Source organism: Actinoplanes sp. TFC3, from assembly GCF_001553785.1.
Lineage (GTDB): Bacteria > Actinomycetota > Actinomycetes > Mycobacteriales > Micromonosporaceae > Actinoplanes.
This window is the reverse complement of sequence record NZ_LOJP01000001.1, coordinates 4692368-4748921: the sequence shown is the minus strand read 5'-3', so window position 1 is coordinate 4748921 and position 56554 is coordinate 4692368. Positions and strand designations below refer to the sequence as shown.

Sequence of the window (56554 nt, the reverse complement as noted above, 5' to 3'; positions counted from 1 at the left end):
GCTCGGCGACAGGCGTGCACCCAGGCGATTGCTGCGTCGGCCAAGGTGGTGCGCTCTGGACGTACCGGTGCGCAAATGAGCGACGCAAGTCGTTGCGCAACCGATCGGGCGGGGTGGGAATTGTTTCCCGGCGGCCGCTGCACCAGCACGTCGACCGGATGGATCTGCTCCTCGCGCCACAGCTTCGTTCTTGTTTCGAGGCGGCGCCGCAGATAGTCGTCCTTTGCCCGGGGATTGTGCAAGCGCCGCTGCCAATCCAGGCGGCGCCAATGACCGGCCACATCGGTGAGGACGTCCATGGTCAGCGACCCGCCCGCCTGCACGTCACCGCCGGCCAGGCGCATGGCCTCACGATGCACGCCGGGCAGGCGCTCGGCCACGAACGCCAGGTAGTCCGGCGGCGGCTCGTCGTTCATCGGTGGGAACAGATAGGCCACGTCCTCCATGGTCCGGTGACCCCGGTCACAGTGCAAGAGGTGGTACGGCGTGTGTCGGATGTGGCCGCTGTGGCCGGGCGTACTAGGGTGTCGAACACACGTCCGAGCAAAGGGGGCCACGTGCGGGTACTCGGCATCGACCCCGGCCTGACCAGGTGCGGCGTCGGCGTGGTGGAGGGACAGCCCGGCCGGACCTGCAAGCTGATCGGCTATTACGTGGTCTACACCGAGCCGGACGACGACATCGCCCAGCGGCTGCTGCACCTCGACCGGTCGCTCGGCGAGCTGGTTGCCGAGCACACGCCCGACAGCGTGGCCGTCGAGCGGGTGTTCAGCCAGCACAACACCCAGACCATTACGGGTACGGCCCAGGCCAGCGGCATCGGCATCCTGGCCGGCGCGCGGGCCGGGCTGCCCGTGCAGACGTACACCCCCAGCGAGGTCAAGGCCGCCGTCACCGGCTCCGGCACGGCCGGCAAGGCCCAGGTCACCAGCATGGTCACCCGGCTGCTCAACCTCGACGGCCCACCCCGCCCGGCCGACGCGGCCGACGCGCTCGCCATCGCCATCTGCCACATCTGGCGCGGTGGCACCCGCAACCGCTTGCAAGCCGCCGCCGTGAAGGCCGCCCTTCGCAGAACAGGAGCTCGTCGATGATCGCCAGCGTGCGTGGCGTGGTCGCCGCGATCGCCGCCGACACCGCCGTCATCGAGGTCGGCGGCGTCGGCCTCGCCGTGCAGTGCGCGCCCGGCACGCTCGCCTCGCTGCGCACCGGCACCGAGGCCCGGCTCGCCACCAGCCTGGTCGTCCGCGAGGACTCGCTGACGCTGTACGGCTTCGCCGACGACGACGAGAAGCACCTGTTCGAGCTGCTGCAGACCGCCAGCGGCATCGGGCCCCGGATCGCCCAGGCAGTGCTGGCCGTGCACCAGCCCGAGGCCGTGCGCCGGGCCATCTCAGCCGGCGACATCTCCGCGCTGACCCGGGTGCCCGGCATCGGCAAGAAGGGCGCCGAACGGCTCGTCCTGGAGCTGCGCGACCGCATCGGCGCGGTGTCCACGGGCGCCGACGGCGTGGCCGGGGCACTCAACGGGGGCTGGCAGGAGCAGGTCCGTCAGGGTGTCATCGCGCTGGGCTGGTCCGCCCAGCAGGCCGACCAGGCGGTGGCGGCGGTCTCGGAATCCCTCGACGGCGGTGAGACGCCCCCGGTGCCGATCCTGCTGCGCCAGGCCATCCGGCTACTGGGCCGCACGCGATGACGGACGACCTCGTTTCGCCGTACGCCGAGGATGCCGACCTGGATGCCGAGGCCAGCGTCCGGCCGCGCAGGCTCGCCGACTTCATCGCCCAGCACCGCGTACGCGACCAGCTCGAACTGCTGCTCAAGGGCGCGATGGGCCGGGGCACTCCACCCGACCACATCCTGCTCTCCGGCCCGCCCGGCCTGGGTAAGCCGGTGTCGGTCGACGCGCTGGTGCTGCTGGCCGATGGCACGCGCCGGCGCCTCGGAGACATCCGCGTCGGCGACCAGGTTGTCACCCGCACCGGCGAGCCGGCCGAGGTACAGGCAGTTCACGAGCAAGGACAGCTCGACACGGTGCGGATCACGGCGGCATCCGGCCGGGAAGTCATCGCCGCCCCCGACCACCCGTTCTGGACCGCGCAGGGCTGGGTCAAGGCCGGCGATCTGCAGCCCGGCGACGTACTGGCCGAAGTGCTCAGACCCGATGTCACTGCCGGTGCCACGCAAACCAAGGACGATTTCCAGCGGGCGGCCCGCTCGGCCATCGACGCCGTCCCCGAGTTCGTCTTCCGCGGCGACCTCGACCGGATCGGGGCGTTCCTGTCGCGCTTCTTCGCCGGCGAGGACGACCGTGACGGCCCTCGCGAGCTGCTCGAAGGCGTCCACCACCTGCTGCTGCGCATCGGTGTGCGGGCCCGGCTCGCCCCGGCGCCGGACGGGTCGTGGCGGCTGACCCAGCTGAGCGGCGACGACGGCGGACCGCTGGCCCCCGACCCGGTGGTGTCCGTGGCGCCCGCGGGGCTGCACGAGTGCCGCTGCCTCACCGTGGCCGATGATCACACCTTCACCGTGAACGACTTGGTCGTGCACAACACGACGCTGGCCAACATCGTCGCGGCCGAGCTGGGCAGCGGTATCCGAACCACGAGTGGCCCGGTGATCGAGCGCTCCGGCGACCTCGCCGCCATCCTCACCAGCCTCACCGAGGGTGACGTACTGTTCATCGACGAGATCCACCGCATCGCCAAGCCCGCCGAGGAACTGTTGTACAGCGCCATGGAGGACTTCCGGGTCGACGTCATTGTCGGCAAGGGACCCGGCGCGACCGCGATCCCCATCGACGTGGAACCGTTCACGCTGGTGGGAGCGACCACCCGGGCCGGGTTGCTGTCCGGGCCGATGCGTGACCGGTTCGGCTTCGTGGCGCACCTCGACTTCTACTCGCCCGCCGACCTCGATGCCCTGCTGCACCGGTCCGCTCGCATCCTGGGCGTGCCGATCACCCCCGAGGGCGCTGCCGAGATCGCCGGGCGCTCCCGCGGGACGCCGCGAATCGCCAACCGGCTGCTGCGCCGGGTGCGGGACTATGCCGAGGTGCGCGGCGACGGTGTGGTCAATGAGGAGACCGCCAAGGCGGCCCTGACCGTCTACGACGTCGATCAGCTGGGCCTCGACCGGCTTGACCGGGCGGTGCTGCGTGCGCTGATCGAGTCCTTCCGCGGCGGGCCGGTGGGTCTTTCGACACTGGCGGTCGCGGTGGGGGAGCAGTCCGACACCGTCGAGGAGATGTGCGAGCCCTTCCTGGTACGAGCGGGGCTGCTGGCTCGTACCCCCAGGGGCCGGGTCGCCACCGACGCCGGCTGGCGCCATCTCGGCAAGACGCCACCCGAGGGTAAGGGTGCGCCGGTGCAGCAACCTGACCTCTTCACGCGCGCCGAGGACCCCGGCAACGCAGCGTCGCCGTAATGTGAACGAGACGTGTGCCGGTCCACAAGTTCCCAGGAAGAGGGATTAGACTCGCCGCCGTCCAGCGGGATGTTTCTATCGTCGCGCCACGCCCCCTGCGGCAGTGGTGGCGGCCCCACGGAAGGTTCACCTCGTGTATTTCGCAGCGCCTGCAGGCGAAGGCGGCAGTTTCGCGCCCCTGCTCCTTATTGTCCTGCTCTTCGGCGTCATGTATTTCATGATGATCCGCCCGCAGCAGAAGCGGCGCCGCGAGGCGCAGGCCATGCAGTCGGCGCTGGGTCCCGGCGACGAGATCGTCACCATCGGCGGTCTGCACGCCACCGTCGTCGAGGTCACTGACGACGTGGTCACTGTGGAGATCGCGCCCGGGGTCAACGCCCGCTACGCGCGCCCGGCCATCGCCCGCGTGGTCAAGCAGGACGCTGCCGCGGCCACCGCTGCCGAGCCGCTTGCCGAGGAGCCCGTCGTGGCCGAGCCGGTCGCCGACGACCCGATCCCCAACCCGGTCGTCGAAACGCGCAAGTCCAAGGACTGACCTGCCCTTCCACCCCGGCCCGCCCGATCCCGGCGGGTCGCAGGTGGTGTTAGTTCCCCAGGCCGCGGGCGAGGAAACCTCCCCAAGCGGCCCGTTGTTGTGAATAATCGTCGCCGGGCAAATCGGCTGGAACGTCACTTCCGGCTCGAGACCACCCTGCGCCCGAGCGATCCCCACCTGCCGCCGCGCTCCCGCGGCAGCCCTCAGCACGAGGAGTTCGACAGTCGTGGCACGACCACCACAGGGACAACCACATCCCGGACGGCAACTCGCCGTGCTCGGGCTCCTCTTCGCGATCCTCTACGTGCTGGTGTTCTGGGGACCGGGGACCAAGGGCCTCGGGTACGGCGAGCGGCTGCACCCCAAGCTCGGCCTCGACCTGATCGGTGGCACCCAGGCCACCTATCAGGCGTCCTTGCTGGCCAACGGGCAGGTCCCGAACCAGAACAGCATGGAAGAGGCCCGGAAGATCATCGACCAGCGCGTCAACGCGCTCGGGGTCGCCGAGGCCGAGGTCGTCGTCGAGGGCAACCGCAACATCGTGGTGTCCGTCGCCGGCGAGGCCAACGACCAGCTGAAAAACGTCGGCCAGGCCGCGCAGATGCGCTTCCGCATGGTGCTCAAGGCGACCGGCGACAACGCCAGCGCCGCGCTGAACCCGCCGAGCGCCGCGCCCAGCGCCGCCCCGAGCGGCAGCGCTGCCTCGAGTGCCAAGGCGAGCGCGAAGGCCAGCGCCCCCGCCGCCACCGGCGCCAGCCCGTCCACGGGTGGGCAGGGCGGCGGCGAGCTGGCTCTGGCCCCCTCACCGAGCCCGAGTGCCGCCGCGTCTGCCCCGGCCGCCGCAGCCACCCCGGCGCCGTCCGGTTCGGCCGCTCCCGCGCCGGTAACCGCGGACGTCAAGCAGCAGCGCGCCGCGATCGAGAAGAAGGTCGGCGCCGCCGCCTGGGCCGCCGCCGAGAAGCTCACCGACCCGGTGGACCTGTCCACCGACCCGACCGCGGCCCAGCAGTACAAGGCGTTCAACACGCTCAGCGGCGACGAGGTCAACGCGCTGCCCGCCGCGATGCAGTTCAACGTGCCGACGATCAGCTGTGACCAGCTCGAAGCCCGGCCCAGCGGTGCCATCGACGCCGAGACCCAGCAGGTTGTGGCGTGCCAGACCGGCGCCAAGCTGCTGCTGGACGTGGCCAAGGTGCTCGGCACCGACATCGACACCGCCAGCCCGCAGCTCGACCAGCAGCAGGGCCAGTGGGTCGTGTCGCTCGACTTCACCGGACCCGGCCAGGGCAAGTGGACCGAGCTGACCCGCGAGGCGTTCCAGCCGGCCGCCAACTCGCCGTGCCTCACCGCCGCCTCCGCGCTGTCCACCGGAGCCACGCACTGCCTGGTCGCCGTGGTGCTCGACAAGACGGTCATCTCGGCGCCCGAGATCCAGGGCGTGCTCAGCGGCCAGTCGCAGATCACCGGCTCGTTCACCTCGGCCAGCGCCAAGGAACTCGCCGACCAGATCAAGTACGGCGCCCTGCCGGTCACCTTCAAGCCGGTCTCGACCCAGAGCGTCTCGGCCACCCTGGGCATCCAGCAGCTCGAGGCGGGCCTGCTCGCCGCGGGCATCGGCCTGGGCCTGGTGGCGATCTACGCGTTCTTCTACTACCGCCTGCTCGGCTCGGTGATCTTCCTGAGCCTGGTGCTGTCCGGCCTGCTGACCTTCGGCGCGCTGGTCGTACTCGGGCGCACCACGGGCTTCACGCTGACGCTCGCGGGCATCGCCGGCTTCATCGTGTCCCTCGGTGTCGCGGCTGACTCGTTTGTCATCTACTTCGAGCGCCTCAAGGACGAGATCCACGAGGGTCGAAGCGCGCGCAGTGCCGTACCCCGGGCCTGGGCCCGCGCGCGGCGTACCATCATCTCCGCCAACACCATCACCATCATGGCGGCGGTCGTGCTCTACATCGTGTCGATCGGTGCGGTGAAGGGCTTCGCGTTCGCGCTGGGGCTGTCCACGGTCCTCGACCTCGTCGTGGTGTTCCTGTTCCGCCACCCGATCATGACGCTGTTCGCGAACACGCGGGCGTTCATGTCGCCGCGGGTCAGCGGCCTCGGCCGCGCCCTCAAGCGCCAGCCCACCGAGAAGGAGGCCTGACATGGCCAACGGCCTTGCCGATCGCCTCTACCGGGGCGAGGCCAACATCAACATTGTGGGCCGGCGCAAGATGTGGTTCATGGTTGCGGCGGCGCTGATCGTCATCGCCATCGGCAGCTTCCTCATCCGCGGGTTCCATCTGGGCATCGAGTTCTCCGGCGGCACCCAGTTCACGCTCCCGGCCAGCGTCGGCAGCGTGGACGCGGCCAAGAGCGCGGTGGCCAAGGCCATCGACACGGCCGGCGTCAGCGGGGAAGCCTCGATCGGCACCGTCCAGCAGGTCGGCAGCGGCAACGACGCCAGCTTCACGGTCCGCACCGGATCGCTGAGCCAGGAGCAGTCCACCTCGGTCAAGGACGCGCTGGTCAAGGATCTGGGCGTGCCCGCCGACCGGATCAGTGACGACCTGGTCTCCGCGGCCTGGGGTGGCCAGGTCACCCAGCAGGCACTGCTCGGCCTGGGCATCTTCCTGGTGCTGGTGATGGGTTACCTGGTCATCCGCTTCGAGTGGCGGATGGCCGCGGCGGCGGTGTCCACGCTGCTGCTCGACCTGGTGCTCACCGCAGGCGTCTACTCGCTCGTCGGCTTCGAGGTCACCCCGTCGACGGTGATCGGCTTCCTGACGATCCTCGGTTTCTCCCTGTACGACGTCGTCGTGGTGTTCGACAAGGTGCAGGAGAACACCCGCGGCATCACTGCCGGCAGCACCCGGACGTACGGCGAGGCCACCAACCTCGCGGTCAACCAGACCCTGATGCGCTCGATCAACACCGGCCTGGTGGCCCTGCTCCCGGTCGGCGGTCTGCTGTTCATCGGCGCCGGCCTGCTCGGCGCCGGCACGCTCAAGGACCTCGGCCTGGTGCTGTTCGTCGGCATGGGCCTGGGCGTGCTCTCCTCGATCATGTTCGCCTCGCCGATGCTGGCCGCCCTCAAGGACCAGGAGCCGCGGATCAAGGCCCACAACGCCCGCGTCCTGGCCCGCCGTTCCTCGGGCCGCTCGGGCGACGTGGCCCGCGGCGAGCGCACCCGCCCGGCCGCCGTGCCGGCAACCGAGGGTGAGGTGCCCGCCCTGGCAGGCTCCACGCCGCGCCCGGGGGCCCGCCCGTCCGGCAAGCGCAGCACCAACCGCGGCGGCGGCGCCGGCAACCGTCCCAGCGGCGGTCAGAAGCGCCGCTGACCCAGCACCAGGCTCCACCGGCCCGCCACTTGCGCTGAAGTGGCGGGCCGTAGTCTGTGCGCGTGACGGATATTGCCGAACTGGTCGCCAGCCGGACCGTGGACGTGCCGGACTTCCCCCGGCCGGGCATCATGTTCAAGGACCTGAGCCCGCTGTTCGCCGACGGTCAGGTGTTCCGCCAGGTCATCGACGCCATCATTGCCCACCACGGCGAGGACTCGTTCGACGTCGTAGCCGGCATCGAGGCCCGCGGCTTCATCATGGCTTCCGCCATCGCGTACGCGACCGGCAAGGGTACGGTCCCCATCCGTAAAGCGGGGAAGCTGCCCCGCAAGGTCTACTCGGCGTCCTACGCCCTCGAATACGGCGAAGCCACCCTTGAAGTCCACCAGGATGCCTTCCCGACCGGGCAGAGAGTCCTCCTGGTGGATGACGTCCTGGCCACCGGAGGTACGGCCGGAGCGGCGCTGAACCTCGTCGAACAGGCCGGCGGGGCGGTGGCGGGTTTCACGGTGCTCCTGGAACTAGGGTTCCTCGGCGGCCGTGAGCGGCTCAAACCCTGTACGGTGAACGCCCTCCTGACCGTTTGATCCTGATCCGTCTGTGGTGCTGGCATTCTTTGCCGTCTCGCACGGAGCACCGGGGAACCGGTGGCGGGTAGGATGGCGTTTCCAGTCAGGTGAGCAGAAGCGACGTGAGGAGGCCGGTGTCCAGCGACGTCGCCTCTCCGACGGAGGGCCCGGTGCAGCCGACCGACGCGACAAAGGCCGCGACGCCACCCAGCAACGCGGCGACGACCAAGCCTGACCCGGCGCGAGCCGACGGCTCGGCTTCGCCTGAGCCCGGCGGCTCTTCGGGCGCGGTTGCCGGTGATGCAGGCGCGGTTGCCGGTAATGCGGGCGTGGTTAATGGTGCCGCGGCCGGGGACGCTCCGGTGGCTGGCCTCATCGCTCCGCTGGGGTCAGATGCCGCTGACGGCAATGCCTCGCGGGGTGGTAGCGCCTCCGGCGACGGCAAGTCCTCTGGCGCCGGCGATGCCGCGACCTCAGACGATGGCCGCGCCTCGACGAGGGTCGCTGCCGTACGCAATGGCGCAGCCCCGGACAGCGGCACCGCCTCAGTCGATGGCACGGCCGTGTCCAGCGGCACCGCTGTGAACGACGGCAAGGCCCCGAAGCCCTCCACCAATGGCACCGCTGCCCAGGTAACCCGGAGCGCTCCCACCGACGGCGCCTCCCCCCGAAGCACCGCGACCCCTCCCAGGATGTCGCACCCCATCCCCGACCCGGACGCACCCACAACCGGCGCCCAGTCACCCGACCCCGAGGTCACCCAGCCGCTGTCGCCTGCCGACACCCCGACCGGCGGGTTCGGGCTGGCCAGCGCCCCGACCGGGCGACGGGTGCGGGCGCGGCTCGCCCGGTTCAATGCCCCGTGGCAGAGCACCCAGGTCAGCGAGGTTCTCGAACCGCTGATCGCCACGCATCGGGCCAGCCATCCCAAGGCGGACGGCCGGGCTTTGCAGCGGGCCTTCGATGTGGCTGCCCGGTGGCACTCGGGGCAGTACCGCAAGTCCGGGGATCCGTACATCACGCACCCACTTGCTGTGGCCACCATCCTGGCGAACCTCGGCATGGACACCACTACGCTGGTGGCTGCGCTGCTGCATGACACGATCGAGGACACCGACTACGGCCTGGAGCAGATGCGCTCGGACTTCGGTGGCGAGGTTGCGCTGCTGGTCGACGGGGTCACCAAGCTCGACCGGGTGAAGCTGGGCGATGCCGCGAAGGCGGAGACCATTCGCAAGATGGTTGTCGCGATGGCCAAGGATCCCCGGGTTCTGGTCATCAAGCTGGCCGACCGGCTGCACAACATGCGTACGCTGACGTTCCTGCCGCGGGCCAAGCAGGAGCAGAAGGCCAAGGAGACGCTGGAGATCCTGGCTCCGCTGGCGCACCGGCTCGGTATGAACACGATCAAGTGGGAGCTCGAGGACCTGGCGTTCGGGACCCTGTTCCCGAAGCGGTTCGAGGAGATCAACCGGCTGATCGGGGAGCACCAGCCGCAGCGCGAGGCGTTGCTGCGTCAGGTCACCAACCGGGTCGGGCTGGACCTCAAGTCGGCGAAGATCAAGGCCGAGGTCACCGGGCGTCCGAAGCACCTCTATTCGATCTATCAGAAGATGATCGTACGGGGACGCGACTTCAGCGACATCTACGACTTGGTCGGCGTGCGGATCCTGGTTGACACGGTGCGCGACTGCTATGCGGCGCTGGGCGTCATCCACGCCAACTGGCAGCCGGTGCCGGGGCGGTTCAAGGACTACATCGCCATGCCCAAGTTCAACATGTACCAGTCGTTGCACACGACGGTCATCGGGCCGACCGGCAAACCCGTCGAGATGCAGATCCGCACGTTCGCCATGCACCGCACAGCGGAATTCGGCATCGCCGCGCACTGGAAGTACAAGGAGCAGAAGGGCGCCACGATCGTGGGGCCGCCGGCGCACATCGACGAGATGACCTGGCTGCGCCAACTGCTCGACTGGCAGCGTGAGGCCAGCGACCCAAGCGAGTTCCTCGACGCCCTGCGCTTCGATCTTTCCAGCCAGGAGGTGTACGTCTTCACGCCGAAGGGTGACGTCATCCCCCTGCCCACCGGGTCGACCCCGGTGGACTTCGCCTACGCGGTGCACACCGAGGTCGGGCACAAGACCATCGGTGCCCGGGTCAATGGCAAGCTCGTACCGCTGGAATCGACTCTGTCCAACGGCGACGTGATCGAGATCTTCACGTCAAAGTCGGCAACGGCGGGTCCGACCCAGGACTGGCTGGGCTTCGTCAAGAGCCCGCGAGCGCGCACGAAGATCCGGCAGTACTTCAACAAGGAACGCCGCGAAGAAGCGATCGAGGACGGCAAGGAAGCGATCGTCAAGGCAATGCGCAAGCAGGGCCTGCCCTTGCAACGCATGCTGACGAGCGACAATTTGACCACGATCGCCCGCGACCTGCACCTGGCCGACGTGGCGTCGCTGTACGCGGCGGTCGGCGAGAGCACGGTGTCGGCGCAGTCGGTGGTGCAGAAGCTGGTAGCGGGCTTCGGCGGCGAGGAAGGCGCAGTCGAGGACATCGCCGAAACCGCCGTCGCGACCCGCCCGCCCCGCAACCGCACGGCTGCCCAGGACCCGGGCGTCGTGGTCAAGGACGTCAGCGACGTCTGGGTGAAGCTGGCCCGGTGCTGCACCCCCGTACCCGGTGATGCGGTCTTCGGCTTCGTCACCCGCTCCGGCGGCGTCAGCGTGCACCGCGAAGACTGCGCCAACGCCGAAGACCTGCGAGCCCAGCCGGAACGCGTGGTAGAGGTCAGTTGGAAGCCGACATCCGCGTCGACATTCCTGGTGGCCATCCAGGTGGAGGCGCTGGACCGGCACAAGCTTCTGGCCGACGTCACCCGGGTGCTCTCGGAGGAGCGGGTCAACATCCTGTCCGCCACGGTGACCACAACCCGCGATCGGGTGGCCGTCAGCCGCTTCACCTTCGAAATGGCTGACCCCAAGCACCTGGGTCACCTGGTAGCAGCGGTCCGCAAGGTCGACGGAGTCTTCGACGCCTACCGCGTAACCTCCGGCGCCTAACCCCGCCCCCCGCCGAAACGCTTTGGCTGGTGGCCGCTCGGCCCCGGACCCCAGAACCGGTAGGCGAGCAAGGGCGGGGAAGTACCCTGCGCCAGGCCACCAAGCCCAGTAAGCCGGCCCCCGGGACAACCCACCGAAGAAGGCAACGAAGGACGGCCCCAAACCACAGGACCGTCCTTCGAGGGAAACGAAAACTCAGGCAGCAGCCATGGTCAAGCTGTTGATGTCGAGCTCCTTCTTAGGATGCCCGTCCCCCTGCCCGTTGGAGTTGTCAGTCCCCGCCTTGGCGACCGTTTCGACGATGTCCAGGCCCTTGGTGATCGTGCCCAGGACGGTGTACTCCGCCGGGAGGTCGGTGTCGGCGTAGACGATGAAGAACTGGCTGCCCGTGCTGCTGGGTGCCGACGTCTTCGCCATCGCGATGGTGCCCTTGGGATAGGCCGGCTTCGCGTTGGTGGGCAGGTTTTCCTCGGCGTAGCGGAAGCTGGGGCCGCCGGTGCCGTCGGTCTCGCGGTAGCCCTTGCCCTTGGCCGACGGGTCACCGCACTGCAGGACCTTGATGCCTTCGGTGGTCAGGCGGTGGCACTTGGTGCCGTCCCAGAACTTTTTGCTGGCCAGGTAGGTGAACGCCGCGCCGGTGCATGGGGCCTTGGACAGGTCCACCGTGGCCGTGATCGCGCCCAGGCCGGTGGTCATGGTCAGGGTGTCCTTGCCGGTGTTCGGCGCGTTGGGCGGCGGGGTGCCGACGTCGCTGACCTTGGCGCCGGTGCTGCCGTCCTCGGGAATCCACTGGCAGGCCACGGTGCCCGCGGGTGGGGCCGAGGCCGAGGCGGCCGGCTTGTCGTCGTCCTTGTTGAGCGCGGCCACGATCCAGACTGCCGCGCCGGCGATGACGACGACGGCCAGAGCCGAGCCGATGATGGTTTGGCGCTGGCGCCGCTTCTTGGCGGCGGCCGAGCGTTCGGCCATCTCCTTCTCGAGGCGCGCCCGCGCCGCCGCGCGCTGCCTGTCCTTGATCGACGACACGGTGTTCCTCCTGTATGCCTTCGTGCGGTGAGGGGGCGTTTCGGGTGGGATTCTGCTCCGGAAAGCTCAGGACTGGCTGGAAGCGGAGGGCGCGGCGGCCGACGGGGTCGCTCCATCGGGGGTACTGGCCCCGACGGTGATGCTCTGCACCGCGATCTTCGTCGCCGGGGTCACCTTGTCGCCGGCCGCGTTGGCCTTGACCGGGATCTTGCCGATCTTTGTGACGGTGTCCAGGCCGCCGGTCACCGTACCGATGATCGGGTATTGTGCCTGGCCCTTGGGGGTGTAGTCCTTGAAGAAGATCAAGAACTGGCTGCCGTTGGTGCCCGGCGGGTCGCCGATCATGGCGACCGTGCCCTTGGGGTAGACCGGCGTGGCGCCGGCGCTGGGGGCGGGCGAGGGGACCTGGGGCAGGTTCTCGTCGTAGACGCTGTACGTCGGGCCGCCCTGGCCGGTGCCGCTCGGGTCGCCGCAGCGGATCGCGCCCTCGGCAGTGATCTCGTGGCACGTGGTGTTGTCGTAGAACTGCTTGCCCGCCAGGTACGCCAGGTCGGCGGCGCTGCACGGCGAGCTGGTCTGGTCGAGACGGACGACGATCGGCGCACCCTGGTCTGTGGTGATTGTCATGTCCCGGGTGCCCGAGGTGGGGATGTCCTTGGTCGGGGGCTGGCCCACGTCCTTGAGGTTGGCGTTGCCGTCGGTGCTCTGCGGGGTCCACAGGCAGGTGTCCGAGTCGGCTGCGTCGGTGGTCGTGTCGTCGGAATCGAACGCGCCGCCCAGCCACGCGATGCCACCCACGATGACGATCAGCGCCGCCGCCGCGCCGAGCCCGGCCTGGATCTGCCGCCGCCGGCGCTGCTTCGCCGCCCGGCGCGCCATCTGGCGGTCGAACTTGTCGCGCGCCAGCTTGCGCTGCCGGTCCTTGCTGGAGACCACCGAGTGCTCCCCTTCCTGGAAAAGTGCGGACGTGCGCCTCGCCACACGCCCGCAAGAGTGTACGGGTAACGCCTGGGAATGTGGTGTGCGAGGTTCCGTGCCGGTGTGTACGGTGCGTCCAGCTAGGCTTGAGACGCGGCGACCGACGGGTGGAAAGGGGTGCGCGATGCTGGTCACCAGCTTTCCGGCGGAGGCGTTCGGCACCAACTGCTACGTGCTCGCCGCGGGTCCGGGGGAGCAGGCGCTGATCGTCGATCCTGGCATCGGCGTGCTCGACCACCTCGATGAGGTGCTGGCCCAGCACCGGTTGCAGCCCGCCGCGGTGCTGCTGACCCACGGGCACCTCGACCACTCGTTCTCCGTCACTCCGGTCTGCGGCGCGCGGGGCATCACCGCGTACGTGCACCCGGGTGACCTGGAGATGCTGGCCGACCCGGAGAAGGGCATGGGCATCGGGCTGCAGCAGATGTTCGGGGGCCGGTTGCCGTACACCGCGCCCGAGGATGTCGCCGAGCTGACCGACGGTGCCACGCTGAGCCTGGCCGGGCTGGAGATCACTGTCGACCATGCGCCGGGCCGTACCGGCGGGTCGGTGATTTTCCGGATGCCGAACACGCAGACATCATGGGACGCGGACCAGCTCTGCCTCTCCGGTGATGTGCTCTTCGCCGGCTCCATCGGACGCACCGACCTGCCGGGCGGCAACACCGCCGTGATGATGACCAGCCTGCGGGACAAGATCCTGCCCCTGGCCGACGACACGGTGGTCCTGCCCGGCCACGGACCTGAGACGACGATCGGCCGCGAGCGCGCCCACAACCCGTACCTGCGGGAACTGGTCGCTGCGCCGCGCCGCGGACTGTAGAAAACAGGAGAACCATGAGCAAGCCCACGCCGCTGTCCGGCTTCCCGGAATGGCTGCCCGCGCAGCGGATGATCGAACAGAACGTCGTCGAGAAGATCCGGACGACCTTTGAGTTGTACGGGTTCGCGCCGCTCGAAACCCGCGCCGTCGAGCCGATGGAGCAGTTGCTGCGCAAGGGGGAGACCTCGAAGGAGGTCTACACGCTGCGCCGGCTGCAGGAGGACGCCGAGGCCCGCGAGGATGCCGCGCTCGGGCTGCACTTCGACCTGACCGTGCCGTTCGCGCGGTTCGTACTGGAAAATTCCGGCAAGCTGCAGTTCCCGTTCCGGCGCTACCAGATCCAGAAGGTGTGGCGCGGCGAGCGTCCGCAGGAGGGCCGCTACCGCGAGTTCCTGCAGGCCGATATCGACGTGGTGGACCGCGACTCGCTGCCGTTCCACTACGACACCGAGATGCCGCTGGTGGTCGGTGACGCGCTGCGCTCGCTGCCGATTCCGCCGGTGACCATCCAGATCAACAACCGCAAGGTGTGTGAGGGCTTCTACCGCGGGCTGGGTCTTGAGGACCCGGACGAGGTGCTGCGCATCATCGACAAGCTGGACAAGATCGGCCCGCAGAAGGTCAGCGACGCGCTGGTCCAGCAGGGTGCGAGCGCCGCGCAGGCCGAGGCTTGCCTGCAGTTGGCGCAGATCTCGGCAAGCGATCTGTCCTTCGTGGAGCAGGTGCGCAAGCTGGGCGTGCAGAACGAACTGCTCGACGAGGGTCTGGAGGAACTGGCGCGCGTCGTGGAGGCCGGAACCGAGCACGCGCCGGGTCTGATCCGCGCCGAGCTGAAGATCGCTCGCGGTCTGGACTACTACACCGGCACGGTCTATGAGACCCAGCTGGAGGGGTACGAACGCCACGGCTCGATCTGCTCCGGTGGGCGCTACGACAACCTGGCCTCCACCGGCTCCGAGCGCTTCCCCGGAGTGGGTATCTCGATCGGGGTTACCCGGCTGCTCGGCCTAATGTTCGGCCGCGACGCGCTGACCGCCTCGCGCAGCGTCCCCACCGCGGTGCTGATCGCGCTGCCCAATGAGGACGACCGGGCGCGCTGTGACCGGGCTGCCCGCTCGCTGCGTTCGCGCGGAATCAGCACCGAGGTGGCTCCGGCGGCAGCCAAGTTCGGCAAGCAGATCCGCTTCGCCGAGCGCCGGGGCATTCCGTTCGTATGGTTCCTGGGCGCCGATGGCGAACCGGATTCGGTGAAGGACATCCGCTCCGGCGAGCAGGTCAACGCCGACGCGACCACCTGGGAAGCGCCGGCCGAGGACGTCAAGCCGCTGTTCAGCGCCCCATAGCGTCGAGGAATTCCTCGATCGCGGTGCCGGCGGTGCCCAGCACGTCGGTGAATTTGCGGATCGGGCCGGGCACCCGCAGCGAGTGGGTGCCCTCGGCGATGGACAGCACCTGCTGGCCGGTGCTGCGGGCCGCCTCCTCGTCCCACCACCGGCGGTCGGCGGTGCCGCCGATCAGTAGTTGCGGGGCCGGGTTGCGGGTGATCGCCGCGACCACGCCGGGCCGGGTGAGCAGCGGCGTGATCCAGATAGCCGGCAGCGACCGGTCGGCGGCCAGCGCGGCCGCGTAGCTGCCCAGCGACTTGCCGATGAGCACCGGGCGGGCCGGCGGGGCGACGTCCTGAGCCGCGGCCAGGGCCTGCTCGACGTGAGCGCGCACGAAGGGCTCGGGGTCACCGTCGAGGATGTCGCGCGGGGCGTCCCAAGTGATGGCCTCGACGTGGGCGGTGCGGTCGGCCAGGGTCTCCCAGGCGAGGTCGAGCAGGGTGCCGATGGTGCCGGTGCCGCCGGGGATGAGGATGCCGCTGATCATCAGCAGATGTTATCGAGCCATCTCGAGGATCATGCAGCTCGAGGTGGCGTGCGCGACCAGGCGGCCCGCGGCGTCGGTCATCCGGGCGTCGGCCAGCGCGGTGCGCCGGCCGCGCTGCAGCACCGAGCCGATGGTGGTGAGCATGCCGGAGGCCAGCGTGACCGGGCGCAGGAACTTCACGTTGAGATCCAGGCTGGTGTAGGCCACCCCTGCGGGCAGCGTGCTGTGCACCGAGCATGCGGCGGCGGTGTCGAGCAGCGTGGAGAGCATGCCGCCGTGCACGGTGCCGAGCGGGTTGTAGTGGAACTCCTGCGGCTGCAGGCGCACGGTGACGCTGCCTTCCACGGCGGTCAGCTCGGCGATGTCCATCAACTGCATGACCGGCGGTGGCGGCAGCTCGCCCCGGGACATGGCCTGCAGCACCTCAAGCCCCGAGCGCCCGGCCAACCGGCCGGAATGCTCACCGGGGTCGCTCCAGCTGAACGTCCGGCTCCGGGAGCCCTGCTGAGTCTGGGTCATGGACGCAGACTGGCACGGCTTGCTGCGTCTGTCAACGAGACTTAGCCTGGCAGCATGAACCCGCCCGAGGCCCTGCAATGGTCCGTCGAGAACTGCACGATCGGCCGCGCGATGGAGATCCTCGGCGAGAAGTGGACCATCCTGGTGCTGCGCGAGACGTTCAGCGGGGTGCGCCGCTTCGACGACATGCGCGAGCACACCGGGATCCCGCGGCAGGTGCTCACCAACCGGCTGGCGACGCTGGTCGGGCAGGGGCTGCTGCGCCGCGAGCCCTATCAGGAGCCGGGCTCGCGGATCCGGCACGAATACCGGCTGACCCAGAAGGGCCTGGACCTGTATCCGATGCTGGTGGCCATCAAGGAATGGGGTGACCGCTATCTCGCCGACCCGGCCGGGCCTCCGCTGAGCATGGTGCACCGGGACTGTGGCCACGAGATGCAGGCCGAGCTGCACTGCGCCGGCGGTCATGCCGTGCGGACGTACCGGGATATCGTCCCTCGTCCGGGCCCCGGGGCTCGCAGGCGGTGAGCGAGGCGGCGACGCCGCTGCGCGACAAGGTCTTCCGTGGGTGCCAGCCATGCCGAGCGGCTCGGTTCCGCGTTTGCGCGCCGGCCGGGGCCGCGCCGTCCATCGAGCACCTCCTGCCCGCCGACTACCGGGATTAGCCGGATGTTTCGTATTTGTTCCGTTTAACCTCAAGGCAAGACCGCGGTCAAAGCCTTGAGGGGGTACGGCGTGACGGCCCGTTTGCTGGTCATCGGCGGTGCCGAGCGCCACCGCCCCGGCGGTGAGGCGATCCTGCGCCGCTTCGTCGACCTGGCCGGCGGTCCGCAAGCCGACATCGTGGTGATCGCCACCGCCAGCGGCGAACCGGCCACCCTCGAAGCCGAGTACGCCACCCTGTTCACCCGCTTCGGCGCGCGCCGGGCCCGCGGCCTGCGCATCAATACCCGCAGCCAGGCCAACGACCGCGGTGTCGTGCACGCCCTCGCGCCCGCCACCGGCGTCTTCTTCACCGGCGGCGACCAGCAGCGCATCACCGGCGTGCTCGGCGGCACCCTGGTCGACGCCGCCCTGCAGACCCTGGTCAAGGGCGGCGCTGTCGTGCTCGGCGGCACCAGCGCGGGCGCCGCGATGATGTCCGGCACGATGATCACCGGCGGCGTGGCCCCCGGCGTCGCCCGGGCCAGCGTGCGCACCGGGCCAGGCCTGGAATTCCTGCCAGGCGTGGTCATCGACATGCACTTCGCCGAGCGCGGGCGACTCAACCGGCTGCTCAGCGCCGTCGCGCTGTACCCGCATGAGCTGGGCGTGGGCATCGACGAGGACACCGCGATCCTGGCCGACGGCGACCGTTTCGAGGTGCTCGGCACCGGCGCGGTCACCGTCGTGGACGCCGGTGCCGCCACCGACATCGTGGTGCCCGCCGAGGGCCCGATAGCGCTGGCCGGCGCGCGCATCCACGTTCTGCCGGCCGGCAGCAGGTTCGAACTGACCGGGCGCCGACCGGCGATCTTGCAGAAGGAAACAGCCGCATGAAGATCCTGAGCCTGCGCCGCCTGCGCGGACCCAACGTCCACTTGTCGCGCCCGGCGCTGGTCGCCCGCCTGGATCTCGGCGCGCTCGCCGGACGCGAGACCAGCGACATCACCGGCTTTCCGGAGCGGCTGCTGCGGGTGCTGCCCGGGTTGACCGATCACCACTGCGCTGCCGGTACGCCCGGAGGCTTCGTCAGCCGGATGCGCGGCGGCACCTACTTCGGCCACGTCACCGAGCACGTGAGCATCGAGCTGTCCCAGCTCATCGGGCGGGACGTCAGCTTCGGCCGTACCGTAGCGGGCCCTGACCTCGGGGTCTATGACGTGATCATCGAATGCCCGGTGGACGAGTCCCCCGAGTCGGCGCTGCCCGCGCAGTTGCTGGAAACCGCCATCGAGCTGGTCACCGACATCGCGGCCGGCGCGACGGTCACCGCCGGCGATGTGGAACCGCGGCTGGCGGCGTTGTCCGACCTGGCCGAGCAGGAGGCGACCGGGCCCAGCACCTCGGCCATCATCGCGGCGGCCCGCCGGCGCGGCATCCCGGTCGAGCGGTACGACGACCTGAGCCTGCTGCGCCTGGGCTGGGGTACGCGCCGGCGGCTGGCCTGGGCCGCGATGACCGACCGGACCAGCGGGGTGGGCATCGACGTGGCCGGGGACAAGCAGGTCACCCGGCGGCTGCTGGCCGATGCGGGCGTTCCGGTGGTACCCGGCGCGGCGGCCGCCACGGTGCAGGACGCGGCCCGGCTGCTCGATGAGTTCGGGGCACCCGTGGTGGTCAAGCCGCGGCACGGGCGGCAGGGGCGCAACGTCACGCTCAATGTTCGTACCCGTGAGGACTTGGACGTGGCTTTTGCCGCCGCCGGTCCGGACGTCGTGGTGGAACGTCAGTTGCCTGGACGCGACTATCGGGTGCTGGTCGTCGCCGGTGAGGTGGTGGCCGCCGCCGAACGCGTGCCCGCGCATGTGGTGGGCGATGGAAGCGCCACGGTGAGCGAGCTGGTCGCCCGGACCAACAGTGACCCCCGCCGCGGCTCGGGCCATTCGCGTGCCCTGACCCGCATCGAGATCGACGACACCGTCCGGACCGTGCTGCGGCGCCAGGATCTGGACGAGCAGAGCGTGCCCGGCGAGGGTCAGCAGGTCTGGCTGCGCGACGACGCCAACCTCTCCACCGGCGGCACCGGGTACGACGTCACCGATCGCATCCACCCCGACGTGGCCCGGCTGTGCCTGCGCGTAGCCGCAGTGATCGGTCTGGACATCGCCGGCATCGACCTGCGCCTGCCCGGCATCGCCGCACCCGTTCCGCCCGCCGGTGAGCCCGGCCCGATGGATGCCGGCGTCATCGAGGTCAACGCGGTCCCCGGCCTGCGCATGCACCTGTCCCCGGTACGCGGCCGCGCCCGTGACGTCGGCGACGCGATCGTGCGCGCGATGTTTCCCAGCGGCTCCAACGGGCGCATCCCCACGCTGGCCGTGACCGGGACCAACGGCAAGACCTCGGTAGCCCGGATGGCAGCGTTCGCCCTGGCCGGCACCGGGATGACGGTCGGGCTGACGACCACCGACGGGGTCAGCATCGACGGTCGTACGGTGTTCCGCGGCGACGCCACCGGCCCGCTCTCGGCGCAGATGGTCCTTGGCGACCCGGCGGTGCAGGCGGCCGTGCTGGAAACCGCGCGAGGCGGGCTGCTGCGCCGCGGGCTGGGCTACGACTGGACCGACGTCGGGGTCATCACCAACATCACCGCCGACCACCTGGGTCAGGACGGCCTGGCCTCCATCGAGGACATCGCGCACGTCAAGGCGCTGGTCGCGGAGCGGGTCCGCGACGGGGGCACGCTCGTGCTGAACGCCGACGACCCGTGGGTGCGCAATCTGGTCGACCGTCCCCGGGTACGAGCCGAGCGCAAGCGCCTCATCTGGTTCGGCGCCGACCCGCACCAGAACGTGATGGCGGCGCACCTGGCCCGGGGCGGCACCGCGTACCTGCTGCTCGACGGCTGGCTGGTGCAGGCCACCGGCGCCCGGCGCACGCCGCTGCTGCGCGTCGCCGATCTGCCGGGCACGTTCGCGGGGGCGGCGCCGTACGTGGCGTTCAACGCGCTGGCGGCGATCGCGGCGGCCCGCGCGATGGGCGCCCCGGCGCACATGGTGACCGAGCGGCTGAGCGAGTTCGAGCCGCGGGTGCACAACCCCGGCCGCGGCACCATGCTCAAGCTCGGCGAGGTCACGCTGTTCGTGGACTACGCGCACAACCCGGCGGCCCTCGCGGCGGTGCTGCGCACCCTGCACCGGCTGTACGGCCCGGAGCGTTGCGTGGCGCTTGTGACGCTGCCCGGGGACCGCCGCGACGACCTGCTGACCGCCTGCGCCCAGGTGCTCGCGGACGGCGTGACCCGCGCGGTGCTGCACGACGACGAGGATCCACGGGGCCGGGCACCGGGCGAAGTCAGCGCGCTGGTCGAACGCGAGATGCGCGGCCGGCGGCCGGGGCTGCGCTCGGTGCGCACCGACGGCTACCCGGCGGCGGTGGACGAGGCGCTGCGGATGGCCGCGCCCGGCGACGTGGTGCTCGTGCTCTACGAGAGCCTCACGCCGATGCTGCGCCACCTGGAATCGCTGGGTGCTGTGCCGGTCGATGCGATGCCCGTCGTGTTGCCCGGGCTGCATCCCGCGCCGCTACGCCGGGAGCGGTCACTTCTGGGTGAATTGCCCCTTCGTTGAGTCACCTTCGGCAACTAAGCATGATCGGCGCGCGTTTTTCATCCGATCGGGCGGGGTTCCGCAGGTCATTGCGTTAACGCAAGCAACAGGACGCGGATACCCGACAGCCCTCCACTGTTGCCGAAGCGTGACGCGATCTTTACTGCCCGTGCGGAATCGCTCATGGCTGTCCATTTTGTACGGTATTGCCTGCAACTTCCGGCGAACCGGGCATTAGCCGCACCCTCGGGGGGCAATGACCGTCTATACAGCGTTGACCTGCGAAAACGGTTAAACCCTCGCCGTGCACCCGAAGCGCATGTCAGGAAACGGACTGTGACAAGGCGCAGGTCACCCCGTACGCAGACGAGTCGTGACAGTGACCGAATGTCGGCTAACATCCCGGGCGTCGATGGGGGATGCTCGGTCCAACGGTGGACTGAGCCGCCCCGGCGCTGGAACACATGGCGGTGTGCTTCCAGTGTTTTTCCGATCGCGCATGTGGGGGCACATGAGCACGACGGACCTGCCCGGGTCCAGCCTGCTGGCCAACCGATACCGGTTGGTCGAGCGGCTGGGTGCCGGCGGGATGTCAGTGGTGTGGCGAGGCTTCGATGAGGTCCTCGGACGGCAGGTGGCGGTCAAGGTGCTGCCCCCGTCGACGAGTGCCGATCCCTCGTTCCGGCGCCGGCTGCGCGCGGAGGCCCAGGCCGCTGCCCGGCTGAGCCATCCGCACATCACCAACGTGTACGACTACGGCGAGGCGACCACCGTCGACGGTGAGGCTGTTCCGTACGTCGTGATGGAGCTGGTCGACGGCGAGTCGCTGGCCGCCGTCCTGGCCCGCGTACGGCGCCTGCCCTGGCCGGCCGCCGTGCGAATCAGTGCGGAGGTCTCGGCCGCGCTGGCCGCAGCGCATGCCCGCGGCATCGTGCACCGCGACGTGACCCCGGCCAACGTCATGCTCACCCCGACCGGCGCCAAGGTTGTCGACTTCGGCATCTCGGCCCTGATCGGCGAGAACGACATCGACCCGGACGGCAGCCTGCTCGGCACCCCGGCCTACCTGGCTCCCGAGCGCCTCGAAGGCGGCCAGGTCAGCCCGGCCACCGACGTGTACGCCGTCGGCCTGCTGATCTACCGCACGCTGATCGGTCAGCTCCCGTGGGACGTGGGCACCACCACCGCGCTGCTGCGCGCCCACCAGTACACCGAGCCCGACCCGCTGCCGCCGGTCGAGGGCCTGCCCAGCGCCGTGTCCGCGCTGATCGCCAGTTGCTTGCAGAAGCGCCCGTCGGACCGGCCTTCCAGTGCCGAGCTCGCGCACGTGCTGGGCACGGTGTCGGCCGGCGTTCCCGCGGCGCGCGCGTTCGTACCGGACTGGGCGGACGCGGGGGAGGACACCACGATCCTGCCATCCTCGCACGGCTACACCGATGGCCTGGGCCGCATCCGCGCCGGGCACGCCCGGGTGGCGGAGTCCTCGCCCGGCCGTGGTGTCGCCGCGGTCCCCGCGCAGGCCGCTCCGGTCTCCCCGGCCCCCGGTGCCGTGGCCGAGCCGGTCTCGGTGGCCGAGGTCGAAGCCGCGGTGGGCAGCAACGCCCCCGCCTCGGCCCCGCCGGCTCGGGCCGCGCGCAACAGCCGGTTCGGCCCGGTGCCGCCGTCGACCCCGGTGCCCCAGGCGCCGGCCGCGCCCGACCTGCCCGGCTTCCCGGCTCCTCGCAAGGAGGAGTCCGAAGCCCCGCTGCGGCCCAGCGCGGCCGCCGCGCCCGCCCCGGCTCCGGCCGCGCTGCCCATCCCGCAGCCCCGCCGGCTCGGCACCACCGTCAAGCAGCGCCGCATCTTCTTCGCGGCCGGCGCGGTGCTCGGCGTCGGGCTGCTGGGCTGGGCGTTCACCGCGGTTTCGAACGACCCGGGCCCCAAGGGCGTGATCACCAACGCCGTCGCCCCGGCGCCTACCGAGGGATCGAAGTGCGTGGTCAGCTACGCCGTCTGGTCCGACGACGGCGACCGGTTCAAGGCCGCCGTCACCGTGGCCAACCGCGACACCAAGGCCATCGACAACTGGAAGCTCTGGTTCCTGATGCCCGGCGACCAAGTCGTCTCGGGCAACGGCAAGCTCCGGCTCGACCAGCAGAACAATCAGGTCACGGTGAGTTCCGACAAGGCGCTCAACTCCCAGGCCACCACCACCATGCAATTCACCGGACGGTACGACGCCAGCAACGCGGCCCCGATGGTGTTCCAGCTCGACGGCGAGAACTGCGACACCTACGTCTCACCGAAGCCTGGCGATCCGTCGCGCCCGGTCGAGCACCTGAGCAACGGCCAGGTCCGCCTCGGCCCGGTCCCGGCCGCGGACACCCCGATCCCGGGCATCTCGATCGCCCCCAACGGTGTGGCCGTGCCGGTGCCGGTGGACCCGTCCAACCCGGCCGGAGCCCCGGCCAAACCCGGCACCAAGCCGTCCGCCAGCGCATCGACCGGCACCAACGGCGGCAACAACGGCGGGACCGACGGGGGTGACAACGGCGGCAACAACGGTGGTGGCAGCAACGGTGGCACCGATGGCGGCGGCAGCAACGGTGGCACCGACGGTGGCGGCAGCAACGGCGGTACGGACGGTGGCAGCAACGGCGGTTCGGGCAGTGGCCCGGTCGACCCGTCGCCGCCGGCCTCGGAGCAGCCCTCGACGCCGGTCGGCGGCGGCGAGCAGGGCGGCGGCACCGGCACCGACACCGGAGGCTCCGTGACGCCCCCGGCCGACACCAATGAGGACCTGGACGACGGCGACGTAACGACCCCATAGCCTGCGCGACAACGGCGGCCGACCGGACCCCCGGCCGGCCGCCGTTGTCGCGCGTTAAAGTTGATGAGGCCCCGCACGGCGTGCCTCACGGCATGCCGGACGCCCGTGAGGATGATGGTTGATACCGGTCTGCAACCTGAGCGGTTCCCGTCAGCACCGGCGCGAGCGTTAGCTGGAACCAGAGCAAGTGGTCGCACATCGGGGAGTTCTTTTTATGATCAGCACCGTGCAGGACCTGGCGGCGGAGGCGCTCTTCGTCTCCCACCTGCAGCCGTCGCAATGCCCCAGCCGCGAGACGGTCGAAGAAGCCGTCACCGCGATGCTGCTGCGGCATGGCAGCGATGGCTGTGCCGCCGTCGTGGCGGAGGAGTTCGGTCACCACCCGGAGACGGCCGTGCGCCGCATGGGATGGGTCCGCGACGAGCTCCGCAATGTAGCATTTCGCCAGCTCAACCGGGTTTAAAACGCCCGGGGCGGGAGACCCCGGCGGCATCTGAGCCTTTTTCACGAAAAACTCCATAAAAGCAACCGAGTTCGGGCGCGACTGCACCCGGCGGCAGCAAATGTCTTCCTCATCGGGCCGGATCACCGCCGGCCCCGTACGAGCGAGGAGGACAAGGTGTCCGTCACGACCGAACTCCCCGCCACCGTCGGCACCACCCATGACGCGCCGTCCGCGCGCGATATCGAGGACCTGGTCCGCGAGCACATGCCGATGGTCGGCCACCTGGTCCGGGAACTGCTCAACCGCGTTCCCGGTCACGTCCACTCGGACGATCTGTCGTCCGCCGGTTTCGCCGCGCTGCTCGGTGCTGCGCGCTCGTTCGACCCGAGCCGGGGGATACCCTTTCACCGGTTCGCCGCGGTGCGCATCCGCGGTGCCCTGCTTGACGAGTTGCGCGGACAGGACTGGGCCAGCAGATCCGTACGAGCCCGGGCACGTAAGACCGCTCAGGCCCGCCAGGAGCTGACCGCAGCCCTGGGCCGCACCCCCAGCGAAGCCGAAGTCGCCGAGATGCTCGGCATCGGCGTCGCCGAGCTGGCGTCGGTCGAGGACGACGTGCAGAAGGCGGCTCTGCTGAGCCTGCAGGGCTTCCCGACCGGCGCCGCCGAGGAGATGGTGCCGGAAACCTCGGAGGGCCCGGAGGATCTGCTGCTCAAGCGGGAACGTCTCGGCTACCTGCACCAGGCGATCCAGGCGCTGCCCGAGCGGCTGCGCATGGTGGTTACCCAGTCGTTCCTGCAGGAGCAGCCGCTCAGTGAGGTGGCGGCGGAACTGGGCGTCACCGAGTCGCGCATCTCCCAACTGCGGACGGAGGCGCTGAGGCTGCTGCGCGAGGGGCTCAACAGCTCCCTGGCGCCGGAACTGCTGACGGTGGCCGCGGGCGGGCCACGAACCCGCAAGGGCTGCCAGCACCGCCGCCGCAACGAGTACTTCGCCCGGGTCGCGGAGCAGGGCAACCTGCGGACCCGGCTGGCGCTGACGGACACCCACGGGGTCCCGATCGCCTTCACCACCACCACCAAAGCGGCGTAGCCGCCGGGCCGGCGTATCCGGCGGGGCAGGTGGGCCGGCGGGCCAGCGTCTCCGGCGTGGTCGGCGTATCGGCGGGGCCTTGGGGAAGAGGCCTCCAGCAGCGAGAAGGCGGGTCCATGCCGGACCCGCCTTCTTGGCGTATGCCCGGTAGTTATCCACAGGCGAAGGAACCCGGCCAGAAATCCAACCCAATCCATGACACCCTCCCGTAGTACGAAGTGTTAGGGTACGTATTACGGAAGGCGAACAGCGATGCCGCCGATGGTTATCCACCGGATCATCTGGGCCAACAACACCTACTACGCCACTCGGCGGGCCAGCCGTCAGGAGATCGAGGAGGTTCTCCTGCGGGCGGGCACATCCTTCCGCCGCAACCTCAGCGGAAGGGCGGCAACCCACCAAGCCACCGGGAGGACGGAAGCCGGCAGACCGCTGACCGTCGTCTTCATATACCTGCGTGTGGACCAAGCGGCCATCCCCATCAACGCCTGGGAGAGACGATGAACACCACTGAGACACGATTCAGGGCCGGACAGCGGGCTCCGCAGGCGGGGCTCTACCGGTCGACCAGCACCGGGCACGAAGTTTCCGTGTCCAAGGACGAGAAGCTGCCCGCCGGTGGCGCCTGGTTGCTGGCGCACAGCCGCACGGAGCCCGATCCGCTCACCGGCATGACCGCAGCCGAGATCGCCCAGCTCGCCGAGGAAGCCTACGAGCAGCGCGACGATCCCGCTGCCTGGGAAGACATCCCCGCCCCCGAGATCGCTCCCGATGTCAGGTCGGTGGTGTCCGTCCGCTTCAACCCCGGTGAGCTGGGGGCCGTGGAGACAGCTGCCCGGGCCGCGGGTATACCCCTGTCCACCTACATCCGCAACGCGGCACTGAACGCGGCCTCACCGATCGATATCGGACAAGTCCGCTCGGCCGTCCAGCAGCTGCAAAAGGGCGTCGCCGCGGTCGCTGCCGCGCTGGAGCCCCCAGAGCACCACTAAGGCCGGAGCCCCCGTCATGGCACCGATAGCGCCAGGGCCTTCAGGGCGCCAACAGGGCAGGCGACGACAGCACACTCAACGGGTCGAGGGCGGCGCGGACCTGGCGGATATCCGCACCGACGGCGGAGGCCAGCCGTCCCGGCCCGGTCAGGGGCATGAGAGCGGCGTTGTCACCGAGGATGCGAGGTTCGGGAAGGTCGGGGCCGGCCAGGATCAGGGTGCCAATCGCCCGGCCCTCGCCCAGGATGGCGGCCCCGGACCAGGCGGGTGCGGCCGGGCCCACGGTGAGGTCGTGGCGAAAGAGGGTGCTGCCGGCGTAGTGGATGGTGAGTTCGGTGTGGGCTGCTCCGGAGGGCTCGGCATGGCGGCCGCAGACAAGGTCCTCGCGCCAGAGCAGGGTGCCGCCGTCCTCGACGGTGACCGTGGTGCTGGCCCGGTGGTCGCAGCCGGACGCGGCGATGAGCGGCTCCGGGTGGAAGACCAACGTGCCGCCGGTCGCTACCGTCGCGTGGATCTCGAAGCGGGAGGCGGGCAGACCCGGGCGGCCCGGCAGGGCAAGCTGCGCCGCTACGCTGAACATGCTGAGGCGCGCGCCGGGGCCCACCTCAATGTCCAGCCGCAGATCGTCACCCCGCAACGGACCGGCCGCACCGCCAACGAGGTGCACGGTGAGATCACCCCCACGCGGGCCGGTGCGCCGAACCAGCAAAGGCGATTCGCCGCGCAGAACAGTTGGCCGCGTGCCACCCCTGCCATCCACCTCCGCCACCACGCGCGCGCACGCCCTCACCGCACCACCCCCGCCCGCAACGCGCGCCGCGCACCTTGGCCCGGACGCGAGACGACGTCGGGGCGCGGGATGACGCCGTGCCGGGCGCCTGAGCCTGGACGCGGCACCGCGCCCGGACGCCGGACCAGTCCGCGCGCCGCGCCCGGCCCCGGACGCCGGATCATGCCGGCATGCGGGCCGTGACCAGGCCGCGGATCCAGTTGGCTACCGCTGTGGCGTTGCGGTCCTCGGTGAGTGACTGGAAGACCGTGGGCAGGTCGCCGCGGCGGGCTCTGGCGTCGCGGTCCATTACTGACAGGTCTGCTCCGACCAGGGGTGCCAGGTCCGTTTTGTTGATGACCAGCAGGTCGGCGGTGGTGACGCCGGGGCCGCCCTTGCGGGGGACCTTGTCGCCGCCGGCTACGTCCACGACGAAGATCTGCTTGTCGATCAAACCCTTGCTGAATGTCGCGGTCAAGTTGTCGCCACCGCTCTCCACCAGCACCAGATCCAGCGGGCCGAGTGCCGCCTCCAGGTCCTCGACGGCGTCCAGGTTGGCCGAGATGTCGTCGCGGATTGCGGTGTGCGGGCAGCACCCGGTCTCCACCGCGCGGATGCGGTCGGCCGGAAGGACGCCGTTGCGCAGCAGGAAGTCAGCGTCCTCTGTGGTGTAGATGTCGTTTGTCACCACGGCCAGCCGCAGTTCCGCGCCCAGTGCCCGGCACAGCGCCGCAACCAGGGCCGTCTTGCCCGAGCCAACCGGGCCGCCGATGCCGATGCGCAGCGCTCGCGGGCCGGTGGCCAGCGCAGGGTGCGGGTCGACGCCCGGGTCGGGATGGGTGTGCGGAACATCCTCGGGGCCGTGCGCGTGCGCGTGCGCGTGGGCGTCATGAAGCGGGCTGTGCGCGTGGGCGTCAGGAAGCGGGCCGTGTGTGTGGTCGTCAGGATGCAAAGAGACGCACCTCCCAGGTGGCATGGAGCTCGGCGCCGATGTCGAGCAAGGGGGCTCCCGCGGCCGGCAGGGCGTCGGCCGGGTCGTGGGCGCAGGCCGCGGCGGCTGTCGCGATCCGGTCGGTGTCGGGGGCGAGACGAGCGATGAGAGCGTGCACCTGGTAAGGGTCCAGCCCGAGCAACCGCACCGCAGCGCTGGCCGGTCCCGTGACAGTGCCGTGCGCGGCGGCCACGGCAGCTTCCAGCGGCACCAGGCCGGCGGCCGACGCGAGTACGCCGAGCGCGACCGGCTGGTGGGGGTCACGACCGACCACGGGCAGCGGCCACATCGCCCGGCCGGCTCTGATCATCGCGCGGCCCTGGGCCCGGGAAGCCTTGCGCAGCGCGGGGGATGAGATGCGGGCGTCCAAGCCTTCGTCGAGTTCCGCCCAACGGGCCGGGTTGGCGCAGGCCGCGGCGGCGAACGCGGCGGCGACCAGGCCGGCGGTGTGCAGCTTGCCGCGCAGGAAGCCGGCCACCGCGTCCAGGTCGCCGACCCGCCCGGCCGAGACCGCGGCCTCCAGCCCACCCGAGTGCGCGTGCCCACCCGACGGAAGCCGCCCGTCCGCCAGGACCAGCAGGGTTGCGAGGCTCATGGGCTGGCCTCCGCGGGCAAGGAGAACAGCGACATCAGAACAGGTGGTAGCGCTGGGCCAGGGGCAGCTCGTCCACCGGGTCCGGCTCGACAACCTCGCCGTCGATGCGGACCGTGAACGTGTCCGGTTCCACCTCGATGCGCGGGGTGGCGTCGTTGAGCGGCAGGTCCGCCTTGCCGACCGAACGCGTGTTCTCCACCGGTACGAGCGCCCGCTTCACCCCGATCCGGTCGCCGAGCAGCGCGTCGATGGCAGCCGGGGCCACGAAAGCCAGCGAGGTCTGGGCGGGGACCACGCCGTACGCGCCGAACATCGGGCGGGGCAGCATCGGCTGGGGCGTGGGGATCGAGGCGTTCGCGTCGCCCATCTGGGCCGAGGCGATCATGCCACCCTTGATCACCAGGGCGGGCCGGACGCCGAAGAAGGCCGGGTCCCAGAGCACCAGGTCGGCGAGCTTGCCGGGTTCGACCGAGCCGACCTGGGCGGCCATGCCGTGGGCGATGGCCGGGTTGATCGTGTACTTGGCGACGTACCGGCGGGCTCGGTGGTTGTCGGCCGGGCCGTCACCGGGCAGCGCGCCGCGGCGGGCCTTCATCACGTGGGCGGTCTGCCAGGTGCGCATGACGACCTCGCCGACGCGGCCCATGGCCTGGGAGTCCGAGCCGATCATCGAGATCGCGCCGAGGTCGTGCAGCAGGTCCTCGGCGGCCATGGTGGACGGCCGGATGCGGCTCTCGGCGAAGGCCAGGTCCTCGGGCACCGCCGAGTTCAGGTGGTGGCAGACCATCAGCATGTCGAGGTGCTCGCTGAGGGTGTTGCGGGTGTACGGCCGCGTCGGGTTGGTCGAGGACGGCAGCACGTTCGGGTACGACGCCACCGTGATGATGTCCGGTGCGTGCCCGCCACCGGCTCCCTCGGTGTGGTAAGCGTGGATCGACCGGCCGCCGATGGCTCGCAGGGTCTCCTCGACGAACCCGGCCTCGTTGAGCGTGTCGGTGTGGATGGCGATCTGCACCCCGGAGGCGTCGGCAACGCGCAGCGCGGCGTCGATGACTGCTGGGGTCGTACCCCAATCCTCATGCAGTTTGAAGCCACCCGCCCCGCCGCGCAGTTGCTCCCAGAGCGACTCCTCGCTCATGGTGTTGCCCTTGCCCAGCAGCAGCACGTTGATCGGCCAACGGTCCAGCGACTCGAGCATCCGGGAGAGGTGCCAGGCGTTGGGGGTGACGGTGGTGGCCTTGGTGCCCTCGGCCGGTCCGGTGCCGCCGCCGATGATCGTGGTGATGCCGGCGGCCAGCGCGGTGTCCAGAATGGTCGGGCTGATCAGGTGCACGTGGCTGTCGATGGCCCCGGCGGTGAGGATCTTGCCGTTGCCCGCGATGATCTCGGTGCCCGCGCCGATGACCAGATCCGGGTGCACGCCCCGCATGGTGTCCGGGTTGCCGGCCTTGCCGATCGCCACGATGCGCCCGTCGCGGATGCCGACGTCGGCCTTGATGACGCCCCAGTGGTCGAGGATGACCGCGCCGGTGATGACGGTGTCGGGGGTGCCCTCGGCGCGCGTGGCCCGCGATTGGCCCATCGATTCCCGGATGACCTTGCCACCGCCGAAGACCACTTCATCTCCGGGTACGGGCCCAGCGCTGCGATCCTCGTCGATCTCGATCAGCAGGTTGGTGTCAGCCAGCCGGATCCGGTCCCCGGCGGTGGGACCGTACAGGGCGGCGTAGCGCCGGCGATCCAGCGTGCTCATCGGCCGCTCCCGTTTTCGGGTAGATCTTCGTCGAGGGATCCCGCGGGCTCGATGTCCGCGCGCGGGGAGGGGTCCAGCGGGCCACCGGCCAGTCCGCGCAGGCCCGGCACAATGCGATTACCCTGCAGCGGTACGAGGTCCACATCGCGCGGCATCCCCGGCTCGAAGCGCACCGACGTCCCGGCCGGCACCGCGAGCCGGTGTCCCCACGCGGCGTCCCGGTCGAAGTCGAGAGCGGCGTTGGACTCGGCGAAGTGGTAGTGCGAGCCGACCTGCACGGGCCGGTCACCGGTGTTGCGCACGGTCAGGCTGAGCACCGGGCGCCCCGGGTTGATCTCGATGTCACCGTCGCCGAAGAGCACCTGACCGGGCACCAGATCGGGCTCGGAACCGGGGCTCATGAGATGGGCCCGTGCACGGTGACCAGCTTGGTGCCGTCCGGGAAGGTGGCTTCGACCTGCACCTCGGGCAGCATCTCGGGTACTCCGTCCATGACGTCGTCACGGGTCAGCACGCGCCGGCCGGCGTCCATCAGCTCGGCCACGGTGCGCCCGTCGCGGGCCCCTTCGAGCAGGAACGCGGTGATGATCGCGGTGGCCTCGGGGTGGTTGAGGCGCAGACCCCGGTCCCGCCGGCGTTGCGCGACGTCCGCCGCTACGTGGATGAGCAGGCGTTCCTGCTCGTGCTGGCTCAGGAACACAACCAACCTCCGTAGAATCCTCAGCGACTCTTGCAGGCTTGCGTTTCGGGTGTGTTACCCAGCGTAAACTCCCATGATCATCAGAGCACGCCGGGCGCCGGCTGGCCCTCAGACGCGCGCGGCCACGCCGTCGATGAGCAGCCAGACCGCTGTGGCGAAGCCCTCGTCGTCGGCGAACGCCGCGTTCACCTCGCTGAGCAGCAGCCCGCCGACCAGCGCGGCGAGCACCGCGCCGATCCTGCCGGCCTCCTCACTCGGCAGCCCCGCGCTGATCAGGATCGCGCGCAGGGACTGACCCATCGGCCCGTCGCGTTCGGCGAAGGTGCCGCGGGTGAACGCGTACCGCATGAGCCCGGGATGGTTGCGGCTCAGCGCCCGGAACTCGTGGGCCAGCAGGTAGAGCTGCTGACGCCAGGTGCCCCCGGCCACGACGATGCCGCGGGCTCCCTCGGTGAGGGTGCGGGTGAGCCCGTCGAGCAGCGCCGCCTTGTTCTCCACGTGATGGTAGAGCGACATCGGGTTGACGCCCAGTTCGGCGGCGAGCTTACGCATGCTGAGCGCCTCGACACCGTGCGTATCGACGAGCCTCAGCGCCGTCTGCACGATGAGTGTCCTGGTGAGACGTTGCTCTCGCGGCCTTGCCGCCCCCTCAGCCATACGCCGTATGGTAGCCGCGTGATCGTCCCCATCCCTTCCCCCCGCGGTCTTCCCGTCGTCGGAAACGGGCTGCAGGTGCCCGTCGAGGGCGGCCATCAGTTCTTTGCGGACCTGGCGGCCACCTACCCGGACGGCATCTTCAAGGTCAACCTCGCCGGGCGGCACGTGGTCATGGTGTACGAGCCGGACCTGGTCGCCGAGGTCTGCGACGAGAGCCGCTTCTACAAGCCGATCGACCCGCCGCTCGCGCACGTCCGCGACTTCGCCGGTGACGGGCTGTTCACCGCACGCGAGCAGGAAGAGGTGTGGGGTCAGGCGCACCGCATCCTCATGCCCGCGTTCAGCCAGCGGTCGATGAAGTCCTACTTCCCGCAGATGCTCGAGGTCGCCGACGAGCTGGTCGCTCATTGGGCCGGGCGCACCGAGGTCGATGTCACCGAGGACATGACCCGGCTGACCCTGGACACCATCGCGCTCACCGGCTTCGGGCAGGCCTTCCACTCCTTCGCCCAGCCCGAGCTGCACCCGTTCCTGCAGGCCATGGGGCGGGCGCTGACCGAGGCGATGAACCGCACCCGCCAGCTTCCGGTGATCACCGGCCTCAAGCGCAAGGCCGACGCGGCGTACCGGTCCGACATCGCGGTCATGCAGGACCTGGTCGACGACGTGATCCGAACCCGGCGCGCGTCGGGGGAGAAGGCGCAGGACTTGCTCGGGCTGATGCTCGCGGCGGCCGACCCGCTCAGCGGCGGCACCCTGTCCGACGAGAACATCCGCAACCAGGTGCTGACCTTCCTCATTGCCGGGCACGAGACCACCAGCGGCACCCTGTCGTTCGCGCTGCACTTGCTCATGCGGCACCCGCACGTACTGGCTCAGGCGTATGCGGAGGTCGACCGGCTGCTGCCCGGCGACACCGTGCCCACCTACGAGACGATCATGAAGCTGGACGTGATTCCTCGCATCCTCGACGAGGCGCTGCGGCTGCACTCGCCGATCACCGCGATCGGTTTGATGGCGCGCGAGGACACCGTGCTGGCCGGCAAGTACGAGCTGGCCGCCGGGCAGAAGGTCGCGGTGCTGCTCAAGCCGCTGCACACCCATCCCGGGACGTGGCACGATCCCGAGGCGTTCGACATCGACCGCTGGCTGCCCGAGCGCAAGGCGCAACGCCACCCGCATGCGTACAAGCCGTTCGGCAACGGTGAGCGGGCCTGCATCGGCCGGCAGTTCGCGCTGACCGAGGCCCGGCTGGCCCTCGCGCTGATCCTGCAGCACTTCGCGATCTCCGACCCTGCCGGTCACCAGCTCGCCATCAAGCAGACCCTGACGATCAAGCCCGACGGTCTCACCCTGCGGGTTCGTGAGCGTCACGAGCACGAGCGCCTGTCGGTCACGCCCGCGCCGGAGGGTTCCGCCGTGGACACTGCCGAGGTCACAGCCGATGGGGTACGTCTCAAAGTTGCCTATGGCTCGAACCTGGGCACCTCCGAGGATCTCGCACAGCAGCTCGCCGACCGCGCCCGGCGCTCCGGTTTCGAGGTCAGCGTGCAAACCCTCGACGAGCTCGCCGGGGACCTGCCCGCCGACGGCCTGCTGGCTATCGTCACATCCAGCTACAACGGCAAGGCCCCGGACAACGCCCAGAAGTTCGACGCCCTCGACATCCCGGCCGGCGCCCTGACCGGCGTGCGGTTCGCGGTGCTGGGCAACGGCAACACCCAGTGGGCCACCTACCAGGCGTTTCCTCGGCGCGTCGAAGCCGCCCTGAGCGCTGCCGGGGCCACCCCGATCGTGGCGCGCGGCGAAACCGACGCGGCCGGCGACTTCGACGCCATGGCCACGGCTTGGCTGGACGGGCTCTGGTCCGCCCTCGCCGAGTCGTTCGGGGCCGGCACGGGCACTACCCCGGCGAGCGACCGGTACGCCGTCGAGGTGCTCGGCGAGGATCAGGTGCGCCCCGCGGTGGTGTCGGCGCAGGCGTACCCGGTCACCGTGGTCTCGGTCGAGGAGCTGGTCCGCGAGCCGGTGGGCCTCACCGATCTGCGCGGAGCGGGCCGGGGTGCCGGGGTCAAGGCCGTCACCGTGCGGCTGCCCGAGGGCGTGGAGTACCAGGCCGGCGACCATCTGGCCGTGTACGCCAAGAACCACCCGGAGCTGGTGGCGTGGGCGTTGGGGGTGCTGCGGGTGCCGCGCGACCGGGTGGTGCGCCTGAGCCAGGACGGTGACCGCCCGTCGTCGCTGCCGATCGGCGTGCCGGTGACCGCGGAGCTGCTGCTCACCGAGTTCGTCGAGCTGCAGGAGCCGGCCACCCGCAGCCAGCTGGGGGCGCTCGCCGCGCACACCGGCTGCCCGTGGACCACGAGGGAGCTGGCCGCGTGGACGGCCGACTCGGACGAGGCCCGGCGGGCGTACGCCGATGAGATCCTGGCCAAGCGCGTGTCGGTGCTGGGCCTGCTCGAACGCTTCCCGGCGATCGAGCTGCCGCTGGGGGCGTTCCTGTCGATGACCGGCTCGATCCGGCCCCGGTTCTACTCGATCTCGTCGTCCCCTGCCGTCGACCCGGAACTGGTGACGCTGACCGTCGGGCTGGTCGACGGACCCGCGCTGGCCGGGCAGGGCCGGTATCGGGGCATGTGTTCGCAGTACCTGGCCCGGTTGCGTCCCGGGGACACGTTCTACGGCCACGTACGCGTGCCCGCGCCACCTTTCCGCATGCCAGCTGACCCCCGTACCCCCATGATCTTGATTGGTCCGGGCACCGGTTTTGCGCCTTTGCGCGGTTTCCTGCAGGAGCGGGCGCAGCAACCCGGCGGTCGGACGATGGTGTTCTTCGGCGCGCGGCACCCGCAGCACGACTGGCTCTACGCCGACGAGATGCGCGCGTGGCAAGACAGCGGCGTGATGGAGCTGCACCTGGCGTTCTCGCAGCAGGAGGGCTACCCGCACCGGTACGTGCAGCACTCCCTGGAAGCCGCCGGTGATCAGCTGTGGGAGCTGATCGAGCAGGGCGCCCAGGTGTACGTGTGTGGTGACGGTGCGCGCATGGCCCCGGCCGTTCGCGCCACCCTGGCCGGGCTGTACGCCGCCCGGACGGGCAGTACTGAGGCGCAGGCCACCGCCTGGCTGACCGCGCTGGAGGCGGAGGGGCGCTACCAGCAGGACGTCTTCGCCTAAGCTGGCCACCGTGACGCTCACGCAGGACGCAGCCGCTTTTCGCACGCCATCGGCATCGGTGGGCCATCAGGCGTCGCTGATCGTGCACGGCAAGGACCGGACCGGCATCGTGGCCGCCGTCAGCGCGGTGCTCAGCGCGCACGAGGCGAACATCGTCTCGCTCGACCAGTATTCCGACCCGGCCGACGGTGGCTTCTTCCAGCGCACGGTGTTCAGCCTCGACGGTCTCAAGGCGGTGCTCCCGCAGCTCGAGAACGATCTGCGGGAGCGCCTGTCCGACGGCTTCGACCTGGAGATCGCGCTGCGGGACATGTCCATCCCCAAGCGGGTGGCCATCTTCGCGTCGAAGGCCGATCACTGCCTGCTCGACCTGCTGTGGCGCCACCGCCGCGGCGAGCTGCCGGTCACCGTGGCCATGGTCATCTCCAACCACACCGACACGGCCGCCGAGGTGCGCTCGTTCGGCATCCCGTTCTTCCACGTACCCTCACCCGCCGGCCCGGACAAGTCGGCGGCCGAGGCCGAGCACCTCAAGCTGCTGCGCGGCAACGTCGACTTCGTGGTGCTGGCGCGCTACATGCAGATCCTGTCCGGGGATTTCATCCGCGAGCTCGGGGTGCCGATCATCAACATCCACCACTCGTTCCTGCCGGCGTTCATCGGCGCCGGGCCGTACGCCAAGGCCAAGGAGCGCGGGGTGAAGCTGATCGGGGCGACCGCGCACTATGTGACCGAGGACCTCGACGAGGGCCCGATCATCGAGCAGGACGTGGTCCGGGTCAGCCACGCCCAGACGGTTGCCGAGCTGCAGCGCCGGGGTGCCGATGTGGAGCGGGCGGTGCTGTCCCGGGCGGTGCTGTGGCACAGCGAGGACCGGGTCATCCGGGATCGCAACCACGCGATCGTGTTCGCTTGATGATGTGAAGGGCTCGCTGTCGAGCGAGGCGAGGGGCCGCAGTCGGGGCGGAACGCCGGTTCATACCGTTTGCCGAAGTAGTGAGGCTGCTCAGGACCAGTTGGTTCCAGCAGGACGAGTTCATCCCACTGCTGGATGTGAGTCCTGCATGACCGGGTACGTGACCCCGGTGAGGTCCTCGGAGACGGCCCACAGCCGCTGCTGGACAGCTACCTCGTAGGACTGCGGGCTGGACGTGACCAGCCGCGGATGACCCATGACCTCGTTGCGGCCGCCGGGCCCGTAGTACTGGCCGCCGAGCGTGGCGGGGTCGGTGGCAGCACGCAGGGTCGGCAGCGCACCCATCGCCGGTGACTGGGTGATCAGCGGCGCGAGCCAGGTGAGCGGAAGGCGCAGGGCTGCAGGGGTGTTACGGGCGAGCTCGGTGCTGGAGATGCCGGGGTGGGCGGCCACGGCGACGGTGGTGCCGTGCGGGGCCAGCCGGCGCTGCAGCTCGTAGGTGAACATCAGGTTGGCCAGTTTGGACTGACCATAGGCGGCGACCCGGCTGTACGAGCGCTGCCATTGCAGGTCGTCGAAGTGGATCGCGGCCCGGATGCGGTGGCCGGTGCTGCTGACCGTGACCACGCGCGAGCCGGGCACCGGCAGCATCAGGTCCAGCAGCAGGCCGGTGAGCGCGAAGTGGCCGAGGTGGTTGGTGCCGAATTGCATCTCGAAGCCGTCGCGGGTGCTCTGCTTCGGGGTGTACATCACGCCGGCGTTGTTGATCAGCAGGTCGACCTGGCTCAGCCGGGATCGCAGCGCCGCCGCCGCGGCCCGCACGGAGTCGAGCGACGTGAGATCCAGCGCCTGCACGGTGACGTCGCCGGTCATGCGGGCCGCTGCCTGCTCACCCTTCTCGACGTTGCGCACGGCGAGCACCACTGATGCTCCACGCTCGGCGAGTGCTTTGGCGGTTTCGTACCCGAGGCCGGTGTTGGCCCCGGTTATCACCGCCACCCGGCCGCGCTGGTCCGGGATGTTCGCCGTCGTCCACTTCACGTCCATGACTGACTCCCTGCTTTAAAGTACCGAAGGTATCTTGTGAGATCGACAGTAAAGTACTTGCGGTACGTTGTCAACGTACCGCCGGTATCCAAGTTAGGCTGGTGATCATGACGTTCCAGCGGGCGCGAACCGAGGAGCAGCGGGAAACCCGCCGGCGGGCCATCCTCGACATGGCTGCAGCGATGCTCGACGAGATGCCCGTGGCCGCCGTCACCCTGAACGAACTCAGCCGCCGCGTGGGCCTGGCGAAGCCGAACGTGCTGCGCTACTTCGAGTCCCGCGAGGCGGTGCTGCTGGAGCTGCTGGACCGTTTCCTGCAGGAGTGGCTGACGGACCTGGCAAGCGAACTGGCCGCCGGTGTCGACGAGAAGCTGCCCATGGCCCACCGGGCGGCAGCGGTGGCCGAGATCCTCAGCCGCTCACTGTCCGGCCGGGTGGTGCTGTGCGACCTGTTCGGCGCGCAGGGCAGCGTGCTGGAACACAACGTCTCCGTGCAGGTCGTAGCCCGCTACAAGCGAGCTTCCCTGCAGCGCCTGGCGACCATGACAGGCCTGATCCAGAAGTGCCTGCCGGAGCTGGGGGAGAACGCAACGCTGTTCAGCCTGCAAACCATGGTCCTGGCCGGCGCGCTGTCGGCGTACAGCACACCGCCACCCAGCCTGCTGGCGGCGTATCAGGCCGAGCCCGAGTTGGCCCGCTTCCATCTGGAGCTGAGGCCCTCTCTGGGGTTGGCACTGACGGCAACCCTGCTGGGCGTGCTGCCTCGCCCCTGAACGGAGCAGAGAGGATGGACGTGGCGGGACGCAAGGCACCTACCATCCGGCTACGGCGGCTTGCCACCGAGCTGAAACGATTGCGCGTGGCTGCTGGCCTCACGCAGGAAGAAGCGGCGGCACGAACAGGCCTGGACGCGTCGTCGTTCTATCGCATCGAGCGGGCCATGAACCGACCGCAACGGCGCACGGTCACCACCCTGCTTGATCTGTACGGCGTGACCGATCCGCATCGGCGTGAAACGTTGCTGAGCTGGCTCAGAGATTCCGTTCTTACTCGGCCAACGCCTATGCAACTCTGGGCGGCCATCGATGAGGCGGCCATCCGCCGAAAAGTAGGCGGCCGTGCGGTGATGCGGGCTCAGCTGCTCCATCTTGTGGAAGCTTCGCAGTCATCCCACGTGAAGCTCCAGGTCGTACCCTTTGATGCGGGGGCTCATCCCGGTATGCCCGGCAGCTTCGTGCTGATGCACTTCGCTGACCAGTTCGATGCGCCGCTGGTCTACTCCGACAGCATGGCCGGCGACATGTTCCTGGAGGCGGACGATGATGTTACGCGCTTCTCGGCAACCTTTGATCGAATAACGAAGTTGGCGCTCAACCCGGCGCAGTCAAAGAAACTCATCAAGGAAGCGGCCGCTGAGGTCGCCTAGCGAAAGGGGTGCCGGATGGATCTCACCGGTGCGAAGTGGCATACCAGTAGCCGATCGAGTGGGAACGGCGAGTGCGTTGAGGTTGCGGACAACCTGCTCGACGGGGTTGCTGTGCGCGACACGAAGGACCGTGCGGCTGGCACCCTGATTTTTCCTCGCGGGGCCTGGGCTGCCTTCATCGAGAATACGAAGGCCGGCCAGTTCGACCTGTAATGCCGCAGTGACAAGCGCCCCCGCTGAGCATGATCCTGAGCGGGGGCGCGCTTGCGGACGGTCAGCTCACTCGCCGGTGTAGAGGACTGCGTCGATTTCGATGTCGAAGCCGACGAGCGCGACCGGGAGCGTTGTTCGTACCGGCAGATTGTCGCCCTTGATGTAGTGCTGGTAGATCTCGTTGAGTTCGGCGAAGTCGTTGAAGTCGCGCAGGTAGACGCCTAGGCGGACGGCCTGGTCGAGGGTGGCGCCGGCGGCTTCGGCGGTGGCGGCGAGGTTGCGGAAGGCGGCGTGGGCCTGCTCGGCGAAGGTGCCGGTCACGCGGGTGCCATCGGGCAAAGCGGGCACGGCTCCGGCCAGGTAGACGAAGTCGCCCGCGACGACGGCGTGCGAGTAGGGGCCGCCGGCGGGGGCGGCCTGGCCGGCGATGATGGCGCGCTTGGGCATGGGTCAAACTCCTTTGACGGTACGGGGAAACTGCTCGTCCAGGCCCTCCGCGCCGACCAGCGGCGCGGCCAGCAGGGCCCGGATGTCGTCATCGCGGCGTTGCAAGGACAAGCGTTGCGCGGCGGTGAGCGGAATCCACGGCGGCGCCGGGGCGGGCAGGCGCGGGGGCAGCAACCGGCCCCCCACGTACGTCGCCTCGTTGACCAGCCGCAACGGTGACCGCCGGACCTGCCGATGCGCGTCGACCAGCTCGAACGAGCCCTCCTCGACCCGGAACACCGCCAGGTCAGCCGGCGCGCCCACCTCGATGGTCCCGCCGGGCAGCCCGAGCGCCCGCGCCGGATGCCGGGTGGCCGCGTCGATCGCCTCGCTCAGCGGCAGACCGATGGCCACCAGCTTGGCAATGGTCGTGGGCAGATCGAAAACCGGTCCGTGCAAGGAACGAGCGTGCAGATCAGTAGAGATGGTGTACGCCCGCAGTCCCGCCGCCAGTTGCGCCTCGGCCACGTCGAACGCGAACCCACCGGAGCCGTGCCCGATGTCGAGCAGCACCCCGCGCTCGACGGCTTCGCGTACGGCCGGGCCCAGCGGTGCCGCGAACCCGCTCGCGCAGTGCGTGACGATGTCGCCCGGACGCAGCAGAGTGATCACGTCGTCCAGGGCTGGTGGTGCCGTACCGATGTGGACCATGACCGGGACGTTGCACCGGCCGGCTGCTTCGAGGCCGCGACGCAGGGGTTCGACGCCGTTGTCGCCGACTGTTTCGCGGTCGATGCGTACCTTGATGCCGCGGATCAGGTCGCGGTTGGCCTGGATGGTGTCGACGGCCAGGGCCACATCGCAATTGTCCAGGTCACGGCATTCGCCGGTACGTCCCGCGAGCCCAAGCGCCGAGATGTTGAGCAGCGCCGGGATCCGCACGGCCGACCCGGCGGCCATCCGGCGCAACCCGGCCAGGGTGTAGGCGCCGGCAGATCCGGCGTCGACCCAGGTGGTGACGCCGGTGTACCAGGCGACCGGGTCCGGCTCGATACCCCAGTAGCCGGGTCCGACATGGGTGTGCAGGTCGATCAGTCCGGGCGTGAGCAGGCGGCCGGTCAAGTCCTGCTTGCTGAAACCGTCAGCAGGCCCGACAAAAGCAATTCTTCCGTTGTGGATGGCGACGTCGGTGATGCCCTGGCCGTGCACCGAGGCACCGCTCAGCACCAGGTCATAGATCACGACGGCTCCAGGGCGGTGGTGATGGCGAGCCGGTACATCCGGGTCGGGCGGCCCTTGCGGTGCACCTGCGAGCTGCCGTCGTCGATGGCCAGCCGCGACGAGCTGAGCTTGCGGATCAGCCGCCGCCCGCTCGGGTCGGTGATGCCCAGCGAACGGGCCAGCTCGCTCGGCGACACCGGCCGGCCCTCGAGGTGGCGTTCGATTGCGGCGAGCCGGGACAGCGTCGCCGGGCTCAACCCGACCCGTCCGGCCAGCGCCTCGATTCCGCCGTGCTCCTGATAGGTGTACGTCAAGGGCACCCCGGACGCCCCCATCGGCCCGATCACCATGCCGTTGTCGCTGATCAGATAGGCCCCGGGGTCGGCGTCCTGCTCGGCTCGGGCCGCGGCGCGCTCGGCCAGGGTGACGCACAGCCGCGCGGAAGCGCCGATCCCGAACCCGGCCACCGCCCGGATCCCCAGCGTGCGGGCCTCGGCGAGCACCGGCAGGCCGACCCATTGGTGGGTGACCGTCTCGAAGAGCGCGGCGTGCGCGAACACCACGACACCGCGCCGGCCCCGGTTGTCGATCCAGGCGTCGGCGAACTCGGGGGTGTTGAGCAGCAGGTGCTGCAGGCCGACGCGGGCCCGGTCCAGATCCGAGCTGGCGGCCACCAGGAAGACACCGGCGGCGAAGCGCTGACCGTCGGCTTTCTTGTTTCGTACGCGCAGCGCCAGCTCGTGCAAGTCGGCGCGGATCGTGCCGGGGGTGGCCAGCGCGTTGAGCACCGCCACCTGCCCGTCCAGTGCGGCGGCCACCCCGGTGCGGACGCTGATCACATACGACGCCCCGGTCGCGGCGATCTGTTCGCGGTGAAACGCCACGACGTCGGCGATGGGCTGATCCGGGTCGAACGGCAGGCACGCGATGGCCGCGGGGTCCAGGTCGAGCGCGGTCGCCACTTCGTCAACGGTTTCCCGGGTGAAGGTGTCGATGCTGACCGGGGTGGCCGGCCAGCCGTTGCCGCGGGCCCGGGACCAGACGAGCGCAAGGTCCAGGGCGGCGGACCGGGTGACGGTGACGGGCAGGTCGGGGGGTAGCAGGTCACGGCTGCGGGCGTACGGCACCAGCCCCAGCAGCAGCCCGTCCAGACTTTGATCGCGCAGCAGCCCGGTTATCCGCTCGCGGATCTGCTCTTCGCGGTCGTAGGTTGCCCAGGCGAAGCTCACCCCGGTCAGCGTGCGCGCGGCCTGCTCGAAACGGGGACGATGGCCGGAGTGACAAACCAGTCCGATGACCATCGCCGACGGCACCCACCCTCCCCAGGTTCGTAAGTGGCTCGAAGACACGATAGGCGGTCAGCATGATTCTCGACATCCCCGATGAGTTCATCGATTGGCGCGCGAAGGGATTCTGGCTGCCGGACGGCCGGGTCAGCGCACGCGAGTTCGCGGCGGCGGGGCATTCGCTGTTCGACGGTTCGTTCACCTGGCCGCTGCTGGTCGTCCGGGATTCCGCGGTGCGCGCGAACATCGCCACGATGGCCGCTTACGCCCAGCGCCACGGCTTCTCGTTCGCCCCGCACGCCAAGACCTCGATGGCTCCCACCTTGCTGGAAGCCCAGTTGCAGGCGGGTGCGTGGGCGCAGACGGTGGCGACCGCGAGCCAGGCGCTGGTGCTGCGCCGGTTGGGCGTACCGCGCATTGTGATCGCCAATGAGGTGCTGGATGCGACGGCGCTGAGCTGGCTCGCGGGTCAGGACGACGTGCTCCTGCAAGTGGATTCCGTGGCCGGGGTCGAGGCGGTGGCCCGCGCCGGCGGGCTGGCGGTGCTCATCGAGATCGGGCATGCGGGTGGGCGCACGGGGTGTCGTACCGTCGAGGAGGTCAAGGTTGTCGCCCGAGCCGCCGCCGGCGCGCCGGGCGTGCGACTGCTCGGGGTGACCGCTTACGAGGGCGGGCTGCAGACGGCCGAGGCGGTCGATGATTTCCTGCAGACCCAGATCGCAGCGGTACGGGAGATCGCCCATCTGCTGCCCGAGGAAGTGATCGTTTCCGGCGGTGGCAGCGCCTGGTTCGACCGGGTGGTCAAGGCCATCGAGGGGCAGTGGCTGCCCGGTCACACCGTGCGGGCGGTGCTGCGCAGCGGCGCGTCGATCACCCACGACGAGGGGTTCTATCGGCAGCGGACGCCGTTCAACCGGGTTGCCGCCGAGGGCTCGCTGACCGCCGCGCTGCAGATCTATGCGCAGGTCCTGTCCATCCCGGAGCCCGGTCTGGCGATCGTGGGCATGGGCAAGAGAGACGCGCCGTTCGATGAGGGACTGCCGGTCACGCCGGGCGGTGAGGTGGTCAAGCTCAACGACCATCACACGTACGTCCGCAGTACCACGCTGGCCGTCGGCGACCTGGTCCGATTCGGACTGTCGCACCCGTGCACGGCGTTCGACAAGTGGCGCTTCATCCCGGTCGCCGATGACAACGATGTGGTTGTCGATGTCTTGCACACCTATTTCTGAGGGTTGACGAGCGGGGGCGGGCACCGCACCCTGAGGGGCACTCAAACAACGAACCACTTACGAACATACGCCCGAAGTGGAGTGTGCCCATGAAGTCGCGCCTGGCGGTGGCCGCCGCCCTCGCCCTCACGCTCACCGCGTGCGCCCCGTCGACGTCGTCCCCGTCCAGCACGCCGTCCGACGGCGGCGCCCGCACGGGCACGCTCAAGGTCTGGCTTTTCGACGAGCCGAACCGCGCCCCCAAGGAGAAGGTGATCGCCGAGGCGGTCACCGAGTTCACCGCTGCGCATCCCGGCACCACCGTGGACATCGCGTACATCGCGGTCGACACCCGCAGCGCCCGGTTCAAGGGTGCCTTCAACGACCCGGCCAGCGCCCCTGACGTGGTCGAATACGGCAACACCGACCTACCCGAATACGCGGCGGCCGGGGGCCTGGCCGACATCGGCTCCACGGTGACGGGCTGGTCCGAGGGCGCCGATCTGAGCGCCGACGCCAAGTCCAGCGCCACGTACGAGGGCAAGCTGCTCGGCGTCCCGTGGTACGTCGGGGTGCGCGCGCTCTACTACCGCACCGACATCTTCCAGGAACTCGGGCTCAAGGCGCCCACCAGCATCGCCGAGCTGACCAGTTCGGCGCGCACGGTACGGCAGAAGAAGCCGGACATGTTCGGCGTGGCGGTCGGCGGTAAGTACACCTATGCCGCGATGCCGTTCGTGTGGGATGCCGGTGGTGACATCACGGCGATCAATTCGGCTCAGGCGCGGGCGGGGCTGAAGTCGTACACGGATCTCATTGCTCCGGACAACTGCCCGCCGCAGAACTGCGCCGATCTGACCGGCGGCAAGACGGTTGATCTGTTCGCCAGCGGCAAGGCGGCGATGGGCATCCTGGGCAACTTCAACCGCGCGGCCGTCGATGCGGGCGCAGCCAAGGGCAAGTATGCGGTGGTGCCGCTGCCCGGCAGCAAGCCCGGCTCGGTGGCGCCCGCGTTCGCCGGCGGCAACAACCTCGGCATCATGAAGAACAGCCAGCGACCGGCGCTGGCCGCGGATTTCCTCACGCTGCTGGCGGGCAAGAAATACCAGACCAAGATGTACGACGCCATGGGCAACCTGCCGACGCTCAAGTCGGCCAGCGACGAGGTCGTGGCCAAGGACGCGTTCCTCAAGCCGTTCGCCGACACGATCGCCGCCGGCACCAAGTTCGTGCCGCTCGACCCGGGCTGGGGCAAGATCGACGCGTCGGCGGTGCTGCCCACCATGATCGAGAAGGTGGCCACCGGCAAGGCCAGCGTGGAGCAGGCCACCGACGAGGCGGCCCAGCAGATCGACGCGGCCCTGACCAAGTGACCACCGTGGTGAGCGAGGACGCCATCCGCGCGTCCACAGCCGCGCCGCCCCGGCGGCGGCGCGGCCTCGCGCCGGTCTGGCTGCTGCTGCCCGCCGCCGTCGTGCTGGGCGCGCTGTTCATCTACCCGATGTACCAGCTCGGCTTGCTGTCGGTGCTCGATTTCCGGCAGGCCCAGGTCAGCGGCGGGCAGCCCACCCATTTCGTGGGCGCCGGCAACTACGCCCAGCTGTTCACCGACCCGCAGTTCTGGTCGGTGCTGATCGCCACAGTCATCTTCGCCGCCGGGTGCGTGCTCGCCACGCTCGCGGTCGGCGCCGCCCTGGCCGTGCTGCTCACCCGGATCAGCCGGCTGCCGCGCCTGCTGCTGTCGCTGGCCGCCATGGCCGCGTGGGCGGTGCCCGCGGTCAGCGGCTCGACGGTGTGGATGTTCCTGTTCGACACCGACCTCGGCTTCGTCAACCAGGCCCTCGGCCTCGGCGGCTTCAACTGGATGTACGGCCGCTACACCGCGTTCGCTCTGGTCGGCGCGGTGGTGGTGTGGGCGTCGTTCCCGTTCGTCATGGTCACCCTGTACGCCGGCATCGAGGCCATCCCCGGCTCGGTGCTGGAAGCCGCGGCGCTGGACGGCGCCTCCACGTGGCGCACGTTCTGGCAGATCATCGTGCCGATGCTGCGCCCGGTGCTGGCCATCGTGGTGATCCAATCGATCATCTGGGACTTCAAGATCTTCACCCAGATCTACGTGATGACCCGCGGCGGCGGCCTGGCCGGGCAGAATCTCACGCTCAACGTCTGGGCCTATCAGCAGGCGTTCGCGGCCAGCGAATACGGCCTCGGCTCGGCCATCGGCGTGGTCATGATGCTCATTCTGCTGCTGGTGACGCTGCTCTATCTGCGCACATTGCGCCGGACGGGAGAACCGTTGTGAGAACCCGGCGCCTGCTCGATGCCATCGCCGTGCTGATCGCGCTCGTCACCGTTTTCCCGATCTACTGGATGGTGCTGTCCGCGCTGAAACCGGCAGGCGAAATTCAATCCCTGCACCAGCGCCCGTGGACCCTCGCGCCCACCCTCGATGCTTTCCGCCGGGTGTTGTCCGCCAACGACTTCGCCCGTTATCTGCTCAACAGCGCCGTCGTCGCGCTCGTCGTGGTGGTGGCCTCCGGCCTGATCGCCTTTCTGGCAGCGGTCGCGCTGACCCGCTTCAAGTTCCGGTTCCGCACCACCATTCTCGTGCTGTTCCTGATCGCCCAGATGGTTCCCGTCGAGGCCCTCACCATCCCCCTGTTCTTTCTGGTACGAGACCTGGGCGCCACCGTTCCCGGCATCGGCTTGAACACCCTGGGCAGCCTGATGCTGGTGCATACCGCCTTCACGTTGCCCTTCGCGATCTGGATGCTGCGCGGCTTTGTCCAAGCGGTTCCCGACGAGCTCGACGAGGCAGCGCAGCTCGACGGCGCCAGCCGCTTCACCGTCTTGTGGCGCATCCTGTTCCCCCTGGTAGCGCCCGGTTTGGCGGCCACCAGCGTGTTCTCGTTCATCCACGCCTGGAACGATTTCCTGTTCGCCCGCACGTTCATCATCAGCGCCACCGATCAGCAAACCCTGCCGATGGCCCTGCTGGTGTTCTTCAAACCCGATGAGAACGACTGGGGTGCCATCATGGCCGCCTCAACCTTGATGACGATCCCGGTTCTCGTGTTCTTCCTGGTGGTCCGCCGACGCCTGGTAGCCGGTCTGGGAGGGGCGGTCAAAGATTGATTCCCCAGCCTTTATCCGTACGCCCCCAGCCCGGCTTCGCTGCCACCGCACCGATTTCCACCGGCGTGGACCCGTTGCTGCCCGCCGAGGGTTACGTCCTTGACGTGTCGTCCTTCGGCATCTCCATCCGCGGCGGCGGCCCGGCCGGCGTTTTCTACGGCGAGCAGACGCTGCGACAATTGTTTCCCGGCTCGGTAGTCCCGTCGCGGCTGCCCTGTGTGCGTATCGAGGACCGGCCGCGCTATGCGTGGCGTGGCGTGCTGCTCGACGTGGCCCGCCATTTCATGCCGGTGCCCGAGGTGCTGCGCTTCATCGAGCTGATCGCGATGCACAAACTGAACGTGCTGCATCTGCACCTGACCGATGACCAGGGCTGGCGTGTCGAGGTGCCCGGCTGGCCGCGGCTCACCACGGTCGGGGCGTGGCGCTCCTGCTCGATGCGGGGTTCACGTCAGCACGAGCGGTATGACGATCAACCGCACGGCGGCTACTACACCGCTGACGACCTGCGGTCCATTGTCGCCTTTGCTGCGCGGCGGCACGTGACCGTCGTACCCGAAATCGATATGCCCGGTCATATGCAGGCGGCTGTGGCTTCGTACCCGATGCTGGGTAATGGTTTTGCTGGTCCTGTGCGCACGGCCTGGGGCGTTTCCCCGCACGGGCTCAACCTGGAACCGGCGACCCTGGACTTCTGCCGGGCCGTGCTCGACCACATCTGCGACATCTTCCCGTCCCCGCTGATCGGCATCGGCGGTGATGAATGCGGTGTCCCCGGCCAGCCGTGGTTCATCGCGCAAATGGCTGCCCATCTGGCTTCCCGCGGCCGGCGCGTCTACGGCTGGGACGAGATCCTGGCCGGCGGCGCACCACGAGATGCCGTTGTTGCGGCGTGGCGGGGACAATTTCCGATGGAAAAGGCGCTCGCGGCCGGCCACGAGGTGGTCGCCTGCCCGGACACGTCGCTGTACCTGGACTACCGCCAATCCGACGACCCCGGCGAACCGACGCCGGTGGGAACTCTGCTCCGGCTCGAAGACGTGTACGCCTACGATCCCGGCGACGCTGTGCTGGGCGCGCAAGCCAATGTGTGGACCGAGCACATGGAATCGGCGCGGCGGGTGGATTACATGGTGTTCCCGCGGCTGTGCGCTTTCGCCGAGGTGGTGTGGGGACCGCCCGGGCGCGATTTCGCGGCTTTCCGGGAACGGTTGGAGCCGCATCTGCAGAGGCTCGGGGCGCTGGGGGTGAATTACCGGCCGCTGTCGGGGCCGCGGCCCTGGGATGCCCGGGCGGAGGCGCCGGGAAATCCACGGACGCTACCGGACCGTCTCGCCGAACTAGCCGAAATGACCGCCAACCTTCGCTGAGCCGCTCTACCGTTCGCCGGTGCGGACGTTCCTTCTTGTCTCGCCTCGCGGCACCCGGTTGGGCAGGTCTCTACTGAGCACTGGGAGCCCGCCAGGGAGCTTGCCCTTCGACAACTGACAACGGTTGACGGGGTACTAGGCTGGGCCGGTGGGGACCAGACAGGAGATCGGCGCGCTGCCGCCCGAGGCTGATCTGGCTCGGGCCGACTCATTGGCCCGAATGATTTTCTCCGACGTGGCAAACAAGTGGTCCCTGCTGATCATCGAGTTTCTCGGGCAGCGGACGATGCGCTTCAACGAGCTGCGCCGCGAGATCGGTGGCATCAGTCACAAGGTGCTGACCCAGAATTTGCGGACGCTGGAGCGCAACGGCCTGGTCGAGCGGACCGTGCACCCCACCGTCCCGCCCAGCGTCGAGTACTCGCTGACCGAGGCGGGCGGGGCGCTGCGCGAGGTGGTCGACGGCATGTGCGGCTGGACGCAGACCTTCCTGCGCGACATCGAGGCGGCCCGCGCCCGCTTCGAGGCCTAGCTGGGTCTGTCCGCAGGGGGAGGCCGAGCTGCGGCGGCCCACGCCCCGCTTCGAAGACAAGGCGCTCGCGCGGGTTCAGCTCAGCACGGCCACCGCTTCGACCTCGACCAGGTGTTCCGGGATGTCCAGGGCCACGATGCCGAACAGCGAGGCCGGGGCTGCGATCGTGACGTTCAGCCGGGCCGAGGCGCGGGCGATGCCGTCGAGCAGCTCCGGCATCAAGGCGGGTTTCCAATCAACGACGTGGACAGTCAGTTTCACCACATCGTCAAACGAGGCGCCGGCGCCGGCCAGCGCGGCGCCGGCATTGAGGTAGGCCTGCTCCACCTGCGTGGCGAAGTCGCCGCCGTCCCACGCGACCTGACCGGCGAGGTGAATCAGCCGTGATCCGGTAGCCACCGACACGTGATGATAGATCGGGGTCCCGGGCAGGCCGGGTGCGTTGATCAACGTGACTGTCATGCCGGCGAACGTTACGGAAGCCGCACGTGACCTGGGAAGAGCGCACCTTTTTCAGCTCAGGGCACCTTGAGGTAACCGCCCCGTCGCGGCGCTGCGAGGGGATAACAGCGCTCCGGGGGATTGACTGGTGACTCGGTAAGTCGTAGCTTACCGTTCGTGGCCACTTACCAAGGCGCCGATGGGTGGGATCTGCTGGGAGACTCGTCCCGGCGCTCGATTGTCATCTTCCTGGCCGACGGCCCCCGGGCTGTCGGGGAACTCGCCGAGGCCCTGCCGATCAGCCGGCCCGCCGTTTCCCAGCACCTCAAGCTGCTCAAGGACGCCGGCCTGGTCACCGACGAAGCCGCCGGCACCAAGCGGGTCTACCGGCTCAACCCGGCCGGAGTGGCCGCGCTGAGAGATCAGCTGGACGCCTTCTGGAGCCGCGCGCTGCGCGGATACCAAAATGTCATCGAGGAGGAACAATGACCGATGCGGTTGTACTGCGGCACGTCGTCATCGAGGCGCCCATTGAACGCGCCTTCGCCGTTTTCACCGAGCGATTCGGTGACATCAAGCCGCGCGACCACAATCTGCTCACCGTGCCCATCGCCGAGACGGTGTTCGAGCCGAAAGCAGGCGGGCACATCTACGATCGCGGCGTCGACGGCAGCGAATGCCGATGGGCGCGCGTGCTCGTCTTCGAACCGCCGGACCGGGTGGTGTTCAGCTGGGACATCGGCCCCCGATGGGAACTGGAAACCAACCTCGATAACACCAGCGAGGTCGAGATCCGCTTCATCGCCGAGGCCCCGCAACGCACGCGGGTCGAACTGGAACACCGCCACCTCGACCGGCACGGACCCGGCTGGGAGTCGGTGCGCAACGGTGTCCGTAGTGAGAATGGCTGGCCGCTGTACCTGTCCCGCTTCGGCGCCCTGTTCTCGTCTTAGGGCGCGGTCCTCGTGCAGGACGGCGGGTTTTGTCGTAGGGCTGGGGCAGCATGGCGGCATGTGGCTTAAAGAGTGGGATGAGCGCGGGCTGACGCTGGACCGGCGGGCCAACACCCCGCAGATGAAGGTCCATCTCGGCGGTCCCGAGCCAGACGATCGAGTGGTACGGCGACACGAGCGCATTCTGGCCGGCGCCGAGGGCGGGACGATGTTCCTGGTAAGGGTGCTGGACTCACCCGATCCGGTGGGCAGTGTCGGCTATTGGCCCCGCGAGTGGCGAGGTCACCCGGTCTGGGAAATGGGCTGGCAGATCCTGCCCGACTTCCAGCGCCGCGGCCTGGCCGTCGCCGCCACGGTAGCCGCCCTGAACCACGCAGCCGCCCTGAACCACGCAGCCGCCCGCACGCACGAAAGCCGCGGTCCTGCGCAGGAGAACGACGACCAGCAACCCACGAACGGGAAAGAACGACGCTACGTCCACGCCTATCCGAATGTCACGAACGCCGGATCGAATGCGGTGTGCCGTAAGGCGGGGTTTGAGCTGCTCGGCGAGGTCGACTTCGATTTCCCGCGCGGCAATCCCTTGCGTTGTCATGACTGGAGGTTCGATCTGCTTGACGGGCGGCTCACGGACCTGATCTCCTAGAGGGAGCGTCGCGTGCACCCGGCTCAGAGAACGTCGTGGCATGGAGGCGCCGGACCAAGGAAGATATCTTGGCTGCTTTGTCCGATGAGTATTCGCGCTTTCTGGCGTACGGAAATCAGCTTGTTGCCGTGCATGTGCGGTTGCGCGACATGCTTGACGATATTCTGGACGGTGTGGTGCCGCCGGTCGGCTTGGCAACGCATTGCGTGGCTTTTTGCGCGGCGGTGACCAAGCATCATACCGGCGAGGATCGTGAAGTGTTTCCGTTGCTGGCCGAGCGCCATCCCGAATTGCGTTCCTTTTTGGACGGGCTCACCCGCGACCATGAGGTCATTTCCGGCCTGCTCGAACGGGTGATCACGCTGGCCGGTGACCCGCTGGCCGTGCACGCCGAGCTGAGCGGGCTCTCAGCGATTCTCACGACCCATTTTCTGGGCGAGGAGAAGCGGCTCACAGCCGTCCTGAATGCGCTGGACCCTTCCGTGGGATTGACCGCACTCGCCGATTACTGAGTCACTGGAGGCGGTGAACGGCGAGCGGCTGACGGGGGTGCGAGTGGGCGGGGAACTCCGGGAGCGAACGGGTGAGCGGCAGCAGGAATTGGCGGACCGGCACGATTTGTTGCTGCGCGAGGACGCGGGATCGGCGCGCCATGATGATCTGCTGCGCCGGGTTTTTGATGCCACCAACGATCTGATAGTGGTGCTCGATGAGGGGGCCGGCCAGGCGACGCGGCGGCGGGGCTGGGCGGCCGGGCTGGTGTTGTTTGCGCTGGTGGCGGGCGTGCTGGCAGGGCTTCGGGTGCTGCCGGTGTGGACGCTCGCGGGGGCGGCGGTGGTTTTCGTAGCAGCGACGGTGGTGCTGCCTTTTCCGACCAGAAAAACGGAGGCCGGTCATGAGCAGTAGCACCGAGGCGCCCACGGAATTGCATCGCGTTGCCGATTCGCTGCGCACCGAATGCCAGCGCAAGGCGAACACCTTGCGGCGCCAGTTCGACTTCCGGCTCCAGGAAACCGCGGAGGCAATCGACGAGCGGCATCGGGAGTTGGCCGAGCGGGTCGCCGCCGGCAACGACCGACTGGCCACCGTCATTGACGCGTACGACCAGATGCGCCGCCAGACCGACGGTGAACTGCGTGGCGCCCGGCAGGCGATCGCTCGGCTGACCGGCGAGGTGCACCTGATCGAGGGCCGGTTGCGGCTGGAACACGGCGTGCAACCGGTGGACCTGGATACCGTGCCGCCGGAGATCGCACCGCTGGTGACGACGGTGCGAGCTGCCGAGCAGATCCGCGCGGGGATGCTGAGCAAACAGCGGGAAACCGAATTGGCGGGGGTGCTGCGGACGTACGGGGAAATGAAACGCCTGACCGCGCAGAGCCGGGCCCGCGCCCTGGACGCCAGCCGCGCCCTTGCTCGCGAAAGGATCGGCAGCCGCGCATTCCGCCGGGCGGCCGCGGCCTATCGCCAGCACGGCGGGCAATTCCGGATCCGGGAGAAAGCCGTGATGGATCTGCTGCCCAACGTGTATGCGGCGGAAGGCGAATTGCGGCGCGACGCCCGGCGGCGGCAAGCCCATATCGACCAGCGCGGCGCGGAGGTGGTGGCTGATCTGACGGGATATCTGCGGCGGCGCATCGACCTGGCGGTGGAGCAGCATGCCCTTTTCCCGGCCTGGTTCACCATTACCGGCCTCGGGCACCGGCCGAGCGGAAACCGCTGCGAACAATGGCGCGATCTGGCCGCACAAGTGCTGCTGTACCGATTGACGTATCAGGTCGAACACGCGGTGCTGGCGCTGGGGGAACCGCCGGCTGACCGGTACCGGGCCGAGCGGTACAACGAGATCCGCACCGCCCTGCAAGCATGGGACGATTAAGGCGCCACCCTTCAGCGCCTTCGCCACGCCCACCGTCACGCTGGGCAGCGCGCCGCCGGTCAGTGGCCCGTTGTCCCGCACCACCCCGGCCAGGTTCGGGCCGTCCACATACTCGACGGCCTGGTATGGCGTCTCAGGCTCGAAACGGCGGCACCTGACGGTGCCCGTGCCGCCCGAGCCGATGCGCGCGAGGAGTTCGTTCCGGCCCAGCGACCGGGGGGTTGCCCAGCCGCAGCCAGAAGTCACCTGCCGACAAGAGCCAGCGCTACCGGATGGCAGATCATGGCGGCGGAAGGCGTGCTTCTGGCGGATTTCGACGCGAGCGGCGTTTTGGCTGGTGCCCGGACCGGCATCTCGGCGATCGTGATCCGGTCACGCTCAGTCAAGGAGAAACCTCATGCGTAAGTGGTGGCCGCTCGTCACGGTCTGCCTCGGCACCTTCATGCTGCTCATCGACGTCACCATTGTGAATGTCGCATTGCCGCAGATGGCGGTGGATTTGCACACCTCGTTCACGGCGCTGCAGTGGGTCGTCGACGGCTACGCGCTGTCATTGGCCGTGCTGCTGCTGGGCGCCGGCGCGCTCGGCGACCGCTCCGGGCATCGCCGGCTGTACCTCGCCGGGCTTGGTGTTTTCGCGCTCGCGTCGCTGGTGTGCGGCGTGGCAAACGGTGACGCCATGCTGATCACCGCCCGGGTGGTGCAGGGCATCGGCGCCGCCGCCATGTTCACCACCACGTTCGCCCTGCTCAACGGCGCCTACCAGGGTCGCGAGCGCGGCGTCGCGTACGGCGTCTGGGGCGGTGTCTCCGGGGCGGCCGCCGCGGTCGGGCCGGTGCTCGGCGGCGTGCTCACCGAGTGGCTGAACTGGCGCTGGATCTTCCTGGTCAACCTGCCGATCAGCATCGCCGCAATCGTGCTCACCCTCACCGTCCTGCGCGCCGATCACGGGCAGCGCAAGGGCCGCTTCGATGTCGTCGGCACGCTGACCTTCACGGTGGCCGCCGCCGCGCTCACCCTGGCCGTGATCCGGGCCAATGAGCAAGGCTGGACCGCGTTCGCCACGTGGGGCCTGCTCGTGCTCAGCGCCCTCGCCATGGTGGCGTTCGTGCTGGTCGAGCGGCGCATCGAGCACCCGATGCTGGACCTGCGGCTGCTGCGCAACCGGTCGCTGGGCGGCATCCTGATCGCCGCGCTGCTGGTCAACGTGGCCGCCTTCGCGGCGTTCACGTACACCTCGATCTGGCTGCAGTCGCTCGCCGGGCTGTCGCCGCTGCAGGCCGGGCTCACCGGCCTGCCCATGTCGCTGGTCTCGGTGGTGATCTCCGGCATTGCCGGTTCGCGGCTGCACGGCAAGAGCCCGCGCCTGATCATCGGCACCGGCATGCTGCTGATCGGCTTCGGGTCGGCGCTGTGCGCGCTGGTACTCGGACCCGGTTCGAGCTGGCCCGCGCTGATCGCCGGCTACGCGGTCATCGGCATCGGGGTTGGCCTGGTCATGCCCACGCTGGCCGAGTCGGCGATGGCGGCGGTCCCGCGTGAGCGTGGCGGCATGGCGGCCGGTGCGATTACCACCGCCCGCCAGCTCGGCTTTGCCATCGGCATCGCCGTGCTGGGAACGGTGTTCGCCGCGCGCGCCGAGGACCACCTGACCGGCTCGGCTCCCGACCCGTCCGGCACGGCCCACGGCCTGGCCGCCGGGCAGGCCGGGCGCATCATCGCGGCGGTGCCGGAGACGGCGCGGTCGGCCGTGGACACCGCCCTGCGCGGCGCCGCGGTGGCCGGGCTGGACGCGGCGTTCCTGGTGGCCGCGGGCGCGGGCATCCTCGGCGGCATTGCGGTGCTGGTGCTGGTGCGCCACAACCGGCCCGCTCCCGCCGCCGCGCCGCCGGCCTCAGACGACCGGGCTGCGCAGCAGGCCGCGGTCCACTAGCGACACCGCCTGTTTGACCCGGGTGAGCTGCGGCATCGCCTCACAGTGCTGCACCTCGGTGATCGCAGCCACCTCGGTGGTCAGATAGCGGTACAGCGCGCCGGCGTCGGTGAACAAGGCCGAGGCCACCAGGTTCGCGGACCCGGTGACCGCCGCCGCCCAGGCCAGCTGGCGGTGGTCGGCGAGCTGCGCACCCACCGAGGCCAGATCGGCCGGGGCGACCGTGAACCACAGCGTGGTCACCGAGCGCAGGCCCAGCGCCACCCCGGCGATGTCGATGTCGAAGCGGATCAGCCCGGCGGCGGTCAGCGCGGTCAACCGCAGCGCCGCCCGCCGCTGGGTCCACCCGGTTGCCTCGGCCAGCGCTGCGAAGCTGGCCCGCCCGTCATGCCCGAGCGCGGTGAGCAGCGGCCGGTCGTCGTCGGTGAGTTCGGCGGGGTCACCCGGGGCTTCCGGCGGCTCATCGGCCAGCAACTGCCGGCGCTGGTCGTCCTCGAGGCGGTCGCCTGCGGTGATCCAGTCGGCCTCGCCGCGCCCGACGAAGCGATGCAGCACCTGATGGGCGTTGAGCGCCAGCACGTTTGCCGAGCGCGGCAGATGATCAAGCAGCCCCGGCTGGTCATCGCCGACGCTCACCCCGCAGGTCAGCTCGGTCGAACCGGCGCTGATCGCCACCCAGCTCGTGTCGGGGCGCCGGGCCAGCGCGTCGGCGGTGGCCGCCGCGGTGCCGGGCCGGCAGGTCAGGCGCAGCATCCAATCGGTGGCCCCGGCGTGGGTCGCCACCCCGAAGACCCGGGCGATGCCGTGGCTGCGCATCCGCTGGTAGCGCCGGGCGACGGTCTGCTCGGACACGGCCAGCACGGCGGCGAGCCGGGCGAACGGCACCCGCGGAGCTAGCTGCAGCCCGTGGAGGATCTGCCGGTCCAGCCGGTCGATGGCGGCGGATCCGGTCGGGGTACGCGCCGGCACGAGAAGATTCTAGTCCCCATATCGGGGATGGGCAGCACGCAACTTGTGTCCGTACCGTGTGAGGTATGTCGGTTTCTCGGTGGCGGCCCGCGGATGGCCCAACCGAACGTCTGGGCGCGACCCCCTCAGTTCCCGCCCCACCCAGCAAGGGCGTCGTGGTGGCCGTGCTGCTCGCCATGCTCGCCATGCTCGTAGCAATCGGCGCCGCATTGGTGTCCTGGCGGGCGCTGAACTCCCAACCGACACCGGCGACCACCGTGAGCACAGCGCGTTCCGGGGATCTGGGCCGGTGACGATGGGGGCGGGGCCCTCCTGACAGAATGTCGGGTGCGCATCGTGTCCCTGAATGAGGAGAGCTTCCGTGATCCGTACCCATGACGCCGGCAGCCTGCGGGCCGAGCACGCCGGGCAGACGGTGACGCTCGCCGGGTGGGTGGCCCGCCGGCGCGACCACGGCGGCGTGATCTTCGTCGATCTGCGGGATGCCTCCGGGATCGTCCAGGTGGTCTTCCGCGAGGAGGACGCGCACGCGCTGCGCAACGAGTTCTGCGTCAAGGTGACCGGCGAGGTCAACGCGCGCCCCGAGGGCAACGAGAACCCCGAGCTGGCCACCGGCGCCATCGAGGTCGTGGCCAGCGAGCTGGTCGTGCTCTCCGAGGCCGCGCCGCTGCCGTTGCCGGTTGACGACACCATCACCGCCTCCGACGACCTGCGCCTGAAGTACCGCTATCTCGACCTGCGGCGCTCGGGCCCGGCCAACGCGCTCAAGCTGCGCAGCCGCGCCAACCAGATCGCCCGCGAGGTGCTGCACGCGCGCGACTTCAACGAGATCGAAACGCCGACGCTGACCCGGTCGACCCCCGAGGGCGCGCGCGACTTCCTGGTGCCGGTGCGTCTGCAGCCGGGCACCTGGTATGCCCTGCCGCAGTCCCCGCAGCTGTTCAAGCAGTTGCTGATGGTGGCCGGCCTGGAGCGCTACTACCAGATCGCGCGCTGCTACCGCGACGAGGACTTCCGCGCCGACCGGCAGCCCGAGTTCACCCAGCTCGACATCGAGATGTCCTTCGTCACCCAGGAGGACATCATCGAGCTCGGCGAGGAGCTGGTCAGCAAGCTGTGGGGCGAACTGGCCGGCTACCAGGTGCAGACGCCGATCCCACGGATCACCTGGACCGACGCGATGAACCGCTACGGCTCCGACAAGCCCGACCTGCGCTACGGCGTCGAGCTGACCGAGCTGACCTCCTACCTCGAGGGCACCGAGTTCCGCGTGTTCGCCGGTGCCATCGCGGCCGGTGGATATGTCGGCGCGGTGGTCATGCCCGGGGGCGCTTCGCAGACCCGCAAGGAGCTGGACGGCTGGCAGGACTGGGCCAAGGCCCGCGGCGCCCGCGGTCTGGCCTACGTGGTGCTCGACGCCGAGACCGGTGAGCCGCGTGGCCCGGTCGCCAAGAACCTGTCCGCCGAGCACCTCGGTGGACTGGCCGATGTGGTCGGCGCCAAGCCAGGCGACGCCATCTTCTTCGCGGCCGCCACCGAGCGCCGCGAGGCCCAGGAACTGCTCGGCGCGGCCCGCATCGAGATCGCCAAGCGTTCCGGGCTGATCGACGAGTCGGCGTGGGCGTTCTGCTGGGTCGTCGACGCGCCGATGTTCGAGAAGACCGACGAGGGCGGCTGGACGGCCGTGCACCACCCGTTCACCTCCCCGAACGCCGAATGGCTGGACCGCTTCGAAGAGGCGCCCGACCAGGCCCTGGCCTACGCGTACGACATCGTGGTCAACGGCAACGAGATCGGCGGCGGCAGCGTCCGTATCCACCAGGGCGACGTGCAGAGCCGGGTGTTCGACCTGCTCGGCATCACGCCCGAGGAGGCCCAGGACAAGTTCGGCTTCCTGCTCGAGGCCTTCAAGTACGGCCCGCCCCCGCACGCCGGCATCGCGCTCGGGTGGGACCGCACCTGCATGCTGCTGTCCGGCAACGAGTCGATCCGCGAGGTCATCGCGTTCCCCAAGACCCGCGGCGGCTACGACCCGCTGACCACCGCGCCCACCCCGATCACCACTCAGCAGCGGCTCGAGGCCGGCATCGACGCCAAGCCCAAGGCGGCCGCGGGGACGCCCGGCACGGATGGGGTTGCGGCTCCGGTCGAGCCCTCGAACTAAATGAAGATCCTGGTCGTCGGCGCCGGCGGGCACCTCGGAGGTGAGGTGGCCCGGCTGGCGTCGGCGGCCGGGCACGAGGTAGCGGGAACGGCAACAACGGCTGCCAGCGGCTGGTCACCCCTGGACATCCGCGACCGGGCCGCAGTCCAAGCCCTTTTCGCAGCGGTACGTCCACAGCTCATCGTCAACACCGCCTACCGAGCTACCGAGTGGGCAACCTGCGCCGACGGTGCCGCCAACGTGGCCCTGTTCGCCGGCAACGCCCGCCTGATCCACATCTCCACGGACGCCCTGCACGCCGGTCGCCCCGAACCCTACGCCGACGACGACGATCCCACGCCGATCACGATGTACGGCGCAGCCAAAGCCGCAGCCGAAACCGCCGTCAAGGCCATCACCCCGTCCGCGGCCATCGTGCGA

At 69.6% G+C, this 56554-nt stretch carries 57 protein-coding genes and 2 pseudogenes (2 of these 59 cut by a window edge); 40 read left to right on the top strand and 19 right to left on the bottom strand.

The window, feature by feature from the left end:
* Positions 1-437 carry the 5' portion of a hypothetical protein gene (locus TFC3_RS21425; RefSeq protein WP_153040327.1) on the bottom strand. 88 nt of this gene lie to the left of the window's left edge, so only the first 437 of its 525 coding nucleotides appear in the window; the start codon lies at positions 435-437; its stop codon lies off the left edge, out of view.
* 120 nt (positions 438-557) lie between these two features.
* On the opposite strand from TFC3_RS21425, the gene ruvC reads away from it, so the two are divergent.
* From ruvC to TFC3_RS21385, 9 genes and pseudogenes are all read left to right on the top strand, one after another.
* Positions 558-1094, top strand: a complete 537-nt coding sequence (gene ruvC, locus TFC3_RS21420) for a crossover junction endodeoxyribonuclease RuvC (protein WP_067502808.1) — start codon at positions 558-560, stop codon at positions 1092-1094.
* Positions 1091-1696, top strand: coding sequence for a Holliday junction branch migration protein RuvA (gene ruvA, locus TFC3_RS21415; protein ID WP_067502805.1), 606 nt, complete (start codon positions 1091-1093; stop codon positions 1694-1696). The genes ruvC and ruvA overlap by 4 nt, the downstream gene beginning before the upstream one ends.
* Positions 1693-1881: pseudogene (locus TFC3_RS38795) on the top strand (Holliday junction branch migration DNA helicase RuvB); the annotation flags it as partial. The gene ruvA and the pseudogene TFC3_RS38795, both read left to right, overlap by 4 nt.
* A gap of 633 nt (positions 1882-2514) precedes the next feature.
* A pseudogene (ruvB, locus tag TFC3_RS40510) lies at positions 2515-3426 on the top strand (Holliday junction branch migration DNA helicase RuvB); the annotation flags it as partial.
* Between the two features lie 133 nt (positions 3427-3559).
* A complete protein-coding gene (gene yajC, locus TFC3_RS21405; protein WP_236718241.1) occupies positions 3560-3961 on the top strand; it encodes a preprotein translocase subunit YajC in 402 nt (133 codons plus the stop codon).
* A 226-nt stretch (positions 3962-4187) separates the two neighbouring features.
* Positions 4188-6104: a protein translocase subunit SecD gene (secD, locus tag TFC3_RS21400; protein ID WP_067502802.1), complete on the top strand. Its 1917-nt coding sequence runs from the start codon at positions 4188-4190 to the stop codon at positions 6102-6104.
* Between the two features lies 1 nt (position 6105).
* Complete coding sequence (gene secF, locus TFC3_RS21395; RefSeq protein WP_067502800.1) at positions 6106-7281, top strand: protein translocase subunit SecF; 1176 nt, start codon at positions 6106-6108, stop codon at positions 7279-7281.
* A 62-nt stretch (positions 7282-7343) separates the two neighbouring features.
* On the top strand, positions 7344-7871 hold the full coding sequence (locus TFC3_RS21390; RefSeq protein ID WP_236718240.1) for an adenine phosphoribosyltransferase: 528 nt from the start codon (positions 7344-7346) through the stop codon (positions 7869-7871).
* A 545-nt stretch (positions 7872-8416) separates the two neighbouring features.
* Positions 8417-10918, top strand: coding sequence for a RelA/SpoT family protein (locus tag TFC3_RS21385; RefSeq protein ID WP_369819686.1), 2502 nt, complete (start codon positions 8417-8419; stop codon positions 10916-10918).
* 195 nt (positions 10919-11113) lie between these two features.
* On the opposite strand, the gene TFC3_RS21380 is transcribed toward TFC3_RS21385, so the two are convergent.
* A complete protein-coding gene (locus TFC3_RS21380; protein WP_067502795.1) occupies positions 11114-11944 on the bottom strand; it encodes a peptidylprolyl isomerase in 831 nt (276 codons plus the stop codon).
* A gap of 66 nt (positions 11945-12010) precedes the next feature.
* The gene (locus TFC3_RS21375) at positions 12011-12880 is read right to left on the bottom strand and encodes a peptidylprolyl isomerase (protein WP_067502792.1); all 870 of its coding nucleotides are present in this window, start codon (positions 12878-12880) and stop codon (positions 12011-12013) included.
* A 166-nt stretch (positions 12881-13046) separates the two neighbouring features.
* Between TFC3_RS21375 and TFC3_RS21370 the strand changes: the two genes are divergently transcribed.
* Entirely contained in the window at positions 13047-13745 is a 699-nt protein-coding gene (locus TFC3_RS21370; protein ID WP_067502788.1) for an MBL fold metallo-hydrolase, read from the top strand.
* A gap of 14 nt (positions 13746-13759) precedes the next feature.
* The gene (hisS, locus tag TFC3_RS21365) at positions 13760-15088 is read left to right on the top strand and encodes a histidine--tRNA ligase (protein ID WP_067502785.1); all 1329 of its coding nucleotides are present in this window, start codon (positions 13760-13762) and stop codon (positions 15086-15088) included.
* On the opposite strand, the gene TFC3_RS21360 is transcribed toward hisS, so the two are convergent.
* Together TFC3_RS21360 and TFC3_RS21355 are read right to left on the bottom strand one after the other, a co-directional pair.
* Positions 15075-15617, bottom strand: a complete 543-nt coding sequence (locus TFC3_RS21360; protein WP_067502782.1) for an alpha/beta hydrolase — start codon at positions 15615-15617, stop codon at positions 15075-15077. The two genes, hisS and TFC3_RS21360, sit on opposite strands and share 14 nt — an antisense overlap.
* Before the next feature lie 9 nt (positions 15618-15626).
* The gene (locus TFC3_RS21355; protein WP_067502780.1) at positions 15627-16136 is read right to left on the bottom strand and encodes a PaaI family thioesterase; all 510 of its coding nucleotides are present in this window, start codon (positions 16134-16136) and stop codon (positions 15627-15629) included.
* Positions 16137-16190: 54 nt separating this feature from the next.
* Here TFC3_RS21355 and TFC3_RS21350 point away from each other — a divergent pair, with 54 nt between their 5' ends.
* From TFC3_RS21350 to TFC3_RS21315, 8 genes are all read left to right on the top strand, one after another.
* Positions 16191-16664, top strand: a complete 474-nt coding sequence (locus tag TFC3_RS21350; protein WP_067502777.1) for a helix-turn-helix domain-containing protein — start codon at positions 16191-16193, stop codon at positions 16662-16664.
* Positions 16665-16871: 207 nt separating this feature from the next.
* Entirely contained in the window at positions 16872-17675 is an 804-nt protein-coding gene (locus tag TFC3_RS21345; RefSeq protein ID WP_067502774.1) for a cyanophycinase, read from the top strand.
* Positions 17672-20407 carry a cyanophycin synthetase gene (gene cphA / locus TFC3_RS21340; protein WP_067502772.1) on the top strand — a complete coding sequence of 912 codons (2736 nt, stop codon included), beginning with the start codon at positions 17672-17674 and terminating at the stop codon, positions 20405-20407. Before TFC3_RS21345 ends, cphA begins: the two co-directional genes overlap by 4 nt.
* Before the next feature lie 490 nt (positions 20408-20897).
* Positions 20898-23195, top strand: a complete 2298-nt coding sequence (locus TFC3_RS40505; RefSeq protein ID WP_082772210.1) for a serine/threonine-protein kinase — start codon at positions 20898-20900, stop codon at positions 23193-23195.
* Between the two features lie 214 nt (positions 23196-23409).
* Positions 23410-23658: a hypothetical protein gene (locus tag TFC3_RS21330; RefSeq protein ID WP_067502769.1), complete on the top strand. Its 249-nt coding sequence runs from the start codon at positions 23410-23412 to the stop codon at positions 23656-23658.
* 156 nt (positions 23659-23814) lie between these two features.
* Positions 23815-24732 (top strand): sigma-70 family RNA polymerase sigma factor, encoded by a 918-nt coding sequence (locus TFC3_RS21325; protein WP_067502766.1) that lies wholly within the window; start codon positions 23815-23817, stop codon positions 24730-24732.
* Positions 24733-24984: 252 nt separating this feature from the next.
* A complete protein-coding gene (locus TFC3_RS21320; protein ID WP_067502763.1) occupies positions 24985-25236 on the top strand; it encodes a hypothetical protein in 252 nt (83 codons plus the stop codon).
* Positions 25233-25724, top strand: a complete 492-nt coding sequence (locus TFC3_RS21315; RefSeq protein ID WP_067502760.1) for a hypothetical protein — start codon at positions 25233-25235, stop codon at positions 25722-25724. The genes TFC3_RS21320 and TFC3_RS21315 overlap by 4 nt, the downstream gene beginning before the upstream one ends.
* A gap of 40 nt (positions 25725-25764) precedes the next feature.
* Here the strand turns inward: TFC3_RS21315 and TFC3_RS21310 are convergent, their stop codons facing one another.
* The 7 genes from TFC3_RS21310 to TFC3_RS21280 all read right to left on the bottom strand — a co-directional run bounded on the left by TFC3_RS21310 (position 25765) and on the right by TFC3_RS21280 (position 31189).
* Complete coding sequence (locus tag TFC3_RS21310) at positions 25765-26391, bottom strand: urease accessory protein UreD (protein WP_236718239.1); 627 nt, start codon at positions 26389-26391, stop codon at positions 25765-25767.
* Positions 26392-26674: 283 nt separating this feature from the next.
* Positions 26675-27298 carry an urease accessory protein UreG gene (ureG, locus tag TFC3_RS21305; protein ID WP_067507200.1) on the bottom strand — a complete coding sequence of 208 codons (624 nt, stop codon included), beginning with the start codon at positions 27296-27298 and terminating at the stop codon, positions 26675-26677.
* A gap of 136 nt (positions 27299-27434) precedes the next feature.
* On the bottom strand, positions 27435-28079 hold the full coding sequence (locus tag TFC3_RS21300; RefSeq protein ID WP_067502754.1) for an urease accessory protein UreF: 645 nt from the start codon (positions 28077-28079) through the stop codon (positions 27435-27437).
* 34 nt (positions 28080-28113) lie between these two features.
* Positions 28114-29832 carry an urease subunit alpha gene (locus TFC3_RS21295; protein WP_067502752.1) on the bottom strand — a complete coding sequence of 573 codons (1719 nt, stop codon included), beginning with the start codon at positions 29830-29832 and terminating at the stop codon, positions 28114-28116.
* Positions 29829-30209 (bottom strand): urease subunit beta, encoded by a 381-nt coding sequence (locus TFC3_RS21290; RefSeq protein WP_067507197.1) that lies wholly within the window; start codon positions 30207-30209, stop codon positions 29829-29831. Before TFC3_RS21290 ends, TFC3_RS21295 begins: the two co-directional genes overlap by 4 nt.
* Before the next feature lie 20 nt (positions 30210-30229).
* Positions 30230-30532, bottom strand: a complete 303-nt coding sequence (locus TFC3_RS21285; RefSeq protein ID WP_067502749.1) for an urease subunit gamma — start codon at positions 30530-30532, stop codon at positions 30230-30232.
* Between the two features lie 108 nt (positions 30533-30640).
* Positions 30641-31189 (bottom strand): TetR/AcrR family transcriptional regulator, encoded by a 549-nt coding sequence (locus TFC3_RS21280; RefSeq protein ID WP_201787194.1) that lies wholly within the window; start codon positions 31187-31189, stop codon positions 30641-30643.
* Between the two features lie 18 nt (positions 31190-31207).
* Here TFC3_RS21280 and TFC3_RS21275 point away from each other — a divergent pair, with 18 nt between their 5' ends.
* Together TFC3_RS21275 and purU are read left to right on the top strand one after the other, a co-directional pair.
* On the top strand, positions 31208-34366 hold the full coding sequence (locus TFC3_RS21275) for a bifunctional cytochrome P450/NADPH--P450 reductase (RefSeq protein ID WP_067502744.1): 3159 nt from the start codon (positions 31208-31210) through the stop codon (positions 34364-34366).
* Between the two features lie 10 nt (positions 34367-34376).
* Complete coding sequence (gene purU / locus TFC3_RS21270; RefSeq protein ID WP_067502741.1) at positions 34377-35282, top strand: formyltetrahydrofolate deformylase; 906 nt, start codon at positions 34377-34379, stop codon at positions 35280-35282.
* Positions 35283-35402: 120 nt separating this feature from the next.
* Here the strand turns inward: purU and TFC3_RS21265 are convergent, their stop codons facing one another.
* Entirely contained in the window at positions 35403-36329 is a 927-nt protein-coding gene (locus tag TFC3_RS21265) for an SDR family NAD(P)-dependent oxidoreductase (RefSeq protein WP_067502738.1), read from the bottom strand.
* Positions 36330-36436: 107 nt separating this feature from the next.
* On the opposite strand from TFC3_RS21265, the gene TFC3_RS21260 reads away from it, so the two are divergent.
* The 3 genes from TFC3_RS21260 to TFC3_RS21250 are packed head-to-tail and all read left to right on the top strand — an operon-like array spanning position 36437 to position 37968.
* Positions 36437-37102: a TetR/AcrR family transcriptional regulator gene (locus tag TFC3_RS21260; RefSeq protein WP_067502735.1), complete on the top strand. Its 666-nt coding sequence runs from the start codon at positions 36437-36439 to the stop codon at positions 37100-37102.
* 14 nt (positions 37103-37116) lie between these two features.
* Complete coding sequence (locus tag TFC3_RS21255) at positions 37117-37755, top strand: helix-turn-helix transcriptional regulator (RefSeq protein ID WP_082772207.1); 639 nt, start codon at positions 37117-37119, stop codon at positions 37753-37755.
* 15 nt (positions 37756-37770) lie between these two features.
* Positions 37771-37968 carry a DUF397 domain-containing protein gene (locus tag TFC3_RS21250; RefSeq protein WP_067502732.1) on the top strand — a complete coding sequence of 66 codons (198 nt, stop codon included), beginning with the start codon at positions 37771-37773 and terminating at the stop codon, positions 37966-37968.
* A gap of 66 nt (positions 37969-38034) precedes the next feature.
* On the opposite strand, the gene TFC3_RS21245 is transcribed toward TFC3_RS21250, so the two are convergent.
* Genes TFC3_RS21245 through TFC3_RS21235 form a run of 3 tightly spaced genes read right to left on the bottom strand, consistent with a single transcriptional unit; the run spans position 38035 to position 40928 of the window.
* Positions 38035-38415 (bottom strand): RidA family protein, encoded by a 381-nt coding sequence (locus tag TFC3_RS21245; protein WP_067502729.1) that lies wholly within the window; start codon positions 38413-38415, stop codon positions 38035-38037.
* Positions 38416-38418: 3 nt separating this feature from the next.
* The gene (locus tag TFC3_RS21240) at positions 38419-39636 is read right to left on the bottom strand and encodes an amidohydrolase family protein (protein ID WP_153040326.1); all 1218 of its coding nucleotides are present in this window, start codon (positions 39634-39636) and stop codon (positions 38419-38421) included.
* Positions 39633-40928, bottom strand: coding sequence for a MarR family transcriptional regulator (locus TFC3_RS21235; RefSeq protein ID WP_236718238.1), 1296 nt, complete (start codon positions 40926-40928; stop codon positions 39633-39635). The genes TFC3_RS21240 and TFC3_RS21235 overlap by 4 nt, the downstream gene beginning before the upstream one ends.
* Positions 40929-40978: 50 nt before the next feature.
* On the opposite strand from TFC3_RS21235, the gene TFC3_RS21230 reads away from it, so the two are divergent.
* The 6 genes from TFC3_RS21230 to TFC3_RS21205 all read left to right on the top strand — a co-directional run bounded on the left by TFC3_RS21230 (position 40979) and on the right by TFC3_RS21205 (position 47149).
* Positions 40979-42133, top strand: a complete 1155-nt coding sequence (locus TFC3_RS21230; RefSeq protein WP_067502724.1) for an alanine racemase — start codon at positions 40979-40981, stop codon at positions 42131-42133.
* 89 nt (positions 42134-42222) lie between these two features.
* Entirely contained in the window at positions 42223-43485 is a 1263-nt protein-coding gene (locus tag TFC3_RS21225) for an extracellular solute-binding protein (protein WP_153040325.1), read from the top strand.
* On the top strand, positions 43482-44414 hold the full coding sequence (locus tag TFC3_RS21220) for a carbohydrate ABC transporter permease (RefSeq protein ID WP_067502717.1): 933 nt from the start codon (positions 43482-43484) through the stop codon (positions 44412-44414). The genes TFC3_RS21225 and TFC3_RS21220 overlap by 4 nt, the downstream gene beginning before the upstream one ends.
* On the top strand, positions 44411-45247 hold the full coding sequence (locus TFC3_RS21215) for a carbohydrate ABC transporter permease (protein ID WP_236718237.1): 837 nt from the start codon (positions 44411-44413) through the stop codon (positions 45245-45247). Before TFC3_RS21220 ends, TFC3_RS21215 begins: the two co-directional genes overlap by 4 nt.
* Positions 45244-46617, top strand: a complete 1374-nt coding sequence (locus TFC3_RS21210) for a beta-N-acetylhexosaminidase (protein WP_067502714.1) — start codon at positions 45244-45246, stop codon at positions 46615-46617. The genes TFC3_RS21215 and TFC3_RS21210 overlap by 4 nt, the downstream gene beginning before the upstream one ends.
* A gap of 148 nt (positions 46618-46765) precedes the next feature.
* A complete protein-coding gene (locus TFC3_RS21205; RefSeq protein WP_067502711.1) occupies positions 46766-47149 on the top strand; it encodes a helix-turn-helix domain-containing protein in 384 nt (127 codons plus the stop codon).
* Positions 47150-47224: 75 nt separating this feature from the next.
* Here the strand turns inward: TFC3_RS21205 and TFC3_RS21200 are convergent, their stop codons facing one another.
* A complete protein-coding gene (locus TFC3_RS21200) occupies positions 47225-47611 on the bottom strand; it encodes a RidA family protein (RefSeq protein ID WP_067502708.1) in 387 nt (128 codons plus the stop codon).
* Between the two features lie 156 nt (positions 47612-47767).
* Between TFC3_RS21200 and TFC3_RS21195 the strand changes: the two genes are divergently transcribed.
* The 6 genes from TFC3_RS21195 to TFC3_RS21170 all read left to right on the top strand — a co-directional run bounded on the left by TFC3_RS21195 (position 47768) and on the right by TFC3_RS21170 (position 51068).
* Positions 47768-48079 (top strand): helix-turn-helix transcriptional regulator, encoded by a 312-nt coding sequence (locus tag TFC3_RS21195; protein ID WP_067502705.1) that lies wholly within the window; start codon positions 47768-47770, stop codon positions 48077-48079.
* Positions 48076-48543 carry an SRPBCC family protein gene (locus TFC3_RS21190; protein ID WP_067502702.1) on the top strand — a complete coding sequence of 156 codons (468 nt, stop codon included), beginning with the start codon at positions 48076-48078 and terminating at the stop codon, positions 48541-48543. The genes TFC3_RS21195 and TFC3_RS21190 overlap by 4 nt, the downstream gene beginning before the upstream one ends.
* 58 nt (positions 48544-48601) lie before the next feature.
* Positions 48602-49189 carry a GNAT family N-acetyltransferase gene (locus tag TFC3_RS21185; RefSeq protein ID WP_067502699.1) on the top strand — a complete coding sequence of 196 codons (588 nt, stop codon included), beginning with the start codon at positions 48602-48604 and terminating at the stop codon, positions 49187-49189.
* Between the two features lie 68 nt (positions 49190-49257).
* Positions 49258-49701 (top strand): hemerythrin domain-containing protein, encoded by a 444-nt coding sequence (locus TFC3_RS21180; RefSeq protein ID WP_067502696.1) that lies wholly within the window; start codon positions 49258-49260, stop codon positions 49699-49701.
* A 13-nt stretch (positions 49702-49714) separates the two neighbouring features.
* On the top strand, positions 49715-50095 hold the full coding sequence (locus tag TFC3_RS21175; RefSeq protein ID WP_067502694.1) for a hypothetical protein: 381 nt from the start codon (positions 49715-49717) through the stop codon (positions 50093-50095).
* Positions 50085-51068 carry a hypothetical protein gene (locus TFC3_RS21170; RefSeq protein WP_067502691.1) on the top strand — a complete coding sequence of 328 codons (984 nt, stop codon included), beginning with the start codon at positions 50085-50087 and terminating at the stop codon, positions 51066-51068. Before TFC3_RS21175 ends, TFC3_RS21170 begins: the two co-directional genes overlap by 11 nt.
* A 242-nt stretch (positions 51069-51310) precedes the next feature.
* Here TFC3_RS21170 and TFC3_RS38170 read toward each other — a convergent pair whose 3' ends face one another.
* Complete coding sequence (locus tag TFC3_RS38170; protein ID WP_161952649.1) at positions 51311-51454, bottom strand: hypothetical protein; 144 nt, start codon at positions 51452-51454, stop codon at positions 51311-51313.
* 11 nt (positions 51455-51465) lie between these two features.
* Between TFC3_RS38170 and TFC3_RS21165 the strand changes: the two genes are divergently transcribed.
* The gene (locus tag TFC3_RS21165; RefSeq protein WP_067502689.1) at positions 51466-53001 is read left to right on the top strand and encodes an MFS transporter; all 1536 of its coding nucleotides are present in this window, start codon (positions 51466-51468) and stop codon (positions 52999-53001) included.
* Here the strand turns inward: TFC3_RS21165 and TFC3_RS21160 are convergent.
* Positions 52963-53970 carry an Lrp/AsnC family transcriptional regulator gene (locus TFC3_RS21160; RefSeq protein WP_067502686.1) on the bottom strand — a complete coding sequence of 336 codons (1008 nt, stop codon included), beginning with the start codon at positions 53968-53970 and terminating at the stop codon, positions 52963-52965. The two genes, TFC3_RS21165 and TFC3_RS21160, sit on opposite strands and share 39 nt — an antisense overlap.
* A gap of 65 nt (positions 53971-54035) precedes the next feature.
* Between TFC3_RS21160 and TFC3_RS37235 the strand changes: the two genes are divergently transcribed.
* From TFC3_RS37235 to TFC3_RS21150, 3 genes are all read left to right on the top strand, one after another.
* Entirely contained in the window at positions 54036-54263 is a 228-nt protein-coding gene (locus TFC3_RS37235; protein ID WP_153040324.1) for a hypothetical protein, read from the top strand.
* 68 nt (positions 54264-54331) lie between these two features.
* A complete protein-coding gene (aspS, locus tag TFC3_RS21155) occupies positions 54332-56134 on the top strand; it encodes an aspartate--tRNA ligase (protein ID WP_067502683.1) in 1803 nt (600 codons plus the stop codon).
* Positions 56135-56554: the 5' portion of a sugar nucleotide-binding protein gene (locus TFC3_RS21150; RefSeq protein ID WP_067502680.1), read on the top strand. Its footprint extends 384 nt past the window's final position; 420 of the gene's 804 nt are visible here — the first part of the coding sequence; the start codon lies at positions 56135-56137; its stop codon lies beyond the right edge, outside the window.

Excerpts from the sequence above, each read along its gene's own strand:
- ruvA (WP_067502805.1), top strand. The coding sequence starts at position 1,091 with ATGATCGCCAGCGTGCGTGGCGTGGTCGCCGCGATCGCCGCCGACACC.
- secF (WP_067502800.1), top strand. The coding sequence starts at position 6,106 with ATGGCCAACGGCCTTGCCGATCGCCTCTACCGGGGCGAGGCCAACATC.
- TFC3_RS21370 (WP_067502788.1), top strand. The coding sequence starts at position 13,047 with ATGCTGGTCACCAGCTTTCCGGCGGAGGCGTTCGGCACCAACTGCTAC.
- hisS (WP_067502785.1), top strand. The coding sequence starts at position 13,760 with ATGAGCAAGCCCACGCCGCTGTCCGGCTTCCCGGAATGGCTGCCCGCG.
- TFC3_RS21360 (WP_067502782.1), bottom strand. The coding sequence starts at position 15,617 with ATGATCAGCGGCATCCTCATCCCCGGCGGCACCGGCACCATCGGCACC.
- TFC3_RS21355 (WP_067502780.1), bottom strand. The coding sequence starts at position 16,136 with ATGACCCAGACTCAGCAGGGCTCCCGGAGCCGGACGTTCAGCTGGAGC.
- TFC3_RS21350 (WP_067502777.1), top strand. The coding sequence starts at position 16,191 with ATGAACCCGCCCGAGGCCCTGCAATGGTCCGTCGAGAACTGCACGATC.
- cphA (WP_067502772.1), top strand. The coding sequence starts at position 17,672 with ATGAAGATCCTGAGCCTGCGCCGCCTGCGCGGACCCAACGTCCACTTG.
- TFC3_RS40505 (WP_082772210.1), top strand. The coding sequence starts at position 20,898 with ATGAGCACGACGGACCTGCCCGGGTCCAGCCTGCTGGCCAACCGATAC.
- TFC3_RS21330 (WP_067502769.1), top strand. The coding sequence starts at position 23,410 with ATGATCAGCACCGTGCAGGACCTGGCGGCGGAGGCGCTCTTCGTCTCC.
- TFC3_RS21320 (WP_067502763.1), top strand. The coding sequence starts at position 24,985 with ATGCCGCCGATGGTTATCCACCGGATCATCTGGGCCAACAACACCTAC.
- TFC3_RS21315 (WP_067502760.1), top strand. The coding sequence starts at position 25,233 with ATGAACACCACTGAGACACGATTCAGGGCCGGACAGCGGGCTCCGCAG.
- TFC3_RS21300 (WP_067502754.1), bottom strand. The coding sequence starts at position 28,079 with ATGAGCCTCGCAACCCTGCTGGTCCTGGCGGACGGGCGGCTTCCGTCG.
- TFC3_RS21295 (WP_067502752.1), bottom strand. The coding sequence starts at position 29,832 with ATGAGCACGCTGGATCGCCGGCGCTACGCCGCCCTGTACGGTCCCACC.
- TFC3_RS21280 (WP_201787194.1), bottom strand. The coding sequence starts at position 31,189 with ATGGCTGAGGGGGCGGCAAGGCCGCGAGAGCAACGTCTCACCAGGACA.
- TFC3_RS21265 (WP_067502738.1), bottom strand. The coding sequence starts at position 36,329 with ATGGACGTGAAGTGGACGACGGCGAACATCCCGGACCAGCGCGGCCGG.
- TFC3_RS21260 (WP_067502735.1), top strand. The coding sequence starts at position 36,437 with ATGACGTTCCAGCGGGCGCGAACCGAGGAGCAGCGGGAAACCCGCCGG.
- TFC3_RS21255 (WP_082772207.1), top strand. The coding sequence starts at position 37,117 with ATGGACGTGGCGGGACGCAAGGCACCTACCATCCGGCTACGGCGGCTT.
- TFC3_RS21250 (WP_067502732.1), top strand. The coding sequence starts at position 37,771 with ATGGATCTCACCGGTGCGAAGTGGCATACCAGTAGCCGATCGAGTGGG.
- TFC3_RS21245 (WP_067502729.1), bottom strand. The coding sequence starts at position 38,415 with ATGCCCAAGCGCGCCATCATCGCCGGCCAGGCCGCCCCCGCCGGCGGC.
- TFC3_RS21230 (WP_067502724.1), top strand. The coding sequence starts at position 40,979 with ATGATTCTCGACATCCCCGATGAGTTCATCGATTGGCGCGCGAAGGGA.
- TFC3_RS21225 (WP_153040325.1), top strand. The coding sequence starts at position 42,223 with ATGAAGTCGCGCCTGGCGGTGGCCGCCGCCCTCGCCCTCACGCTCACC.
- TFC3_RS21200 (WP_067502708.1), bottom strand. The coding sequence starts at position 47,611 with ATGACAGTCACGTTGATCAACGCACCCGGCCTGCCCGGGACCCCGATC.
- TFC3_RS21190 (WP_067502702.1), top strand. The coding sequence starts at position 48,076 with ATGACCGATGCGGTTGTACTGCGGCACGTCGTCATCGAGGCGCCCATT.
- TFC3_RS21185 (WP_067502699.1), top strand. The coding sequence starts at position 48,602 with ATGTGGCTTAAAGAGTGGGATGAGCGCGGGCTGACGCTGGACCGGCGG.
- TFC3_RS21170 (WP_067502691.1), top strand. The coding sequence starts at position 50,085 with ATGAGCAGTAGCACCGAGGCGCCCACGGAATTGCATCGCGTTGCCGAT.
- TFC3_RS21165 (WP_067502689.1), top strand. The coding sequence starts at position 51,466 with ATGCGTAAGTGGTGGCCGCTCGTCACGGTCTGCCTCGGCACCTTCATG.
- TFC3_RS37235 (WP_153040324.1), top strand. The coding sequence starts at position 54,036 with ATGTCGGTTTCTCGGTGGCGGCCCGCGGATGGCCCAACCGAACGTCTG.